Origin of the sequence: Staphylococcus sp. GDB20D11A, assembly GCF_016893255.1 — a bacterium.
GTDB classification, from domain to species: Bacteria; Bacillota; Bacilli; order Staphylococcales; family Staphylococcaceae; genus Staphylococcus; species Staphylococcus aureus.
This window is the reverse complement of sequence record NZ_JAFEPJ010000010.1, coordinates 1-57,671: the sequence shown is the minus strand read 5'-3', so window position 1 is coordinate 57,671 and position 57,671 is coordinate 1. Positions and strand designations below refer to the sequence as shown.

The 57,671-nt window shown below is 32.6% G+C and carries 41 protein-coding genes, 4 tRNA genes and 3 pseudogenes (1 of these 48 running past the window's edge); 11 read left to right on the top strand and 37 right to left on the bottom strand.

Annotated features, from left to right (window positions below; all coding sequences use genetic code 11):
- From rho to fdaB, 5 genes are all read right to left on the bottom strand, one after another.
- Window positions 1–23: the start of a transcription termination factor Rho gene (gene rho / locus JV528_RS07540; protein ID WP_001115100.1), read on the bottom strand. It extends 1,294 nt beyond the left edge of the window; 23 of the gene's 1,317 nt are visible here — the first part of the coding sequence; the start codon lies at window positions 21–23; its stop codon lies beyond the left edge, outside the window.
- A 246-nt stretch (window positions 24–269) separates the two neighbouring features.
- Entirely contained in the window at window positions 270–1,697 is a 1,428-nt protein-coding gene (locus tag JV528_RS07535) for an aldehyde dehydrogenase family protein (RefSeq protein WP_065315760.1), read from the bottom strand.
- A 238-nt stretch (window positions 1,698–1,935) separates the two neighbouring features.
- The gene (locus JV528_RS07530; protein WP_000451438.1) at window positions 1,936–2,271 is read right to left on the bottom strand and encodes a winged helix-turn-helix transcriptional regulator; all 336 of its coding nucleotides are present in this window, start codon (window positions 2,269–2,271) and stop codon (window positions 1,936–1,938) included.
- 97 nt (window positions 2,272–2,368) lie between these two features.
- Window positions 2,369–3,628, bottom strand: coding sequence for a UDP-N-acetylglucosamine 1-carboxyvinyltransferase (locus JV528_RS07525; protein ID WP_000046602.1), 1,260 nt, complete (start codon window positions 3,626–3,628; stop codon window positions 2,369–2,371).
- Between the two features lie 465 nt (window positions 3,629–4,093).
- Entirely contained in the window at window positions 4,094–4,954 is an 861-nt protein-coding gene (fdaB, locus tag JV528_RS07520) for a class IIb fructose-bisphosphate aldolase FdaB (RefSeq protein ID WP_001131841.1), read from the bottom strand.
- A 217-nt stretch (window positions 4,955–5,171) separates the two neighbouring features.
- Here fdaB and JV528_RS07515 point away from each other — a divergent pair, with 217 nt between their 5' ends.
- The gene (locus JV528_RS07515; protein ID WP_000034998.1) at window positions 5,172–5,693 is read left to right on the top strand and encodes a DUF2529 domain-containing protein; all 522 of its coding nucleotides are present in this window, start codon (window positions 5,172–5,174) and stop codon (window positions 5,691–5,693) included.
- Between the two features lie 108 nt (window positions 5,694–5,801).
- Here the strand turns inward: JV528_RS07515 and JV528_RS07510 are convergent, their stop codons facing one another.
- The 3 genes from JV528_RS07510 to JV528_RS07500 form a co-directional block, all read right to left on the bottom strand.
- Complete coding sequence (locus tag JV528_RS07510; RefSeq protein WP_204177634.1) at window positions 5,802–7,412, bottom strand: CTP synthase; 1,611 nt, start codon at window positions 7,410–7,412, stop codon at window positions 5,802–5,804.
- 335 nt (window positions 7,413–7,747) lie between these two features.
- Window positions 7,748–8,278, bottom strand: coding sequence for a DNA-directed RNA polymerase subunit delta (gene rpoE / locus JV528_RS07505; RefSeq protein WP_204177635.1), 531 nt, complete (start codon window positions 8,276–8,278; stop codon window positions 7,748–7,750).
- A 111-nt stretch (window positions 8,279–8,389) separates the two neighbouring features.
- Complete coding sequence (locus JV528_RS07500) at window positions 8,390–9,250, bottom strand: GNAT family N-acetyltransferase (RefSeq protein ID WP_001040736.1); 861 nt, start codon at window positions 9,248–9,250, stop codon at window positions 8,390–8,392.
- A 424-nt stretch (window positions 9,251–9,674) separates the two neighbouring features.
- Here JV528_RS07500 and coaW point away from each other — a divergent pair, with 424 nt between their 5' ends.
- Entirely contained in the window at window positions 9,675–10,478 is an 804-nt protein-coding gene (coaW, locus tag JV528_RS07495; RefSeq protein ID WP_000862728.1) for a type II pantothenate kinase, read from the top strand.
- 129 nt (window positions 10,479–10,607) lie between these two features.
- Here the strand turns inward: coaW and JV528_RS07490 are convergent, their stop codons facing one another.
- The 3 genes from JV528_RS07490 to JV528_RS07480 all read right to left on the bottom strand — a co-directional run bounded on the left by JV528_RS07490 (window position 10,608) and on the right by JV528_RS07480 (window position 14,055).
- Entirely contained in the window at window positions 10,608–11,279 is a 672-nt protein-coding gene (locus JV528_RS07490) for a DUF2750 domain-containing protein (protein ID WP_000120549.1), read from the bottom strand.
- A gap of 398 nt (window positions 11,280–11,677) precedes the next feature.
- Entirely contained in the window at window positions 11,678–12,871 is a 1,194-nt protein-coding gene (gene ldmS / locus JV528_RS07485; RefSeq protein ID WP_000183709.1) for an L-aspartate--L-methionine ligase LdmS, read from the bottom strand.
- Window positions 12,871–14,055, bottom strand: a complete 1,185-nt coding sequence (locus tag JV528_RS07480) for a M20 family metallopeptidase (RefSeq protein ID WP_044122352.1) — start codon at window positions 14,053–14,055, stop codon at window positions 12,871–12,873. Before JV528_RS07480 ends, ldmS begins: the two co-directional genes overlap by 1 nt.
- Window positions 14,056–14,364: 309 nt before the next feature.
- Between JV528_RS07480 and JV528_RS07475 the strand changes: the two are divergent.
- Window positions 14,365–14,839, top strand: a pseudogene (locus JV528_RS07475) (S-ribosylhomocysteine lyase).
- A gap of 151 nt (window positions 14,840–14,990) precedes the next feature.
- Here the strand turns inward: JV528_RS07475 and JV528_RS07470 are convergent.
- From JV528_RS07470 to deoC, 3 genes are all read right to left on the bottom strand, one after another.
- Window positions 14,991–15,341 (bottom strand): DoxX family protein, encoded by a 351-nt coding sequence (locus JV528_RS07470; protein WP_001024035.1) that lies wholly within the window; start codon window positions 15,339–15,341, stop codon window positions 14,991–14,993.
- A 13-nt stretch (window positions 15,342–15,354) separates the two neighbouring features.
- Complete coding sequence (locus tag JV528_RS07465; protein ID WP_001242316.1) at window positions 15,355–16,656, bottom strand: pyrimidine-nucleoside phosphorylase; 1,302 nt, start codon at window positions 16,654–16,656, stop codon at window positions 15,355–15,357.
- A 279-nt stretch (window positions 16,657–16,935) separates the two neighbouring features.
- Window positions 16,936–17,598: a deoxyribose-phosphate aldolase gene (deoC, locus tag JV528_RS07460; RefSeq protein WP_001083326.1), complete on the bottom strand. Its 663-nt coding sequence runs from the start codon at window positions 17,596–17,598 to the stop codon at window positions 16,936–16,938.
- Window positions 17,599–17,911: 313 nt separating this feature from the next.
- Here deoC and deoD point away from each other — a divergent pair, with 313 nt between their 5' ends.
- Window positions 17,912–18,622: a purine-nucleoside phosphorylase gene (deoD, locus tag JV528_RS07455; protein ID WP_000160304.1), complete on the top strand. Its 711-nt coding sequence runs from the start codon at window positions 17,912–17,914 to the stop codon at window positions 18,620–18,622.
- Window positions 18,623–18,742: 120 nt separating this feature from the next.
- On the opposite strand, the gene JV528_RS07450 is transcribed toward deoD, so the two are convergent.
- The 6 genes from JV528_RS07450 to JV528_RS07425 form a co-directional block, all read right to left on the bottom strand.
- Complete coding sequence (locus JV528_RS07450; protein WP_000070865.1) at window positions 18,743–19,186, bottom strand: Dps family protein; 444 nt, start codon at window positions 19,184–19,186, stop codon at window positions 18,743–18,745.
- A 199-nt stretch (window positions 19,187–19,385) separates the two neighbouring features.
- Window positions 19,386–19,799, bottom strand: coding sequence for a thiol-disulfide oxidoreductase DCC family protein (locus tag JV528_RS07445; RefSeq protein WP_001123306.1), 414 nt, complete (start codon window positions 19,797–19,799; stop codon window positions 19,386–19,388).
- Window positions 19,800–20,256: 457 nt separating this feature from the next.
- Entirely contained in the window at window positions 20,257–21,630 is a 1,374-nt protein-coding gene (locus JV528_RS07440; RefSeq protein WP_000123402.1) for an EVE domain-containing protein, read from the bottom strand.
- A 673-nt stretch (window positions 21,631–22,303) separates the two neighbouring features.
- The gene (locus JV528_RS07435; protein WP_000808817.1) at window positions 22,304–22,534 is read right to left on the bottom strand and encodes a hypothetical protein; all 231 of its coding nucleotides are present in this window, start codon (window positions 22,532–22,534) and stop codon (window positions 22,304–22,306) included.
- 30 nt (window positions 22,535–22,564) lie between these two features.
- On the bottom strand, window positions 22,565–23,503 hold the full coding sequence (locus tag JV528_RS07430; protein WP_204177636.1) for a type I phosphomannose isomerase catalytic subunit: 939 nt from the start codon (window positions 23,501–23,503) through the stop codon (window positions 22,565–22,567).
- 435 nt (window positions 23,504–23,938) lie between these two features.
- Window positions 23,939–24,604 carry an SDR family oxidoreductase gene (locus JV528_RS07425; protein ID WP_204177637.1) on the bottom strand — a complete coding sequence of 222 codons (666 nt, stop codon included), beginning with the start codon at window positions 24,602–24,604 and terminating at the stop codon, window positions 23,939–23,941.
- A 151-nt stretch (window positions 24,605–24,755) separates the two neighbouring features.
- Here JV528_RS07425 and czrA point away from each other — a divergent pair, with 151 nt between their 5' ends.
- From czrA to JV528_RS07410, 3 genes are all read left to right on the top strand, one after another.
- Window positions 24,756–25,076, top strand: coding sequence for a Zn(II)-responsive metalloregulatory transcriptional repressor CzrA (gene czrA / locus JV528_RS07420; protein WP_000003759.1), 321 nt, complete (start codon window positions 24,756–24,758; stop codon window positions 25,074–25,076).
- 1 nt (window position 25,077) lies between these two features.
- Window positions 25,078–26,058 (top strand): CDF family zinc efflux transporter CzrB, encoded by a 981-nt coding sequence (gene czrB / locus JV528_RS07415; RefSeq protein WP_000019740.1) that lies wholly within the window; start codon window positions 25,078–25,080, stop codon window positions 26,056–26,058.
- 265 nt (window positions 26,059–26,323) lie between these two features.
- A complete protein-coding gene (locus JV528_RS07410) occupies window positions 26,324–27,415 on the top strand; it encodes a hypothetical protein (RefSeq protein ID WP_000495692.1) in 1,092 nt (363 codons plus the stop codon).
- 508 nt (window positions 27,416–27,923) lie between these two features.
- Here JV528_RS07410 and JV528_RS07405 read toward each other — a convergent pair.
- The 8 genes and pseudogenes from JV528_RS07405 to glmS all read right to left on the bottom strand — a co-directional run bounded on the left by JV528_RS07405 (window position 27,924) and on the right by glmS (window position 38,948).
- A complete protein-coding gene (locus JV528_RS07405) occupies window positions 27,924–28,028 on the bottom strand; it encodes a hypothetical protein (RefSeq protein ID WP_001802298.1) in 105 nt (34 codons plus the stop codon).
- Window positions 28,029–28,188: 160 nt separating this feature from the next.
- Window positions 28,189–28,672, bottom strand: a pseudogene (locus tag JV528_RS07400) (recombinase family protein).
- A gap of 42 nt (window positions 28,673–28,714) precedes the next feature.
- A pseudogene (locus JV528_RS07395) lies at window positions 28,715–29,835 on the bottom strand (SAP domain-containing protein).
- 1,048 nt (window positions 29,836–30,883) lie between these two features.
- Entirely contained in the window at window positions 30,884–31,741 is an 858-nt protein-coding gene (locus JV528_RS07390; RefSeq protein ID WP_204177639.1) for an HAD family hydrolase, read from the bottom strand.
- 67 nt (window positions 31,742–31,808) lie between these two features.
- Complete coding sequence (locus JV528_RS07385) at window positions 31,809–32,591, bottom strand: ABC transporter ATP-binding protein (protein ID WP_204254815.1); 783 nt, start codon at window positions 32,589–32,591, stop codon at window positions 31,809–31,811.
- A gap of 478 nt (window positions 32,592–33,069) precedes the next feature.
- Window positions 33,070–34,995 carry a UvrD-helicase domain-containing protein gene (locus JV528_RS07380; RefSeq protein ID WP_065315754.1) on the bottom strand — a complete coding sequence of 642 codons (1,926 nt, stop codon included), beginning with the start codon at window positions 34,993–34,995 and terminating at the stop codon, window positions 33,070–33,072.
- A complete protein-coding gene (locus JV528_RS07375) occupies window positions 34,988–36,991 on the bottom strand; it encodes an ATP-dependent nuclease (RefSeq protein WP_000908616.1) in 2,004 nt (667 codons plus the stop codon). The genes JV528_RS07380 and JV528_RS07375 overlap by 8 nt, the downstream gene beginning before the upstream one ends.
- Window positions 36,992–37,142: 151 nt before the next feature.
- Window positions 37,143–38,948: a glutamine--fructose-6-phosphate transaminase (isomerizing) gene (gene glmS / locus JV528_RS07370; protein ID WP_000334465.1), complete on the bottom strand. Its 1,806-nt coding sequence runs from the start codon at window positions 38,946–38,948 to the stop codon at window positions 37,143–37,145.
- 680 nt (window positions 38,949–39,628) lie between these two features.
- Here glmS and JV528_RS07365 point away from each other — a divergent pair.
- Genes JV528_RS07365 through JV528_RS07350 form a run of 4 tightly spaced genes read left to right on the top strand, consistent with a single transcriptional unit; the run spans window position 39,629 to window position 44,886 of the window.
- Window positions 39,629–41,167: a PTS mannitol transporter subunit IIBC gene (locus tag JV528_RS07365; protein WP_000083810.1), complete on the top strand. Its 1,539-nt coding sequence runs from the start codon at window positions 39,629–39,631 to the stop codon at window positions 41,165–41,167.
- A gap of 34 nt (window positions 41,168–41,201) precedes the next feature.
- Window positions 41,202–43,334, top strand: coding sequence for a BglG family transcription antiterminator (locus JV528_RS07360; protein WP_000927348.1), 2,133 nt, complete (start codon window positions 41,202–41,204; stop codon window positions 43,332–43,334).
- An 11-nt stretch (window positions 43,335–43,345) separates the two neighbouring features.
- Window positions 43,346–43,780 (top strand): PTS mannitol transporter subunit IIA, encoded by a 435-nt coding sequence (locus JV528_RS07355; protein WP_001292149.1) that lies wholly within the window; start codon window positions 43,346–43,348, stop codon window positions 43,778–43,780.
- Entirely contained in the window at window positions 43,780–44,886 is a 1,107-nt protein-coding gene (locus JV528_RS07350; protein ID WP_000648722.1) for a mannitol-1-phosphate 5-dehydrogenase, read from the top strand. Before JV528_RS07355 ends, JV528_RS07350 begins: the two co-directional genes overlap by 1 nt.
- A 317-nt stretch (window positions 44,887–45,203) precedes the next feature.
- Here JV528_RS07350 and fmtB read toward each other — a convergent pair whose 3' ends face one another.
- From fmtB to JV528_RS07305, 9 genes are all read right to left on the bottom strand, one after another.
- Window positions 45,204–52,658 (bottom strand): LPXTG-anchored DUF1542 repeat protein FmtB, encoded by a 7,455-nt coding sequence (gene fmtB / locus JV528_RS07345; RefSeq protein ID WP_065316778.1) that lies wholly within the window; start codon window positions 52,656–52,658, stop codon window positions 45,204–45,206.
- Between the two features lie 277 nt (window positions 52,659–52,935).
- On the bottom strand, window positions 52,936–54,291 hold the full coding sequence (gene glmM / locus JV528_RS07340; protein ID WP_000521495.1) for a phosphoglucosamine mutase: 1,356 nt from the start codon (window positions 54,289–54,291) through the stop codon (window positions 52,936–52,938).
- A 26-nt stretch (window positions 54,292–54,317) separates the two neighbouring features.
- On the bottom strand, window positions 54,318–55,250 hold the full coding sequence (locus tag JV528_RS07335) for a CdaR family protein (RefSeq protein ID WP_000894026.1): 933 nt from the start codon (window positions 55,248–55,250) through the stop codon (window positions 54,318–54,320).
- A gap of 1 nt (window position 55,251) precedes the next feature.
- A complete protein-coding gene (gene cdaA / locus JV528_RS07330; RefSeq protein WP_000347896.1) occupies window positions 55,252–56,061 on the bottom strand; it encodes a diadenylate cyclase CdaA in 810 nt (269 codons plus the stop codon).
- A 188-nt stretch (window positions 56,062–56,249) separates the two neighbouring features.
- Window positions 56,250–57,158, bottom strand: a complete 909-nt coding sequence (gene rocF / locus JV528_RS07325) for an arginase (protein WP_204177641.1) — start codon at window positions 57,156–57,158, stop codon at window positions 56,250–56,252.
- A 137-nt stretch (window positions 57,159–57,295) separates the two neighbouring features.
- Window positions 57,296–57,368 (bottom strand) — tRNA-Lys (locus JV528_RS07320).
- Between the two features lie 3 nt (window positions 57,369–57,371).
- Window positions 57,372–57,446: transfer RNA gene (locus JV528_RS07315), tRNA-Gln, on the bottom strand.
- A gap of 9 nt (window positions 57,447–57,455) precedes the next feature.
- Window positions 57,456–57,539: transfer RNA gene (locus JV528_RS07310), tRNA-Tyr, on the bottom strand.
- A 29-nt stretch (window positions 57,540–57,568) separates the two neighbouring features.
- Window positions 57,569–57,644 (bottom strand) — tRNA-Val (locus tag JV528_RS07305).
- Window positions 57,645–57,671 lie beyond the last annotated feature (27 nt).

Here is a 57,671-nt window from a genome sequence, read left to right as displayed (position 1 = left end):
GATGTACGTTCTCTTTCAGGCATATAGTTTACACCCATTTCATTATTTTTTAGTTAGTAAGTAATAGATAGGCATGACAATGCATAAATAACTGTGCTAGCACAATCCCATTATGCTAATCCCCAACCTTTTAAATACATGAATAACTATAGCAAATTTTTATTTTAATTACAAAATCTATTTATAAAAATTGCAAAATTAAAACAGTACACAAAACTTAATTAGTCATGTGCACTGTTTTATTGCGATTTTTAATTCAAAAATCAAATTTATTTAAAATAGCCAGCTATAGATTTCACTTCTAAGAACTCTTCAATACCATAATCGCCCCATTCACGACCTAAACCAGATTGTTTATAGCCACCAAATGGTAAGTCTGGCTTTCTACCTGCTTCGTTTATTTCTACTGTACCTGCTTCAATAGAACGAGCTACTTTATGCAATATTTCTTTGTCCTTACCAATAACATATCCTGCCAAACCATATTTTGTATCATTTGCAATTTGAATCGCTTCATCTAAATCGTTATAAGTGATAACTGACATTACTGGCCCAAAAATTTCTTCTTGTGCTATCGTCATTTGATTATCTACATTAATAAAAATTGTCGGACGTGCAAAGTATCCTTTTTCAAGTCCTTCTGGTTTACCAGGACCACCATAAAATAATTCAGCACCTTCTTCAATACCTTTATTAATATAATTTTGTACTTGATCAAATTGTTTTTTACTAATGATAGGGCCTACTTGTGTACCATCTTCTCTTGGATTACCGACACGCACTTGGCTAAATTGTTCTTTTAATTCAGCTAAGAATGCATCTTTAATTTTGCTAGGCACTAAAACACGTGTACCAGCTGTACATACTTGACCAGTATTATTAACAACTTTGCCTGTTGTTGCTTTAGCCGCTTCTTTAATATCTACGTCATCTAGGACGATGTATGGAGATTTGCCACCAAGCTCTAATGATACCTTTTTAAAGTCTTTAGCAGCTTTTTCCATAATTTTAGAACCAGTAGGGCCTGATCCTGTAAATGACATCATGCGTACTTTAGGATGTTCAGATAAAGGATTCCCAACGCCAGCACCATCACCATTAACAAGGTTAAATACACCTTTAGGAACACCGACTTTATCAAAAATCTCAGCTAAAATAACAGCTGCAAATGGTGTTTCTTCAGATGGTTTAAGTACAACTGGACTACCAGCCGCAAATGCTGCTGCTAATTTTAATGATGTTTGGTTTGTAGGGAAGTTCCACGGTGTAATTAAGCCAGATACACCGATAGCTTCTTTAACAACTAAATCATCTCCGCGGCGTTCTTCAAATTCGTAGTTATCTAATGCGTCTCTCGCTGCAACAAAATGATTTAGTCCCATTTGATAATGGACACGCTCAGATAATGATAAAGGAGCACCTAACTCATCCGTAATAGCTTGTACAATATCGTCTTTTCTGTTTTCATATTCTTTTACAATTTTATCTAATAATGCTTGTCTTTCTTTCACAGATGTATGACGGAACTCTAAATAAACATTGTCTGCCGCCTCGACGGCTTTATCAACATCAACTTTATTACCTTTAGCAACTTTCCCGATTACTTCTTCGGTTGCTGGATTTATAACTTCTATCGTTTCATTACTATTACTTTCTACCCATTCGCCATTAATGTACTGCTTTGTGTAGTCTCTCATTATTCTTTCACTCCTCAAGAATGATTTATATATTATTTATCCGTAATGCATACGATATAAACATTACATTCCATTATGATACGCTCCCTTTTAATATGTTCAAAATAAAATGCTTTAAAATTTTGCTGCATCTAATTTTTTTATATTTTTAAATAAAAATAACTATTCCTACATCATCGCAAATAATGCGAAGACTTAGAAATAGTTATAATCAATGCTATGTTTAAACGTCATGTAATTATTTAGCAGTACGTTGATCCGTTAAATCGACATATGATTGCGCCCATGCTTCAATTGGATGTAAAGCCTCTGCTAACGCTTTACCTTTTTCAGTTAGCACATAAATAATTTGTACTGGACTCGTAGAAATGATTTGCTTCTCAACTAACTCCCATTGTGCAAGCTCTGACAACTTAAGACTTAAAGCACGCGGCGTTATTGTTTTCAAATCTCTTTTCATATCGGAAAAGTGTGCTGAACAGTCATTACATCTTGAGAGATAATTAATGATTAATCCATTCCAACTTCTACCAAGTATTTTAAAAGTTTCTTCGAGATACGGACATACTTCCATCATCTTCACCTCTCATCAATAAATTTAGAATGTAAACGAACACCCTTTTTTAATCAGTATAATCAGTATAATTATTATACCACAAAACAAGATAAATCTATACAGTTTCCGTCCAAATATCTGCACCTAAAGCTTTTAAATGTTCTACAATATCTGTATAACCTCTATAAATATGTTTAACATTGTAAATTGTAGTTACACCCTCAGCAATTAAACCAGCAATAATTAAACAAGCTCCTGCTCTTAAATCGCTAGCATAAACTTCAGCACCATGTAATGTTGATGGTTTTATCGTTGCTGTGCCTTCGTCAACTTCAATATTTGCACCCATGCGCTTTAATTCTTCAACATGTTTAAAACGCTCCGGATAAATCGTATCAGTTACAAATGAAGGACCATTTGCCATAAATAATAATGGTGTTATTGGCTGTTGCAAATCAGTAGCAAAACCTGGATATACTAGTGTTTTAATATCAACAAATTGATATGGTGCATTATTATTGATGCGAATTCTTTCGTCTCTTACATCAACATTCACACCTAATTCACTAAATTTAGCAGTTAATGTTTCTACATGTTTCGGAACAATATTATTTAATATAACATTTTCTCCACATGCTGCAGCGATACACATATATGTGCCTGCTTCAATTCTATCAGGTATAACTTGATACTCAGAACCATGTAATTCTTTGACACCATTGATTTTAATCGTTGATGTACCCGCTCCCTTAATATTAGCTCCCATACTTGTTAAGAAGTTAGCAACATCAACTACTTCCGGTTCTTTAGCAGCATTTTCAATTACAGTTTGTCCTGTTGCATAAACTGCAGCTAGCATAATGTTAATTGTTGCACCTACACTAACCATATCTAGAAAAATATGTGCACCTTTTAACTCTTTAGCTTCAATTTTCATTGATGTCGTACTTGATTCATCAATTTCAGCACCTAAAGCTTTAAATCCTTTAATATGTTGATCAATTGGACGTGGCCCAAGTGGACATCCTCCCGGTAAACCAATCACACATTTTTTAAATCTACCTAACATGGCACCCATCATATAGTATGAAGCACGTAATGATTCAACTTTATTATTTGGTAATGCAGCATTTTGTATTTCAGTTGTATCAACTTCTAATTCCGTACCATTTAGTGATGCCTTAATATTTAAATCTTCTAATAAACTCACTAAAGTTTTAACATCAGAGATTTGCGGTAACCCTTCTAATTTCACATGTCCTTGAGCTAATAATGTTGCAGGAATGATAGCTACAGCACTGTTTTTCGCGCCACTGATATTAACTTCCCCATTTAGTGTGCGTCCACCTCTTATTTTTATTACCTCTTGAGCCATATCATTTATCTCCTTTGTCCATTACTTTTTAATTTTTTGCATTATTAGCATTATAAATTAATTTTACTTTATTTGTAAAATAGTTTATTTTAATCGTTAAAATCTTGTCTTTCTATTTTCGATTGATTAATAACAAATCATTCACCTTTACTAATATATGCTGTTCTTCCCCACTTGACCATGGTCTAAAGTCTGATTATTCAACTAAATATTGACGTTGTTTTGACAATTATTTAGTTTTAATTCTACGATTTGCACGTAAACTTTTTTCATAAATTGCTCATTTTCCTTATAATTATATCACAATCAATTTTGATATATTTTACCATTTTTACGCTTTCATTTTAAAATCAAACTGTTTTATTTATTACTTATACAACATAAAAAAGAAGCAAACACCATTTTGTCTGCTTCTTTTAAAATTAATATCCCTACGTTATTAATAACTTAAAGACTAAATATTAATTATTTAGCGCGGTTTGAAGTACCGAACTCTTTAATTTTACCTTTAACTGTTTCTTTGATAGCTTCACGTGCAGGTCCTAAGTATTTACGAGGATCGTAAACTTCTTTGTCGTTATTTAAAACGTCACGAACTGCTTTTGCTGAAGCGATTTGGTTTTCAGTGTTTACGTTAATTTTAGCTGTACCAAATGGAATTGCTTTTTGGATATCTTTAGTCGGGATACCAGTACCACCGTGTAATACTAATGGTAAACCTGTAGATAAACCGATTTCTTCCATTTCTTTAAATCCTAATTTTGGTTCACCTTTGTATGGACCATGAACTGAACCTAATGCTGGCGCTAATGCATCGATACCAGTTTTTTCAACTAGTTCTTGACATTCTTTAGGATCAGCATAAATGATGCCGTCTGCTACAACATCATCTTCTTGTCCGCCAACAGTACCTAATTCAGCTTCTACAGAAACACCTTTTTCATGAGCGTATTCAACAACTTTTTTAGTTGTTGCTACGTTTTCTTCGAATGGGCTGTGTGAAGCATCGATCATTACTGATGTGAAACCAGCATCGATAGCTTCTTTACATTTTTCAAAGCTTGAACCATGGTCTAAATGGATTGCTACAGGAATAGTGATGTTTAAGTCATGCATTAACCCTTCAACCATTTTAACAATTGTGTAGAAACCGCTCATGTATCGAGCAGCACCTTCAGAAACACCTAAAATTACAGGTGCATTTTCTTCTTGTGACGCTTCTAAAATTGCTTGAGTGAATTCTAGGTTATTAATATTGTATTGACCTACCGCATAACCATTTTCTTTTGCATCAATTAACATTTCTTTCATTGAAACTAAAGGCATGAAAGTTCCTCCTTGAGTGCTTACGCACGTATTTTTCAAAGTAATTATATCAAAAAAATAGCGTCAATGCATTGAAATACTGCAGATTAAATGTGTATTTTTTGAAAAATGCGATAGTTATACTAAATGCAAACGTATACATTTTTATACAATTTAAGCCGTTGCATAATATGTAGTCATTAATTACAATATTTTATAAGTAGATTGGAGGATAAAGATGTCAAAAATCTTAAACACACAACTAATAGGTATCTTTAATAGGCTAGAAAAACAATCTTTAGAAATTCAAATGGCTGCCCAATGTTTAATTCAAGCAATTGGTGGCGAAGGTTATGTTTATGTAAAAGGTTATGATGATTTACAGTTTTTCGAAAGTTTCATTCTACATGGTGATGAGCGTTTAAAATCTAGCCGAAAACTTGACGCTATTAAAGACTTTAAAGAAATTGACTCAACTGATCGTGTATTATTATTCGCACCATTTTATAATGATCAAGTTGCATTAGATATTCAAAAACTTATCGACTTAGATATCGATGTGGTCTTAATAAGCAACAAACCTAAAACAGATGATTTCCCTGATCATCTCGTACATTTTATCGATTTATCTACACCAAGACCTATAGTCTATACTGAAGATTACGATAAGATTGTCCAGCCACATGCGATGGCATTGAATTATGTATACTATGACATTTATACACAAATGATTGAAATGACAAGAGACTTAGAATTATAAAAGTCACTATTGTTATTTAATACCTTGTCACTAACATAATATTAAAATTATACGAAAAACCGGTACTTTCAATGTTAAACAATGAAAGTACCGGTTTTATTAGCAAATTTATTTATTTTGTTGATATTTTAATGAAGCTTCAATAAATGATTTAAAAATCGGGTGCGGACGATTTGGTCTAGATAAGAATTCTGGGTGGAATTGACAAGCAATAAAGAAATCATTTGTCGGAATCTCTACCATTTCTACTAAACGTCCATCTGGACTTGTACCAGAAATCACCATACCATTCGCTTCTAATTGTTCTCTATAGTCATTGTTAAATTCATAACGATGACGATGTCTTTCTTCAATTTCCGCTTTACCATAAACATCTTGTGCCAATGTGCCTTCTTTAATTGAACATGGATATAAGCCTAAGCGTAATGTACCACCTAAATCTTCGATATCTTTTTGTTCTGGTAATAAATCTATAATTGGGTATGGTGTTGCAGGGTCTAATTCAGCTGAATGTGCGCCTTCAAGGCCTAATACGTTTCTTGAAAATTCAACTGTTGCAAGTTGCATTCCTAAACAAATACCAAAGAATGGTACATTGTTTTCTCTAGCATACTTAATTGCACTAATTTTACCTTCACTTGCACGGAAACCAAATCCACCTGGTACTAAAATACCGTCGACATCTGCAAGGTATTCGGCCGCATTTTCATCTGTAGCTTCACTTGAATCAATCCATCTAATATCAATATCTTTAGCGAAAGGATATCCGGCATGTTTTAATGATTCAACTACAGATAAGTATGCATCTTGTAAGCTAACATACTTACCAACTAAACCAATTGTAATTTTACCATCTAAATTATTAACGATATCTAACAACTGTTTCCATTCATCAAGCTGTGTTTCATATTTCGCGTTTAATTGTAAACGTTTAATAACGATATCATCCATATTTTGTTGGCTTAATTGTAACGGAATTTCGTATAAAGAATCTGCATCACGACATTCAATAACACTTTCTTTATTAATGTCACAGAATAATGCAATTTTATCTTTTAAATCTTGTGTCATTTCATATTCAGTTCTTACAACGATTAAGTCTGGTTGAATACCTAAGCCTCGTAATTCTTTAACACTATGTTGTGTCGGCTTCGTTTTCATTTCTCCAGCAGCTTTAATATAAGGCAGTAATGTACAGTGAACATACATAACATTTTCTCTACCTAAATCGCTACGAATTTGACGAATCGCTTCAATAAACGGTAATGACTCAATATCACCTGTTGTACCGCCAATTTCAGTGATAACAACGTCTGCATTCGTACTTTCCCCTGCAAGTAATAAACGTTCTTTAATTTCATTTGTGATATGCGGAATAACTTGAACTGTTCCGCCTAAGTAATCACCACGACGTTCTTTTTTCAATACGTGTGAATACACTTTACCGGCTGTTACATTCGAAAACTTGTTTAAATTAATATCAATAAATCTTTCGTAATGTCCTAAGTCTAGGTCAGTTTCTGCACCATCATCCGTTACGAATACTTCACCATGTTGATAAGGACTCATTGTACCTGGGTCAACATTTAAGTATGGATCGAATTTTTGAATTGTTACATTTAGACCTCTATCTTTTAATAATCTACCTAGAGAAGATGCTGTAATACCCTTCCCTAATGATGAAACTACGCCACCTGTTACAAAAATAAATTTTGTCATGTCTTGACCTCCTAATTATTAAAGGGAATGCTTCTTCATCAATTGTAAAAATTACGTAAAACATAACATTAAAGTAAGCTCATTCAAGTTGTTTATTTGTCGAATTCGACAAAATTAAATTCTGTTTACTTACCGTTTCCATACTGCTATGTCACTATGTATATCATTTACAACTTTGATTATTGCGTTATCATTTCTTGATTTACTCAATTAAATAAAAAAACGCTCCCTCTCACAAATTTTGTAAGGGGAGCGTATAAATTTTATACACGTGTCCTATTTAAAGGAGCCCGAATAAAATTTTATCATCTTTCAACTAAAAGTCAAACAAAAAATTATGCTTTGAAGTCTTCTTCGTCTTCAAAATCTTCTTCGTCTTCATCTAGTTCATCTTCATCTTCTTCAATGACTATATCCGAATGATTGATTTCTTCTTCAACTTGCTCATCTTCAGGATCATTTAATTCTTCTTGATCATCAGTTTGAGCTGGAATATCGTCATCATCATCCATTTCATCTCCACCCAATAATTTTAAGTTTTGATCTTCTTCATCATCGGCGTCTAAAATATCAAATTTTTGAATTGTTGGTGCAATTTTCTCTTCGATATCATCTACTGAGTACCAGTCACGTAATCCCCATAAGTTTTCACCAACATTTAAAAAACGTCCATCTGTATTTAAATCTGTGTAAAATTGTACAACACGAGTTTCAATTTCCTCATACTCATAATCACCTAATGCTCTAAATTCATCGATGATATCATATAAGTTCATTGTTTCACCTTTATCATTCAATAATGTATAAGCCATATCAATAAATGATTTTTCATCAACCATTTGTTTTGTATAATCTTGAATTTTCATTGCCCAATACTTCCTTTCGAAGGATATAATCTAAATTTATACGTCTGAATTCATTTATATATAGTAACAAAACTAAATTATAAATGACAATATCATATTTCGCAATCACTGTTAGTAATTTAAATATTTTTCGAAAACGACATAGTCATCAGTTTGTTCGATTTCAACGAAATTACTATTTAGACATAATGGTTTAAAATCATTATTCTCTCCAAACAGAATCATCGTAATCACATTAAGGTTGTCATAGTTTTTTCTTAAGTAAGTAGGCAATTGTCGAAGCGCACTTGAACCAATACCATTAAAGCGATATGATTTATCCACTTCAATAGCAGCAATGTTCATGCGTTCACCAATCTGCTCCAATGCGATAAAACCAACCTTTTGGCCATCAATCATTAAATTAATGATATGTACATTGGTCACTTCTGAACGACTTTCTTCTTCAAGCTTTAATGACGAAACATGTTTTGAATCTAAGTCCAAGTAATATAGTCGTTCTTTGCCAATTGGCCCTTCTTCTTTAGTTGCTGTATGCATGAATCCAGCACGTTCGTATAGGTTCCAAGCATTGTCATTTTCCGCATCTACTACTAGATATAGATGATTAAAATCAGGAAATACACCTTGAACATATTGTGGCAATGACATCATTATTTTCGTGCCATATCCAAAACCTTGATATTTTTCATTAATCGATAATGAACGAATATAAACGACATTTTCAGGTGTATCATAACCTTCATGCTGATAGTAACGATGTAATACAAAAAAGCCCACCACTTCATTTTTGTCGTTTATTGCTACGTTAGCAATCCTATCAGCATCATTAATTGCATCATCAATAACTTCTTTAGGTAAAGATGAATATATTTGTTGTCTTTCATTCAAGTCAAAATCATTAATTGCTGAACGATATTGTTCATCAAATGCTTTTAAAGTGATACCTTCAAAACAAAGTTCTTTAGCCATATATTTAACCCCTATCTTTTTATATATGAAGCATGAATCCCCGTATTATTTTACCTATTATTTCACTACGATACCATTATTTACTCTAAGTTAAATAAATTACTTATTTATATTTTTGCAAATTTTAAAATTAATGTGCTATTCCTCATTATTTATCATTTTAATCAAAGACTTACAAATACACTGCGTACGAACTACTTTTAATATTACGTCACTAACTAACAATCCTATACAACTTCAAAATTCCTAGAAAATAATATATATAACTTAACGTCCACGTTTGTAATACATTAATTGCGATACGCTTACAATGTTGAAATACAATGGCATCAAATTTGTTAATAATTACTATTATTACTTGTTTTTTAGTCATTTTACTATACTATTATTTAAGGATAGACATTAATAATGAGGTGGGAATCTTATGAAAGTTGGCATTGACGCTGGCGGTACACTAATTAAAATCGTTCAAGAGCAAGATAACCAACGTACTTTTAAAACTGAATTAACTAAAAATATTGATCAAGTTGTGGAATGGTTAAACCAACAGCAAATTGAAAAATTATGCTTAACTGGAGGTAATGCAGGTGTCATTGCTGAAAACATCAACATTCCTGCACAAATTTTTGTAGAGTTTGATGCTGCATCTCAAGGACTAGGTATTTTATTAAAAGAGCAAGGCCATGACTTAGCAGATTATATTTTTGCAAATGTTGGTACCGGTACGTCACTACATTATTTCGACGGTCAATCACAACGTCGTGTAGGCGGTATCGGTACAGGTGGTGGCATGATTCAAGGACTCGGTTATTTACTAAGTCAAATCACTGATTATAAACAGTTAACTGACATGGCACAACACGGTGATCGTAACACTATTGATTTAAAGGTTAGACATATTTATAAAGATACCGAACCACCCATTCCCGGTGATTTAACAGCAGCTAATTTTGGCCATGTACTACATCATTTAGATGCTGATTTTACACCTAGCAATAAATTAGCAGCCGTTATTGGTGTCGTTGGCGAAGTTGTTACGACAATGGCCATTACTGTTGCACGAGAATTTAAAACTGAAAATATCGTTTATATCGGTTCTTCATTTCATAATAACGCTTTATTACGCAAAGTTGTGGAAGATTATACTGTGTTACGCGGTTGCAAACCGTACTATGTTGAAAACGGCGCATTTTCAGGTGCTATTGGTGCATTATATTTAGGAAAATAGAAAAAGACCATTTATATGAGCGTTGTTTTAAATAAACGCTATATAAATGGCCTTTTATTTTATGGTCTACGTGTTTTGAATACGTATTGTTCCATTTATTATCACTTAATTACTTACAACTCAATTCAATTAAAATGTAAGTTCATTAGACAATTTTTGCGCTGAAACAATTGTACCAACCACGCCAGTTTTTAAATCTATCGCAACGGCTTTATGATCATCTCTAAGTTCATCTAGCCATTCTCCGAAAACAGAACCTTCAATCGTAATTAAATCACACTCTTCAAAATCTTCATCTCGAACTTTTAACGCTCTGTTTTTAATACTCCATACAGGCATAATATGCGGCTTTTTTTCGTCGCTATCATTTTCACTAATGAGAATAAACTGCTTACTTCCTTTTTTAGTTAAGCCGTATACTTCATCATATTTCGCTACATCTTGGACAAATTCTTTGATTCTAATTTTATCTAATTCCGTCATCACTTCTTGTGTAACAGCTACAACGTTTAGTAGATGCCCTTCTTCTTCCATTGTTTGATTCATAATAATATGGTCTTGTTCATCAAACAATTCATCTAATTCATAAGTAGCAAAACGATCAACGTCCATTTTTACAACTTTATCAAATGGAATATCACGACTTGTTAAAAATGATACGGCCACACTTTCTTCTGTCCAAACGCCTACATACGCTTCACTTTTATAATTTAGACGTACTAGTTTTTTATTTTTAGAGGCAAAATAAATACATTCATTTATTAATATATCTCTAAAGAATGGATATGCTTTATAAGACATGCTTGACCCTCACTTTTTAAAATATGTCATACATAAAATAGTAAATGACTCCAACAAGATAGTCAATTAGACATATTATGAATTCAATTTAATGTCATGTTTTTCATTTTAAAAATTCAATAGCATTAAATTTTACGTATACACAAATTCGGTCTATAACACGAAACATATCTAGTTACTAAAAATTTCAAAGCGATAACCTTTAATATACCTTTATCAACAAAATGGCAACTCTTATAACATAGTGAAATAAAAGTCGCCATTTAATATTAGTATTACAAAGTATTGCCATATCATAAATTTAATTACTGTTGACTAGAATCGAAAAAAGCTTGTTACAAGCGCATATTCAGTCAACTACTGGCAACATAACATTGTAGCGCCTTATGTTCCGAACTCTAATAGTGTTCAAGTTCAGCTAAAAATGCGCGTTCATTCTCCAGTACTGTTTCTTTTGAATCTCCATGCCAAATACAGCCAAACCTTGATTTAACTTTATCTTCACCGTACCAATCACCATCATAATAAGATAACGGGTATAAACTACCTTCTTTGACATATTTCAAAATCGTATTGAAGAAATGTGTGTTATCACCTTTTGAATGATAACTATAAAACTTTTGATATCCTGAATTCAACTCGTTTGCAAGCAATAACATGCTAGTTGAACCATTTTGTCTAAAGTTTAAATCAATCGCATAAACGTTATCATCCTCATCGACGAGTAAGTCAAAACCAGCCACACCAAAGAATCCTTGATTCACACCGATTTCCATAATTTGTCTACCTGCTTCTATAACGTGCTCTGGTACATTAGTAGTATTTTCATTTCCGTTATAAAATCCGTACTTATCCGTTAATTGCGTTGCCGCACCAAGATATTGAATGCCTAGCGATTCCGAGTATGCAAACTGAACGCAATAATTCGCTTTTTCTTCAATCTTCTGTTCGATAATAAGCGAATTCGTTTCAGCAGTTGCCTCTTTAATACGCGTTATCGCTTTTTGTAAATCTGTATCATGATAACAAATCATAACGCCATAGCCACCTGCTGTCGGAAGATCATCTCCCGGCTTAATTACAAACGGGAATACCCAATTCTTAATCTCGTTTTCGAATTGCTCAATTTTTACAACTTTTCTTTTTGGTAAAAACTTCCCATTTGTCCTTTCAGGTATTCTTGCTTTATTATTTAAAGCAACAAATAACGTTTTATCTAATGCATAATATTGCTGATTCAAGATTGTTTCATCATGAATATATTGAAAATAAATCTTTTTATTTTCCTTATGTGCCAATTGTTTGATCAAGTTTTCGTAAGATTGCTGATTGTTAAATGTATAAATTGAATTCGGTACATCCTTACCAATAACTTGAAATAGCTGATGCAATTTGTCTGTCGCACTAGCTTCGTGAACAATAACAGGTAATTGATTTGCTATTAATAACTCCCTACCAGTTAAAAAATTAGATTGATGTTCGTCCGGTTTCAACCATGGATTCGATATATACGAAGGTCTTGACGTATAGACAACATCTTTGTCATATAAATCACTTAACGTTAAGTTCGGCTCATTACCATTATTTGTCATTACTTCCCATTCCCTTTCAAATGCGCATGCTCTTCAATAATGTCTTGATAAACGTCTTGATTTGTAATTAACTCTAACCCCATCAACGCCATTATTTTAGCACCTTTAATTAATGCTTCATCACCATGTACACTCGCAGCTGCTTCTCTAAATCTATGCGTATGTCCTACTAAATTACGTGATCCTATTTTAATATGAGGATGTATTGTTGGCACAACATGACTTACGTTCCCTGTATCCGTAGAGCCATAACCAAAATCATCATCAATAACTGCTTCACCAACTTCTTCAGCATATTTAGCAAATAAATCATCTAATTTCGGCGTTTTAATGAATTCATTCACACCGTTTTGAATTGGACCAAATTCATAATCACAACCAGTCTGTATCGCAGCTCCACGTGCGATTTGATTTACTTTTTCTGTTAATATATCCAATTCTTTACGCGTCATTGCTCTAGTATAAAAACGAGCATGTGTATAGTCTGGAATAATATTAGCTGCTTTCCCGCCATCTAAAATCACACCATGCACACGTTGACCTTTTTTAATATGTTGTCGTAGTTGTGCTACACCATTAAAATAACTAATCATAGCGTCTAATGCATTTAACGCTTCATCTGCATTTTCAGAGGCATGAGCACTTTTTCCGTAAAATTTAACATCTAAAACATCCACTGCCAAAGTATCAATCGTTTTATAAGTTTCATTTCCCGGATGAATCATTAAGGCAATGTCTATTTGATCAATCACACCAGCCTTGACATAAGAAGCTTTAGCGCTACCATTTTCCCCACCTTCTTCAGCTGGACATCCGAGAACGATTACTTTACCACCAATTTGGTCAATCACTTGCTTCAAACCAATTGCACCAAGCACACTTGCAGTTCCAATGATATTATGACCACAAGCATGACCTAATCCTGGCAATGCATCGTATTCTGCTAAAAAACCTATAGCTGGCCCGTCAAGACCCGAATCATATGTCGCTATAAACCCAGTTGCATGCCCAGCAATCTCGGTTTCAATTTCAAAATCATGTTCTTTCAAACGATCTATTAAAGTTCGAGACGCAAATATTTCTTCATTACCAAGTTCAGGACGTTCATGAATTCTATGACTGATTTCGATATAACTATATTTATTTGTTTCTATATAATCGAGAATTTGTTGTTTTTCACTCATTTTTTCTATCTCCCTTTTACCCTACACTCATTTTAATCATCCACAATATTTTGTTCTTTCAAAATGAATTATTACTTATTCTATCGGTTTTATCTCATGATGTCATCTAATTTTTCTTTATTTACAAAATTTTCTAATAACTAAAAGCCTTTCATAAATTTATAAAACAGTTTCAAATTGTAAAACATAATCCCTATTGTTACAATTTAAGTATTGTTAGAAACGCAACTTGCAACAAATTTAAGTTTAATAATGTACCAAATCATTCGCGTTTTATAGTTTTGAGTAGTTAATAGGAGGAAATTTAAAATGACAAAAATGAATGTTGAAAGTTTCAATTTAGATCATACTAAAGTGGTTGCCCCATTTATTAGATTAGCGGGAACGATGGAAGGATTAAACGGAGATGTCATTCACAAATATGAATGACATTCGTTTCAAACAACCAAACAAAGAACATATGGATATGCCTGGATTGCATTCATTAGAACATTTAATGGCTGAAAATATTAGAAATCATAGTGACAAAGTCGTTGATTTAAGTCCTATGGGTTGCCAAACTGGTTTCTATGTATCATTTATTAATCATGATAATTATGATGATGTATTAAATATTGTTGAAGCAACTTTAAATGATGTGCTAAATGCTACTGAAGTGCCTGCTTGTAATGAAGTACAATGTGGCTGGGCAGCAAGTCATTCATTAGAAGGTGCTAAAACTATCGCTCAAGCATTTCTAGACAAACGAAACGAATGGCATGATGTTTTCGATACAGGAAAATAAAGCTTAGTCAATCAAGTTAATCAGAAAAGCAGTCGAACAATGATGTTACAATCGCCATTGTCCAACTGCTTTTTATTATGCTTCAAAATCAAAAAATCGAACAAATGAAAAAGTAAAATCTTTAACATTTGTCCGATTTATTTAAGAACCACTATAATTTCTTAATTAGTCCCATTAACACGAACTGCATAGGTAACCTTAAATATAGTTGCCATGTTGGCAATTGTTTATCTCCTAAAGGTAACTTTTTAACTGCCATATAGATATTAGCCGGGAATACAGCTAGCAAGAATAGATTGATTGTATTTTTCAAGCATTGAGATGGTCTTTTAATTAAAAGTGCAAGTCCAAATAATATCTCAAAGATTCCTGTAACAAGAACCGCTGTTTTTCGAAGCGGCAAACATTTCGGTATGATATTTCTAAATTGTCGTTCTCGTGTAAAATGCAATACACCTATTACACTAAAACCTATACCTAATAAATATCTTAGTATGTTCAATCAGCTTCAACTCCTACTCTGTAATTATTTTATGAATTAATGTAGGCGATACAACATGATCAGCAATTGTTATGCTTGAATCTAATTTTTTAACAACATCGTCTACATCTTGGCGATTACTGTGAATCGTTAATAATGATTCTCCTTCTTCTACTTTATCCCCAATTTTTTTATTTAAAACAATACCAACCGCTAAATCAATATCATCCTCTTTTGTTAAACGTCCCGCTCCTAACATCATCGAAGCGACACCTATATCGTTAGAGACTAACTCAGTCACATAACCTGATTTTTTAGCTTTATATTCGATTTGATATTGAGCTTGTGGCAAACGCTCTGGATGGTCAATAACTGTTTCGTCTCCACCTTGGTTTTTAATAAATGTTTTGAATTTTTCTAATGCTGCACCTGAATCAATTGCCTTAATTAGCAAAGCTCTCGCTTCTTCAAGCGTTTCAGCTTTGTTTGCAAGTACAACCATTTGAGAACCTAATGTTAATACAAGTTCTGTTAAATCTTTCGGACCTTGTCCTTTCAACGTATCAATTGCTTCTTGTAACTCAAGCGCATTGCCAATCGCACGACCAAGTGGCTGATTCATATCAGAAATAATCGCCATCGTATTACGTCCCACATTATTACCAATACGTACCATTGCGTGCGCTAATGCTTCAGCATCTTCTAATGTTTTCATAAATGCACCGCTACCAGTTTTTACATCTAATACAATTGCATCTGCACCAGCAGCAATCTTTTTACTCATAATTGAAGAGGCAATTAATGGTATTGAATTGACAGTACCAGTAACATCCCTTAAGGCATATAATTTTTTATCTGCAGGAGTTAAATTTCCTGATTGTCCTACAACTGCCACTTTATTTTCATTAACCAATTTCACAAATGTTGCTTCATCTATTTCAACATGAAAACCATCAATTGCTTCTAATTTATCAATCGTACCACCTGTATGACCTAATCCACGACCACTCATTTTTGCAACAGGAACATCTACAGCTGCTACTAATGGTGCTAAAACCAATGTAGTTGTATCTCCTACACCACCTGTTGAGTGCTTATCCACTTTGACACCATTAATATCACTCAAATCTATCATATCACCAGAATTAACCATAGCCATCGTTAATGCTGCACGCTCATCATCATTCATATCTTGGAAATAAATCGCCATTGCTAAACTTGATGCCTGGTAATCAGGAATATCCCCTTTAACATAGCCGTCAATAAAGAAATTAATTTCTTCCGTTGTTAGTGTATGACCGTCACGCTTTTTCTCAATAATGTCTATCATTCTCATTTTTATCATCCTTTTCTTAAAAAGCTTAGGACAAAGCATCTGCGCTTTCTCTAGTCCATTTTTAAAAGCACAAGCGAAAATTATTATAGCAAGCTATCGATTTCATTTTTAATATCACAATTTCAATGCGATGTTATTATTCTTAAATAGATTGGTTATAACGTCAAAGTCCCTATTAAATTATCTTAGAATCATCATGGCATTTATGATGTCTTAAAGCTGATATCGACATACTTATATATGGTTACGATGTCCCATGCTTACATATTTTTTATAAAATTAGTAATCTGAATCTGCTTCTAAACCTTGCATAATTTGAACGCCTGCGCTCGCACCAATACGTGTCGCACCTGCTTCAACCATTTTATTGAAATCTTCTAAATTACGTACGCCACCTGATGCTTTTACTTCTACATCTGCACCTACTGTATCTTTCATTAATTTAACGTCTTCTGCAGTCGCACCGCCACCTGCAAAACCTGTTGAAGTTTTAACGAAGTCCGCACCAGCCGCTTTTGTTAATTCACTCGCTTTTACGATTTCGTCATGGTTCAACAATACCGTCTCAATAATCACTTTTACTGTGTGACCTTTCGCAGCTTTAACCACTGCTTCAATGTCTTGTTGTACATCATCAAAACGTCCATCTTTTAATGCGCCGATGTTGATGACCATGTCAATTTCATCTGCACCATTTTGAATTGCATCTTCTGTTTCAAATGCTTTCGTTGCCGTTGTCGACGCTCCTAATGGGAATCCTATTACCGTACAAACTAGCACCTCTGAATCAGCTAGTCGCTCTGCTGCATATTTAACATGCGTTGGATTCACACATACAGATTTAAAATTGTACGCTTTCGCTTCATCGATGATTTGATCGATTTGCGTACGTGTTGACTCAGGCTTCAGTAAAGTGTGATCAATCAATTTTGCACTATTCATTTTCTATCTCCTCCTTTATGATTGATTATAAAAATACGGTTGTAAATTAGTTGATTGAGCGTCAGGTTCATTTAAATATCAGGTTAGATGTCCGCTTTTATGTAACCGCATACATATACTATTACATTAATTCATTTCCCATAAACAAACAATACAATTGAACATGATATCTTCATTATGAACGATGACTTGCCAACAAGCTAATCAGGATTATATTTTTATAATTCTTTAATTCTATAGTACAAAAATTCGCAAAAAAGGGAAACAAATGTTATCTTAAAATTATTAATGAATATTAAGGAGAAGATAACAAATGACAAAAGGTACACCACATATTCAACCAAATGGAGTAAAAATTGCTAAAACAGTATTAATGCCCGGCGATCCGCTACGCGCAAAATATATTGCTGATAATTTTTTAGAAAATGTTGAACAATTTAACGATGTACGTAACATGTTTGGTTACACTGGTACATATAAAGGTAAAGAAGTTTCTGTAATGGGTTCTGGTATGGGTATTCCAAGTATTGGTATTTACTCATATGAGTTATACAACTTCTTTGATGTAGATACAATCATTCGTATCGGTTCTTGTGGCGCATTACAAGAAAATGTTAACTTATACGATGTTATTATTGCACAAGCTGCATCAACTAATTCAAATTATGTAGATCAATACAATATTCCAGGTCATTTCGCGCCTATCGCTGACTTCGAGTTAGTAACTAAAGCTAAAAATGTCGCTGACCAAATCGGTGCTACTACACACGTAGGTAACGTATTATCTTCTGATACATTTTACAATGCCGATCCAACATTCAATGATGCTTGGAAAAAAATGGGTATTTTAGGTATCGAAATGGAATCTGCTGGTTTATATTTAAATGCGATTCATGCTGGTAAAAAAGCACTTGGTATTTTCACAGTAAGTGATCATATTTTACGTGACGAAGCTACTACACCTGAAGAACGTCAAAATTCATTTACACAAATGATGGAAATCGCTTTAGAAATCGCAGAGTAACTTATTTAAATTGACTTTAATTGCTCTTTAACAATGCGATTAAACTCAAAAAGCCAACACATTCTGGGCGTATCCCCATTTATGTGTTGGCTTTTATTTATATTATTACTTATCTGTATATTAGCTTAAGTAAGATTTAAACATCCAATTATGTTTATCTACTGATGTTTGCATACCTATAAACATATCTTCTGATACATCATCGCCAGCATTACCAGCAATTTCAATCGCTTTTTCTAATTGTTTTGAGATATTAGTGAAATCTTGAGATAATTCTTCAACCATTTGTTCTGCAGAGTAACCTTTCGCAGCTTCTTTAACAATTGATTGCTCTAAGCATTCAGTTAATGTACCTACAGGGTTTCCTCCTACCGCTAAAATTCTTTCAGCTAATTCGTCTACATATTGACTTGCTTCATTATATAATTCTTCAAATTTAACGTGTAATGAGAAGAAGTTAGGCCCTTTCACATACCAGTGGAAATTATGTAGCTTTGTATAAGCTACTGTCCAGTTTGCTACTTGTTGATTCAATTCTTTTACAACATCTTGTTGATTACTCATATTTAATACACTCCTTAAAATTGTCTACGTCTTACTTGTTTATATTAATTATTATATTATAATGATTCTAATCTGTAAAGTGTTTTTACTCTCTTTTTTATAATTATTCTAATCTGATTGCAAAGTGTTTCGCTTTTCAAATGCCTAAATTTTAATCCATCATCTAGTATATCTATTATCAATTAGCAACTATGTTTTATCAATCAGTAAGTTTTACTTTCGCATTATCATCTAAAAAGAACGATTTTTCATAATCATTTGGTTGGTGCCATGTTGTTTTCCACATTCTATTTCTATTATTAGCAAACATTCGATAACCGAAATTACGGACTGGTTTAGGTACAAGCCATAAACCTACGCCCAATAATTTAGTTCGATTAGGTAGTGCTGTGATTAGTTGAATAATCGCCTGCGATTCAAAATATATACGATCACCTTTCTGTAAAATCACACTATTTTTATTTGCCGCTTCTGGATGTTGTTTAAAAAATTGTTGTCCAACTTCACCTTTTAACGTGGCAAATTGATAATTTCTTGGTAGGTCATGTTGAATTAACCAAATGACATAGTTATAACAATATATACAGTTTCCGTCATAATATACGATTGGCATAATTTATTCGCTCCTTCAATAGTACTTATAGTCATTTTTCCTAATTTAAAAACATTTAAACAAGGTTGTCACTTGATAAGTCCTCACGACACGAAATTGCCATAAAGTTTATTTTTCAGTTTTATATTTATTGTATAATGTATTTTTTATTTACTTTAAATTTCTCAATCTACAGTGTAATATTATTTCTTATTATCAACTTAGCGTTTGGTCATTCGTCTTATTCAACATACCACTGGAAAACTCATATAAAGTTTTAATTCAGTAACATAAATTCATTTATATTCATATACTGTCTTTATTATTTATTAAAATAAAAACGAGTAATCTATCATAAGCTCTTAATTAGCTCTTATGGTTGATTACCCGTCATTTTTTCTTTATACGGTTATTCAAATATGCAATTATGCAATTTTTAATCTAATCCTTACTTCTTTTCAAAAACTACCATATATCATTAGTCATGTTTGACTTTGACTATACGTGTGTATTTTAAAAATTGCTCTGAATATTTCTCCTTAATTTCCTCTAAACTGTCATATGTAATACCAACAATATGCCAATTAGGATTGAAATAATAGAAAGAATCTTTTTGTCGTGACCATTTAATCATATTACCGTCTTTATTATAACGTGGTAATGTTACTTCATAGCCTTCTAACACATTAATATACGTTTGGAAAATGTCTGTATCTATACGATTAAAATTATCAATAACTAAATAACTTTTATCCTTTTTAGGCATTAATTGAGTAATAAATCCTTCACGATAGTATAATGCCCCTGTTTCATTTGGTAAATACTTGCCATAAAGCATATCTTCTGAAAAATCAGGATGTCCTGTTGTTATAACAGGATTTGCATTCGCTTTTTGCAATAAGTCATTAGCCGCTTTTAAGCCTTCTTCTTTTCGATCTACAACAAGTAAAATAAATGGCTTTAACGCTTCTTCTTTTTCACTTTCAAGCATATCTGGTTTTTGAACCATTTCAAATGGAGATTTCAATCCATTATTATCGCTCATTTCAATAATTGCATCATACTGTGCTTGTGACATACTTGCAATAGCCTGTTTTGCATTTTCTTGAAGGAAATATAAGTTTTTCAATTTAGGATGCTTATTTAATGTACTTAATGTAATTGGCGTAATATCTTTCTCATAAGACACTTCAATCACTGTACTATTTGTTCTACCAGGAATTGGTGGTTTTTCATGAATATGCTTTGATACTTCTCCAATTCCAACGACAGATTGATTTTTCGTTCGATTATAAAAAATAATATTGTCGCCTTCTTCTAACTGAGTATAAAAATGATAACCATTACGTTTAATACCGTTGTAAGTGTGCGTATAAATCGTATATTGGTTTCCAGGTTCAAATTCTTCAGTTTCAGCTAAAAAGAAATAACGTGGTATCTTAATTTCGCCTTTACCAAGACCACTTATTAAATCAAACTCTTCTGCAGTGATTTGGTTGAACAATGTCTCTTTCATATTACTCATACGAAATTCCAAAGCTTCACTACGCTTTAAATAATCTGCTGTTAATGGTTTCAATTGTTCATTAAAACGAAACTGTACACGTATTTTATTTTGTGCACCTGTTTCAACACTAATAATTTCACCACATCCAAGTAGTCCAGTATCAGTCTGAACTTGATAAAAGATGACTTGATCTCCTACTTTAGCCTTTTTAAACGCTCTAAATCCTTGAGATGGGTTAAAATGTGCGCCTGATTCAAATAAAGCTGTTTGTCCTACTAACGGTTCATTATGATTCCAACGGTTATATCCACAATTCAACCAAAAATAATTCGTTTCTGCTGTCATCTTAATACTCCTTAACCTGAATAAATTTTAGAAACACTATGAATTACATTCTTTTAGTGTTTCTTATGCAGTTGGGCACGTATGCGATCAACTGTATCCCCTTTGTTCACTGCGATTTTAATCGCATTTCCTATAACATTGTAGCGCCTAGGACATTAATTTACGTCCCAGACTCTTATCATTTTCACTTCTAAGTAAGTCGAACTATTTTGCTTTACAACAAGTGCGACTCTATATACTGTCGGACACACACATAAGAGCAACTGTATACCTTTTAATCAGTTTTCTATATTTTATTTATTATATCTGTCTTAATGATAAAAATTGTTACAAACAGTTTAACATATTTAGCTACCTATTTTGCACATAAAAAACATGCTTGCATACACTATGCAATAAAAATTACAAATTTATATATAATACCACTATGCTTGCTTATCTCTATAGCGCCATTGATACACATTTTCAACTATCTATACTGCCGTTAGAATTTTATCATGTCTTAATTTTCATTAAATATTAATTACTTCATTTTATATAAACCAACAAAAACCCCCTCACTACTATGCAAGTGAGAGGTTATGTTGATGTGCTTTATTTTCATCAATGTCATTAACACAATCATATTTCTTCTGTTAATGCACCGTATTATATTCAAACGCGCTATCGACAATTAATTTGAAGCTACAAAGGTACCGCATAATGGCAGCACATTAATTAACAATGCGCTAAACTTTAATGAGGCGCTGATTTGCTTGTCTTTAAAAGTCAACATAGCACTGATAATTCCTAAAATAGCCACTATACGTGGAATTGTCATGCTCGGATACTGCGGTATATGTAAGAAAGCACCAAGACCTGCTATCACACCACATACTAACGCAATATATAGAAATTGCTTCAAATCATTCACTCCTAAATTGTTATTACACTATTACACATAGCTAATCATCAATGTGAAATCACCTTCAAAGACACTATCCAAATCTTCAGAAGTCAAAATAAAGTTTGTACCAGTAGTCAGTTTGAAAATTTCACCATCGACAATCATTTGCCCTTCACCTTCCAACACTGTAACTAAACAGAACTCTCTAGGCTTCATATAATTTAACGTGCCAGAAATTTCCCATTTAACCAATGTAAAGAAATCATTCGATACAATGTGTGTACACTTATGGTTTTCGATAATTTCACTTTCAGGCAAAATATTAGGTAATGGTGCATTGTACTGAATAACGTCTAAAGCTTTTTCAATATTTAACGGTCTATCATTATATTGATTATCTTGACGATTGAAATCATAAAGTCTATATGTAATGTCTGACGATTGCATCGTTTCGTATGCTAATATTCCTGAAGAAATAGTATGTACTGTTCCTGCTGGAATAAAATAGAATTCTCCAGGTTTTACTTTAATATATCTAAGTATGGACTCTATCGTTCCGTGTTGAACATGATTCGCAACTTCTTCTCTAGACTCTGCTAATGTCCCTATAACTATTTCTGCATCTTCTTCTGCATCTATAATATACCAACATTCAGATTTGCCATATTGCCCATTTTCATGCTCATAAGCATAAGAATTATCAGGGTGCACATGAATAGAAAGTGATTCTCTTGCATCCACTATTTTAGTTAGAAGCGGAAAATCTTTGCTTGGGAAATCACCAAACAATTCACGATGTTCTGACCAAATACGGTCTAATGTTTGACCTTGATATGGTCCATTAATAATCTCGCTCGTACCATTTGGATGTGCTGACACACACCAACATTCCCCAGTTGTATCATTGTCTAATTGATATCCAAACTCACTTAGACGTTGACTGCCCCATAATTTTGTTTTTAAAATTGGTTGTAAAAATAATGGCATTGTTGCACCTCCATTGTGATTAAGTAAGCAATAGAACTCTGATGTTGTTGTTCCATTATATTTTGATTTTGTTCTCATTTACATCGTATTATAAACTTCCACATTTCAAATTAACTATTAGTGATTGTACCATATTTACTAACATTGCAGTACTGCCAATTAAAGCGCTTCACTTAAATTTACAGTACTTTAACATTTTTAAAAATTTATAGCATAGAGATTATATCTCTCTTACATTTGTACATATTTCCCTTTAAATTTACTCGCCCATTATACCAATTAATAAACAACTTTAATAGTTGTGCCATACATTGTTCAAATTCTTTGTAAAACGCATAGACAATACGTACTTATTCATACTTATAATTCATCATTTTCAAAAAAATAACGAGTTACGAAAAAGTAACCCGCTTCAAATCATATCTACTATCCTTATTAATCCTTTTTAATTTCAAATTGAGTTAAAGCATCTTTAATGTCCTGCTCACCACTAATAATTTGAAACTCTTGGTGATTAAAATGATTGGATGTGACAATTTCTTTTAATACTGTCGCAACATCTTCTCTAGGAATTTCACCTTTACCTTCAAAATATTGTGCAGCTTCTATCTTTCCAGATCCTGCTGCATTTGTAAGTGCCCCTGGATGTAAAATTGTATAATTTAAACCTGAACGTCTTAAATAGTCATCAGCGTAATGTTTAGCAATTGTATATGGCTTTAAATCACCGCTATCATCAAAAGCCTGACGTCTCGAATCATATGTTGAAACCATAACATAGTGTTTAATATTAGCCTCTTTACTCGCAATCATTGATTTAACAGCACCATCTAAATCGACAATAATTGTTTTATCTGCACCTGTGTTCCCTCCAGAACCTACTGAAAAGATAACTTTATCGAATGGTTTAAACGTCTCAGTTAAAGTCTCTATTGAATCATTTTCAACATCAACAAGAATTGCTTTCATACCTTGTGATTTTAACGCATTAAGTTGATCGGATTGCCTAACACCTGCAGTAAATGGTACATTTTCTTTTGCTAATTGTTGCACTAGTAACGAACCTACACTGCCATTAGCACCTATAACCAAAATATTCATTTACAACACTCTCCTATTTATTATTCCCTATGCCATACCACTTTATGAGATATGTAAAACTTGTTACAACTATAAAAATCAATTGACATACTACTGGGAACGTATTAAATTAATATATGAATAAATATTCATATGAAAGGATTGTCATATAATGTCAGAACAATATTCAGAAATAAATACAGATACATTAGAACGCGTAACTGAAATTTTCAAGGCATTAGGCGATTACAATCGAATACGTATCATGGAATTGTTATCAGTCAGTGAAGCAAGTGTTGGTCACATTTCACATCAATTGAATTTATCTCAATCAAATGTCTCGCACCAATTAAAATTACTTAAAAGTGTGCATCTTGTGAAAGCAAAACGACAAGGCCAATCAATGATTTATTCATTAGATGACATCCACGTAGCAACTATGTTAAAGCAAGCCATACATCACGCGAATCATCCTAAAGAAAGTGGGTTATAATATGTCTCATTCACATCATCATCATGACCATATGCATAGTCATGTAACTACAAATAATAAGAAAGTATTGTTTATATCGTTTTTAATAATCGGTCTATACATGTTTATCGAAATCATCGGTGGTCTCCTTGCTAACAGCTTGGCATTACTATCTGACGGTATCCATATGTTTAGCGACACATTCTCATTAGGTGTTGCTTTAATCGCATTTATATATGCTGAAAAGAACGCCACAGCTACGAAAACATTTGGTTATAAACGTTTCGAAGTACTCGCAGCATTATTTAATGGTGTAACGCTTTTTGTAATAAGTATTTTGATTGTTTTTGAAGCGATTAAACGTTTCTTTGTTCCTTCTGAAGTTCAATCAAAAGAAATGTTAATCATTAGCATTATTGGTTTAATTGTCAATATCGTTGTTGCATTCTTTATGTTTAAAGGCGGCGACACTTCACACAATTTAAATATGCGCGGTGCTTTTCTACATGTTATCGGAGACTTATTAGGTTCAGTTGGCGCCATTACTGCAGCTATTTTAATTTGGGCATTTGGATGGACAATCGCCGATCCTATCGCAAGTATATTAGTTTCCGTTATTATTTTAAAAAGTGCTTGGGGTATCACAAAATCTTCAATTAACATTTTAATGGAAGGCACACCAAGTGATGTTGATATAGATGAAGTTATAACTACTATTAAAAAGGATTCACGAATACAAAGTGTACATGATTGCCATGTTTGGACAATTTCAAATGATATGAATGCATTAAGTTGTCATGTTGTTGTAGACCATACATTGACAATGAAAGAATGTGAATTATTATTAGAAAACATTGAGCATGATTTATTACATTTAAATATCCACCATATGACTATTCAATTAGAAACGCCTAATCACAAACATGATGAATCGATTATATGTTCAGGAACACATAGTCATTCACATAACCATCAAGCTCATCATCACGCGCATGTACATTAATAATTTTAACCTACTGCCATTGCATCGATTAAACTTTTCAATGGCAGTAGGTTTTTTATGTCTTTATGGCGACTTGTTTGGTCTTTGATGATGCAATGTTTATTAACAAATTTTCAACTATTATTTCTTACATTAGTCATATTTTTGACAATTTACTATTATAATTCTCTAACTTTAGTCACTTTAATTAATTTTTATTAGATATTAATATGAAAATAACGTGTTTTTTGTTATTGTATTTATATGAAGAAAAGGAGGCACCACTTTGTTTACTTACTTTAAATCAGCATTAAAAAATGCTAAACCACAATTATTAATAACATTGATATATGCACTTATAGCATTTGCTGTAATTGCAGTTGTATATTTACTTGCTAATTTCCAGCTTGCTAAGTATGTACAAAATATTGCAATTTATTCACAATTTGGGCAAAAACCACCAGGAGATGAATATTTAAAAGTTATCGCTGTATTACTTATAGCAGCTATAGTTTCACTGTTCGTTTTAGTTCAAATTTTTATCGGAATTACAAATGTTATGAAACGAGCAATGAGTCATGAAAAAGTAAAATTTACCGATTTATTTATTGCATTTAAAAAAGGTATTTATTTAAAGAGCGTTCTGATCGGTCTTGTATCTATAGCAATGATTATCGTTCTTTCACTTCTGACATCATTACTATACAAATTATTTTCTCCAGTATCAGAAATGATTATGAATTCAGTACAATCATCTTATGCAGATAGTACACACTTGATTGGTATTGCTATTACAACTCAAAGCATCATAATCATTGTTGTTTTATTGATTAAAGCAATTATTACTTGGTTATTGTTAATACCTATTTTCAACTTTATGACTAGTTTCGTTGAATCAACTAACGATAAAGTAAAAACACACTTAGCTAATGGATTTAAAGCAATGAAAAATGGCCAAAAAACATTTTTCAAATTTTTCATTGGAATACTATTATTAAACTTAATTATTATTTTATTTAAAACACCTGTTGGTTACTTGATTTCATTTAATACGCAATCACTTTCTCAAAGTGTTGCAGAAAATATCATAAGAGTTTATACAGTAATGACAATCATTTTATTCGTTGTTATTCATGCAATCATTTTAATGGGTATCGTTCAATATTACTTAAAACGTGGTCAAAAAATTACTAAAGATAAAGTAAAAACAGCTGACAAGGATAAAAAAGTTGTCACTGAACCAAAAAATACAAAAGTAGAAAACGATAAAGTGACAACATCTGTTGAAACAAAAACAGAAAAAGCACAAGATTCATTAAATGATAATACAACAAAAACAATGACTTCAGATAAACCAGAAGACAATCAACCAAAATAAATTTTAGAGCCCCTTACAACTTTAGTTGTTAGGGGCTCTTATGCATGCGCTTAGCGCAGGCGCTCCTACTTTTACAACTTTAGTTGTTAGGGGCTCTTATGCAGTTGATGCATAGCATCCAACTGTGTTCCTCTATTTTTCAACTTTAGTAGCTGATACCGAAATAACATGATGCTAATTTCATGTTATCTCGAAAATCTATATATGAAGAGGCATCCAATGCTTTTTATATAGTCCGTGATTACATTCTATACTTTTTATTGTTTTTTGTTGTATTGATAGTTGGCTTTATTATTTCTGATTATGTTCAGAACTACAATTCATAAGAAAAATGTGTTAAAATATATTTGTAGTAAGTAGAAGCAAAAGATGAAAATCTTTAACTCTTGAAACACAAAAAGGGCAACACTCGGAAACATGTTACCCTAATGAGCCCGTTAAAAAGACGGTGACCTTATATTTTATTTAAAAATAGCCTTCAAAAATGCCGGTCAAAGCGAATAGAAGGTTATTTTTTATGGTCTTGAGTACTAATCAATACTAAACCAATGATTGTTAATACAACCATCAGCATTTCAAAATCAGACATGCTAGTCCTTTCTAGGAGTAACAACTATAACCATAGGCATCACCCCTTTATTAAGAGATTAGCCACCATCTATCCAACTTGCTCAATAAATATTATAACATGCACACTTTTAAACAGTAATTCATAGTATAAGTTTTTTCATTTCTTAATCAACTCGATAAACAGTTGAGTGACATACCCTTGTCTAACTAGCTATTTCTTCCCCTGTTATCGTTTGTTCATCATATAAAAATTTAATTTCTCATTTTTTATTCTCTGGTAAAGAGGGGCGCCCGCTTTTTCGGCCTCTCGCTCTTGTTGCTGCTAAGTCTATTTTATACACTCACATAGTAAATTAACTTCTAATCCTGAAAAATGCACTCATCATCGTAAAAAACATTTTGCCCATTGTGTCTTTCGTTGAAATGTTCATGTTACTAATTTGTAAGTCAATTCCGTTATCATCGAATCATTGCGATAATTCAATTAATTGCTTTATCGTTCTAGCTAACCGATCAAGTTGATAGACAACTAATGTGTCGCTCTCTCGTAAATAATCTAAACACTTAACAAGCTCTGTACGTTTGACACCACTTATTCTTTCACTATATACACACCCACACCCAAATTCTTTAAGTGTATCGATATTAATCTTTCGTTGATACACGATCATAACCAATTTTAGCCATTTAAATAAAACCTCTCTTCAACATATTATATTTAGTTATGACTCAAAACTCATTGCCGTATTTTTGATTTTGTATTAATATATCAAGGCTATCATCATCTAATATCAAATGAATTTCTCCACTTCGACTATCAATAGCAACGTTTATTTTTGATTCTAACTTTTTCAAATAATCTATGTCAGTAATTATGTACTTAGAAAGATATTCATCTTCTTTATCAATTGTATATCCGTTCTCCAACATTTTTGATAACTCTAAAAGCGTATTGCTCCAACCTTCTTTTTTTACATATGACACTACATAGTTTATGAACTTTTCAATCAATTGTTCTTCCAAATCACTATAATCTTGTGTATCCTTTTTAAATAATTCAAATATAATATTATTAGATAAATTTTTATTATATATTAATCGCTCGTACATATCAGAAGCGCTAGAGTTGATAAATCTATTCAGATCATTTTGTATTTCGTTCAAATCTATATTCCCTTTACTATCGTAATATGAATAATTACTCATTAATTTTTTTAAGAAATCTCTCAAACTAAAGTAAAGATAAACATTTGAATACTTTCTGGCATTATCGTAGTCTTTTACATCTCTTTTATAGTGATCTATCAACATATTCAATTCGAAATTATATCCATGATTAAAATCAAAATCGCCATTGTCATATTTTCTTTGAAATTCAAACTTGTATATTTCTGCAACTTTATCATCGCAATTTTCATCTATATAGTTTTCAACCAAATAATAAGCACGCTCAAGAGAAATTTCACCATAACTTTGGATAAAAGAGGTTAAGTACTCTGTTTTCTTTAAAATTTCTTCTCCTTTCTTAGTTGGTATATATACATATGGTAAATCTAAGTTATCAATAATATGATAATTATCGTCAATACGTTTAATTAATTCAGGTTTATTACCTGTTGTTTTTATACCAAAACTTTTTAAAATACTTTGTAATTCAGGTCTTGTCTTTTTGTATATACTAACTTCAAAATCATTAGTCGTTGATAATAACTTAGCTTCAATTAATTTTTTATTGAATTTATAATTTCAAAATCATTATTAGCAAGACATTTATTAGCAAATATCTCTTCTCCAACCAATCTATTTACATTAGTGTGTAATACTAATAAATCACGTGCATTTACGCTCACTAGCTTTCATCTCCTCATTTTTGCTTTTCAAATTTATTAAGTATGAATAAAAAACATCCGATCAAACAAAATCTCTATATTCTAATTAGATTTATATAGATTATACACTTTAAAATTGATTCTCAATGCAAATGAATGTGTCTCTCATAGTCTAAAAACTCGTATGTTTCAAATTTTATGATTCATTGATAATAGTACCAGTTAAAAGAATTAAGATCGTAATTATCCCTCTTAAAATTCAAGAATATATTTTCTTAATCTATCAGCAAGAGGTTATATGTCAAAGTGTTTTTTAATAACATATAAAATGCTTTTTCATAATAATGTTAAATCATTAGAATGTATAATGATTACAATTAATAAAAATAGATAAAATGAAATAATGTTCCAAATACTTATTATTATTTATCACAAATTACGTGATGCCCTCTACAACACTATATCAAGAATGATATTTATTTTATATACTGTTTCCTTACCCACATTATTCTGTTTAGTCATATTTAAAACACTAGTCTTGAATGTTATATTTACAAAAAACACTAAAACATTTAAAAATAACACTATTTATTTACTTTGTTCTTTTATAGCGTCGTTTATGTTTATTTTCTTGAATTCAGAAAATAGTATGGATATGATAATTTAATGTATATATATTTGAAGTATACTTTGGTGTAAATTGGATTGACGAAATTGGTAAAAGAACTGGTTGATTATATAGTGGAGTTACACTTCATGAAAAAAACAAGAACTAAAACAGTCAATAGGTGTGGATGTTTTCAAAGATGGCTCTGTTGCTACTAAAAAAAGAAGCCTACAATTCAAGAGTTAGACCTTAAAACAAGAAATATTATTCAAGATCAATGAATTTCCTACCTTATTAGTTTTAACAATATTTATTCTCATAGAGTTTATACAATTAAATGTAGACGATTCAAATACTTATAATCATACAAAAGAGCAGTAAGAAATTTTCTAATAGAAAATTTCTTACTGCTCTTTTGTATATTGCTCATCAACTATTTTGAATTAATTATTAAAGCACCAATTAATCAGCTAAAAAATGTTTTGCTAAATATTTTGCTGCGCCATCCTCTTCATTCGTATATGCCGTTACATCTGAAGTTAATGCTTGTATTTCAGGACGTGCATTTTTCATTGCGACTGTGTAATGTCCAAATTCAAACATTGCTCTATCATTATCACTATCACCAATGACTAACGTTTCTTCTTGATTGATGCCAAAATGTTCAATCATTTCTTTAATGCCTGTATCTTTATCAGTTTGATAAGCCATTGTTTCCGCATTAAATCTTGATGAATTTGAAACACTAATCTGTAGTTGCACATGATTTTGCTTTAATTCATCTCTAAATGCTGTTATTTTTTCTAAATTAGAACTGAATAGATAAATTTTTGAATATTCACCTTCAGGAAACTTAGTTACCCAATCTATCTTACCAGCAAGCGCATCTTGTCTTGAAGACCATTCACTATGACTTACGCCATTAATAGGATCTTGACTACAAATCATATCTCGCATCCATGTTTCATCTTCTTTTAAAGAAACTCTATTACCTTCAAAAGGAAATACCTCATAATAAATTTGTTGGCGCTTAGCTAAATTAATAATTTGTTGCACTTGAGCCAATGATAAACCATGTTTGAAGATAATTTCTCCATCTACTTCTCCAATGGTTCCATTTGAACTAATGATGCCATTTACCGCAAAATCTTGTGGTACAAGTTGATGTATTTCAGAATGCGAACGTCCTGTTGCCAAAAATACTTTATATCCTTTCTCTCTCAATCGATTAATGACATCTTTCGTATACGTTGATGCTTGATTATTTTCATGTAAAATTGTACCATCCATGTCCAAAAATATTGCTTTTACGTTATCCATATTGCCCTCCACTGTCAATTTTAGCTTAATTAAATTTTGTCATTATTAGTTAGTATTTGCAAAATATTTACTCTAACATCGCCATAGAAAATCGATTATTCCATCTTTGAACTGCTACTTTTTTCCGGAAGAAATAAGACATGTTTTCAGAAGTTAATATGTCTTCTACAGCGCCTTGTTGAATACTTTGGCCATCTTTTAGCAGTAAAATTTTGGAAAAGTTAGCAGTTATTTCTTCAATAAAGTGCGTAACATAAATCATCGCAAGTGTTGGATACGTATCTGACAGGGAGTCTAATATATTCAATAGTGACTCACGAGCAATAAAATCTAATCCAGCTGTTGGTTCATCTAAAATTAAAATACGCGGTTGCCCCATCAATGCTCTAGCAATCATTACACGTTGTTTTTCACCTGTGGATAAATATCCTATAAATTGTTGAGCTTTATCAGACATTTCCACTAATTTTAATAATTGATGTGCTTCACTTATTATGTCATCATCTACATTTTTATATAGACCTATAGATTTAAAAGCACCACTCATTACAACATCTATTACCGTTTCACCCTCTTGAAATTTCTCCAATAAGCTATGTGATACAAATCCTATTTGTTGACGTACATTTTCTGCAGAATAACCTAATTTACCTGGCATTTTACCGAACAGATTAACAGTTCCAGATGTCGCAGGCTCATACGCATTTAAAATATTTAGAAGTGTTGTCTTCCCTGCTCCGTTCAAACCATATAATACCCACTTATCACCTTCATCAATTTGCCAAGAAACATCTTGTAATATAGGCTTACCTTGTTTAAGACGCCCAACATGATTCAATGTGATTAACATATGCACCCCTCCATTTTAATGTAATATTCGATACTTTAAAATTATCGTAGCATATTACAACTAATTGTCAGACTATTATAACAAATTAAAGTATGTAGCATATCCTTTTTGATATAAATCAAGATTACCATTTTAAGATTAAATAAAAACACCCCTTTAGACTTATCATTGTTGGTTTGAAATAAAGTTTGATCAAGAATATGCTACAAACGTTGATTTTATAATAGAAGAACCCCACGTATTTTGAACAAAGATTGATCAAAATACGTGGGGGTTCGTTTTGGTTTGGTGTGAAGTTTTATAAAAAAGATTGATTAAAACCTTTCGTAATCTCGTTTTCCAATATAAGGTATTAACTAGTTAGTCCACCATCTATATTTCGAAAAAGCTATCGACATCGCAATTTAAGTATTCAAAAGTCAATAGTTAAATGATACTTACTACTACATTTATCACTTAATAGCTCTTAAAAAGAGTACTATAATATATTATCCAAACCACTCTTTTCAATTAAAGGAACACCTGCATCCATTAATGTTTGTATCAGCTCAGAAATATTTTTAGTCTCTTGCAATATATTTTTCTCCTCACCAAACTTTAAAATGTTTCTTTTTTCACTTATAGTAAATATTATTTTTTGTTTCGCTCTAGATAACGCTACAAAAAATGCATTTTTATCTGCCTCTTTTTGAGTAGAAAAACTCCAAAACGCATCATCTTCAACTCCAATAAAAAACACAGTATGATATTCTAGTCCCTTGCTTTTATGAATTGTCATAATAGGTATACTATATTCTCCACAAAACTCTTGTACTAGCCCCCTCATTGAAATACAATTTTGATATTGTAGTTTATCTATCATTTTTTGCATTACTTCATTGAAATAATTAGCTTGGTTATATTTCGGATAAGTAGCTTTTATGATATCTTCTCCTAAAAAAACTACAATTTCTTGTAATATTTCTGCGAATTGTGTATTGAAGTTTGTATCATTAATATTTGAATAGAGTTTTCTAACCTCATCTAACATTTTTACCAATTCTTTTTCTATGATTAAATAGTTTATACTTTCAGAATCAGCATCACTGTACTTCATATCTATGATTTCATCAATGACATTTAGCCATAATTCAGGGGATTTTTCTTCATAACTTAATTTTAAAAACCTAATAATAAGCAAAACTAATTCCTCAGATAATAGGTCTTGATAATCTTTTTCTATTCTACTTTTTATATTAATTTTGGAAAGTTCCTTCATTATTTCAGCTGCATAGATATGTTCGTGTTGTTTAACGATGATACAAAAATCTCTAGGCTTTAGATTTTCTACTTTCATCCATTTACTTATATAAGACGCTAATAGGATTGCTTCGATATTATGATTTTTAAAATTCCATATTTCACAAACCCCTTCATTTTTGTTCCACTCTCCAGCTGGGAGAACTTCTATGGAGGCATCATTAAGAGTTTTAGAAAAGATATTTTGTATATAAACTAAATTAGGAGCAGATCTGAAATTATTCAAAAGTGTATACTGAGTTGCATTAAAATCAGTTTTAAATATTCCAAATGCATTCTGTAAAGCTCCAGCCCAGCCCATAATACGCTGTTTATTATCTCCAACAGCAGTAATAACAGTATTTGATTTCAAAAAAATTGTTTTCAGAAGGTTGTATTGAATGTGTGTTGTATCTTGAAATTCATCCAAAAAAACATGACTATATGTCGCTTGTAATGCCTTAACTAGTAATGGATTTTCTTTTAATAAATACTCAACTAAAATTGATATCATTGAAAAAGTTAGTGAACTTTTTAAATTTCCCTTACCATTCAATAAAGCCATCCACAGTCTTTCGTTTATCCAAGAGTATAAATCATCTTCAAAACTAACTATTGGTAACTTTGTTTCTTTCATGGTTCTCAACACACTATTAATATGATATTCATATTGCCAATTAGAATAATAAGAGTAAGGCTCTGTAATATAAGCATTTATAATATCGTTTAGTGATTTTTCGTTTAAAATAATCTCATAATTTTTTTGGGGCTGATACTCTTTAGGTAATGCGTGTATAAATTGATCCAATATTCCCTTAGCAAAGGCATCAAAGGTTTTCGATTCAAACCTTTTTTCTACACCTTTACCGTATCTCAATTCAACACGTTCTTGCAGATTTCTAGCAGCATCCGTTTTAAAGCTAATAGCTAATATTTTTTTGGGATATGGACACATTCCAGTTTCGATAAGGTATCCAGCTTTATGTGCTAACAATTCTGTTTTACCAGCACCTGGTCCAGCGGCAATCGCTACATGACTTGAAGCTCTTATAGCATGTAAGGCTGAATCTTCTAGTGTTACATCGTCTGAAGGCTTCCATTCATGCTCTAATATCCTATTATTCATCTATGTTACTTCCTCCTACTAACCCAACTTTTTCTTTTACACGTTGTATAAGTCGCAAGAGTTCTTTAGGAGCATTTTCTATTATTTCATTCTCATCAATATCTTTTAGAGCCGCTATATGCGTACTTGGTTTCCCTCTACCTAAAAATAAGGAGTTATACCAAATCATCAGCTTTTTTTCATCTTCCGAATATGTCTTTGCAATAGCTTTCTCATTTTTTAAAGTTGCTTGTATAGATTTTTTTAATTTTTCATCATATTCTGTCGAATTTGAATCTTTTGGAATTTGAGGCCCTCTTTCCATAGTGTTCTGATATTCTTCTTGAAAACTCATTAACATAGTGAAATCAAGATCGAGAGGATATGAAAAGAAAACATCTTCTTTTTCTAATTTTTCTATCCAAGTATTAAGTGAATTTAATCTATTACTTTTTCTATTATGAAAGTCTTCTATCTCTTCCATACTATAAGTATGATATGTGTTACTTGGAATTAATAGAACTGTACGAAGTTGTTCTGAACATCTATTATTCTCATCAAGTTGTTTTAACACATACTTAATTCTTCCCCAATCGCCTCCACCTCGTTCTCTATCTAAATCTAATAAAGTAACGTGTGGTATTGATAAATCATTTAAAAGCTTCCACATATGATTTACATATCTTCCTCCTAAAGGAACTACTGAAATATTGAAATCATCTAAATATATATTGTCTGCGCTCAGTAGTTTGGGTAATACTATTTCTTCACTATCTCCTTCACCTAAAATCACTAATTTCGAAAAATATAAATCTGGATATGCTTTTACAGCTTCTTTGATATAGGTATGAGCATCATCATTTTTTTCAGGGAGGGTAATATTATTTACAATTGATTCTGAGTTCTGTATTTGTAAATGTCTAATATACTCTGGATCTACTTTTCCAATTATAGATGAATTGTGTGATGATAAAATAACTTGAGCATTATCTTTCTTGGATATTTCTTTTAAGTTTCTAACTATTCTTCCTAACAAATGCTGTGAAATATGGTTTTCAGGTTCCTCAATAGCTAGGATGTTTAACAAAGGTTTATCATCTTTTTCTTGTTTATTTTCTATTTCAAGTAGAGTTGATACTAAAGTTATATAAAATAAAGATTTTAAACCATCACCTAAACTATCCACTTTTACGGAATTTCCATCAATAGTAGGATTAAATAAAATTTCCGCATTTTTCAAAAATTCCTGCAAACTATTACCATTAAATTTAAATTGACTATTAGAATATCTTTTATCTTTATGATATTTATTCCATTGATTATTTAAAATTCCCTGAATATCTTTTATGCTAGGAATCTCTTTAAATAACGTTTCAATAGGAGACGTTAAAGATTTTATATAGTCATTTAAATTTTCTGGCCAGTCAATACCATCAAATATACGCCATAATAAAGTACCAGAAGCATTTTTTAATTGCTTTGCTGGATCTCTCATTGCAGGTATATACATCATTTGAATTAATTTTTGATGATGAATTGGTACTCTAGTTAAATCTTCTTCTTTTTCTTCACGACCATAGGGAATTTTTACATAAACTAATTCTTGTTCTATATTACCTTCAGGAGTTGAACCTTGTATCCACTTCCCCTTTAATCTAATTCGTAAATAAGGATCAGCATCTGTTTCTTCAATAATTAAATGTTTAATGAATTCTGGAACAGTTTTTATATTAGCAGGTGACTCTAATTTTAATTCTGGAAATATTACCTTCGCTTCTATCATAAGATCTATTTCATTAATTTTAGATATATCAGCGCTCTCTGGAATATGAAAGTCTGTTTTTATTAAAGTTCTATCTGTATTTTTTTGTCCAAACAATCTTAATAAAGCCATGATTAAACTTGTTTTACCAGAACTATTAGCACCAATGAGCGCTGTTAAATCTGCAATTTCGATCATTTGTGACTCATTTCCAAACGATCTAAAATTACTTATATGAAGTTCAGAAATTAACATAAAAACACCCCTTTAGATTACTATAATCTAAAGGGGTAAAACGGTGCAACTTTTTATAAACGGTATAACTTTATTTAAAACGGTACATCTTTTTTATCAACGGTACGACTTTATTTCAAACCTACAACATGCACTGATAAAATATGCGTAATTATTCCACAGTAACTGATTTAGCTAGGTTACGTGGTTTATCCACATCTAAATCTCTGTGTAATGCTGCATAGTATGAAATTAATTGTAATGCAACAACTGATACTAATGGCGTTAACAATTCATGTACATGAGGAATGACATAAGTGTCGCCTTCTTTTTCAAGACCCTCCATAGAAATAATACATGGGTGTGCTCCACGTGCTACTACCTCTTTAACATTACCACGAATTGATAAATTAACTTTCTCTTGTGTTGCTAAACCTACAACTGGTGTACCTTCTTCGATTAAGGCAATTGTACCGTGTTTAAGTTCGCCACCTGCAAAACCTTCAGCTTGAATGTAAGAGATTTCTTTAAGTTTTAACGCACCTTCTAAACTTACGTTATAGTCAATAGTACGTCCGATAAAGAATGCATTGCGTGTTGTTTCTAAGAAATCTGTAGCAATTTGTTCCATGATTGGTGCATCGTCAACAATCGCTTCAATTGCTGTTGTTACTTTTGCTAATTCTCTCAATAAATCAATATCTGCTTCACGACCGTGCTCTTTTGCAACGATTTGAGACAAGATTGATAAAACTGCAATTTGTGCAGTATATGCTTTTGTAGATGCAACTGCGATTTCAGGACCCGCGTGTAATAACAATGTGTGGTCTGCTTCACGTGATAAAGTTGAACCTGCAACATTAGTGATTGTTAATGATTTATGACCTAATTTATTAGTTTCAACTAATACGGCGCGGCTATCTGCAGTTTCACCTGATTGAGAAATATAAACGAACAATGGTTTTTCAGATAATAATGGCATGTTGTAGACAAACTCTGATGCAACGTGTACTTCAGTTGGTACGCCAGCCCATTTTTCTAAAAATTCTTTACCTACTAAACCTGCATGGTAGCTTGTACCTGCTGCAATAACGTAAATGCGGTCTGCTTCTTTAACATCATTGATGATGTCTTGATCAATTTTCAAGTTACCTTCTGCATCTTGATATTCTTGAATAATACGACGCATAACTGCTGGTTGTTCATGAATTTCTTTTAACATGTAGTGTGCATAAACACCTTTTTCAGCATCTGATGCATCAATTTCAGCAATATATGAATCACGTTCTACAACGTTTCCATCTGCATCTTTAATAATAACTTCATCTTTTTTAACAATAACGATTTCATGGTCATGGATTTCTTTATATTCGCTTGTCACTTGTAACATTGCAAGTGCGTCTGATGCGATAACATTGAACCCTTCACCAACACCTAATAATAATGGTGATTTATTTTTAGCAACATAGATTGTGTCTTTGTCTTCAGCATCTAATAAACCTAATGCATATGAACCATGTAATAATGACACAACTTTTGTAAATGCTTCTTCAGTTGAAAGTCCTTGATTTGAAAAGTATTCAACTAATTGAACGATAACTTCTGTATCTGTTTCTGAAATGAATGATACACCTTGTAAGTATTCACCTTTTAACTCTTCATAGTTTTCAATAACACCGTTATGAACTAGAGTAAAACGGCCATTTGATGATTGATGTGGATGAGAGTTTTCATGATTCGGTACACCGTGTGTTGCCCAACGTGTGTGACCGATTCCAACAGGTCCATCAAAATCGCTACTATCAGCAACTTTACGTAATTCTGCAATACGACCTTTTTCTTTAAATACAGTTGTATTATCATCATTTACTACTGCGATACCTGCAGAGTCATAACCTCTGTATTCTAATTTTTCTAAACCTTTTAATAATAATTCTTTGGCATTATCATAGCCAATATAACCAACAATTCCACACATAACGACATTTTCCTCCATATTGGAATAGTACGCGTAAATTATGATTTATTGCCGATAATTTAGATTGACAATCTGCTTTCATAATATAAATAGGAACATGCTATCATCGCATTCATCCATAACAAATTAAGCATAGTTATTTTTACAACTATACAAATTGCTCACACTGTACTTTCCATATTAATATTTTTTATATTCAATTTCTGGCGATCTTATTAACTTTGTCCATTAAGTCACCCTAATGTTTTACTTAATAAGCTAACGAATGAGCCACATCCGGGATAGCATCCGCCGATCTATTCGATCACTATCCTCCTCGTCTACAAATACATATATTGCACTCTATAAAGGCCACTCATATATTAACCTTTAATCTTCAAATACAAATATTTATTTGCACAGGCGCTTTAACTGTACTGCCGAACTTTCCCCCTTTCCATTAATCATTATTGTACAACGGTGTTGTTTTGTTTTGCAAATATTTTCACAATAAAATTTTAAAAATCCTAAAACAATTTTTTTGTTTTACTTTTTCAAAATATCTATACCGTCACATTTATGACACTTTATTTAATTTTGTCACATTTATTTTGACAAAGTTGATTTTTGTTTATATTGAGTAACAAGTAACGTCTCTATACACTATATATAGTCACATATATTAAAAAAGAGGTGTAAATATGTCACAAACTGAAGAGAAAAAAGGAATTGGTCGTCGTGTTCAAGCATTTGGATCATTCTTAAGTAGTATGATTATGCCAAACATTGGCGCTTTCATCGCTTGGGGTTTTATCGCGGCCATTTTTATAGATAATGGATGGTTACCTAACAAAGATTTAGCTACTTTAGCAGGACCAATGATTACTTATTTAATCCCATTATTGATTGCATTTAGTGGTGGTCGTTTAATTTATGATTTACGTGGTGGTATCATCGCAGCAACAGCAACTATGGGGGTCATCGTTGCATTACCTGATACACCAATGTTACTTGGTGCAATGATTATGGGTCCACTTGTTGGTTGGTTAATGAAGAAGACCGACCAATTGATTCAACCTAGAACGCCGCAAGGTTTTGAAATGTTATTTAATAACTTTTCTGCTGGTATTTTAGGATTTATCATGACGATTGTTGGCTTTAAAGTGTTAGCTCCAATCATGAAATTCATCATGTACATTTTATCTGTAGCAGTTGAAAGTTTAGTACATGCGCATTTACTTCCAGTCGTAAGTATTTTAGTAGAACCTGCTAAAATTTTATTCTTAAATAACGCAATCAACCATGGTGTATTTACACCACTAGGTACAGATCAAGCAGCTAAAGTAGGACAATCAATTTTATACACAATTGAATCTAACCCTGGACCAGGTTTAGGTATCTTACTTGCTTATATGATTTTTGGAAAAGGCACTGCAAAAGCGACGTCATATGGTGCTGGGATTATCCACTTCTTCGGTGGTATCCATGAAATTTATTTCCCATATGTATTAATGCGTCCATTACTATTTATCGCTGTTATTTTAGGTGGTATGACTGGCGTTGCAACTTATCAAGCTACTGGATTTGGTTTTAAAACACCTGCTTCACCTGGTTCATTTATCGTTTATTGTTTAAATGCACCAAGAGGCGAATTCTTGCACATGTTGCTCGGTGTGTTCCTTGCTGCACTTGTATCATTCGTTGTAGCTGCTTTAATTATGAAGTTCACTAGAGAACCAAAGCAGGATTTAGAAGCTGCGACAGCTCAAATGGAAAATACTAAAGGGAAAAAATCAAGCGTTGCTTCTAAGTTAGTATCTTCTGATAAAAATGTTAATACAGAAGAAAATGCTAGTGGTAATGTTAGTGAAACATCTTCATTAGATGATGATCCTGAAGCGCTATTGGATAATTACAATACTGAAGATGTTGATGCACACAATTACAATAATATAAATCATGTTATTTTTGCCTGCGATGCGGGTATGGGTTCTAGTGCAATGGGTGCAAGCATGTTACGTAATAAATTTAAAAAAGCGGGCATTAATGATATTACAGTTACAAATACTGCGATTAATCAATTGCCAAAAGATGCTCAATTAGTTATCACTCAGAAAAAACTAACTGATCGTGCTATTAAACAAACACCAAATGCCATCCATATTTCAGTGGATAATTTCCTTAATTCACCAAGATATGAAGAACTTTTAAATAATTTAAAAAAAGATGATCAAGCATAATAATTAAATAAATTAAAAAATGGAGGATACCGCCATGTTATTGAGTACACGTGAAAAAGAAATGATAGCCCTATTGATTAAGTACCACGGTCAATATATCACTATACACGACATTGCTCAGCAACTTGCGGTGTCCTCTCGTACTATTCACCGTGAATTAAAAGGTGTTGAAGCATATTTAACTTCATTTTCATTAACTTTAGAACGCGCAAACAAAAAAGGGCTACGTATTGCTGGCGAAGATTCTGATTTAAACGATTTGAAGCAATCGATCGCACAACATCAAACCATTGACTTATCTGTTGAAGAGCAGAAAGTAATTATTATATACGCTTTGATACAAGCCAAGGAGCCAGTTAAACAATATAGTTTAGCGCAAGAAATTGGCGTTTCTGTCCAGACTTTAGCAAAGATGTTAGATGATTTAGAGCTCGATTTAAATAAGTACCAACTATCTTTATCTCGAAAGCGTGGCGAAGGTATTTACTTGGTAGGTACCGAATCGAAGAAACGTGAATTTTTAAGTCAATTAATGGTGAATAACTTAAATAGTACTAGCGTTTATTCAGTAATTGAAAATCATTTTGTCTTTCATTCATTAAATCAAATCCACAAAGACTTTGTTGACTTAGAGCGTATTTTTAATGTTGAAAGACTATTAATGGACTACCTAAGTGCCTTACCCTACCAACTTACCGAATCAAGTTATTTAACTTTAACTGTCCATATCGTGCTATCAATTTCACGTATAAAAAATGGAGAGTATGTCGCATTAAACGATGATATTTATGATTCTGTACAAAACACATTTGAACACAAAGTAGCGAGCGAACTTGCTGATAAACTTGGTCAAATATATGACGTCACGTTTAATCAGGCAGAAATTGCTTTCATTACTATCCATTTACGTGGTGCTAAACGAAAAAATCTTAATGATACATCATTAAATAATCGTTGTGAAGAAAACAAAATTAAAGCGTTTGTTAAAAAAGTAGAAATGATTTCAGGTATGACATTTGCAGATTTGGATACTTTAGTAGATGGACTGACGCTACACCTTAATCCTGCAATCAATCGTTTGCAAGCTAATATCGAGACCTATAATCCGTTAACAGACATGATTAAGTTCAAATATCCAAGACTATTTGAAAATGTAAGATTAGCTTTAAATGATTGTTGGCCTGATTTGATTTTTCCAGAGAGTGAAATTGCTTTTATAGTTTTACACTTTGGTGGCTCGATTAAAAACCAAGGTAATCGATTTTTAAACATATTAGTCGTTTGCAGCAGTGGTATGGGAACTAGCCGTCTATTATCAACTCGTCTAGAGCAAGTTTTTAGTGAGATTGAGCGTATTACACAAGCATCAGTCAGCGATTTGAAGTCACTAGATTTAAGTCAATATGATGGCATTATTTCTACTGTGAATTTAGACATCGCCTCCCCCTATTTAACGGTAAACCCATTATTACCAGATAGTGATATCAGTTATGTCGCACAGTTTTTAAATACAAAATCTACGTTCTCAGAGACGCATGATAAATCATCAAACATGATTGATAAGGATGATGTTCATGTTGAAACGAAAGATATTCATGGCAACACATCTTTTGAAAATGAACAAACTTCATACTTAACTTCAGTTTTAGAAAAACATTTAAGTGACGAAAAATCAGAACAATTAATGCATCATATGCGTTCGGGTTTAACTTTGCTTGATTCAGTGAAAATAGTTAGTACCGAAGTTAAACAGTGGCAAACATATATCGCAGATTATCTATATCAATGCGATGTAATAAACGATCCAACGTCATTCGCTGAACTACTAGAGCAACGATTGATTGACAATCCAGGATGGATATTAAGTCCATATCCTGTTGCAATACCACACCTAAGAGACAATATGATTAAACACCCTATGATTCTAATTACAGTTTTAGAAGAACCGTTAACATTGCCTAGTATTCAAAATGACAATCAAACAATTAAATATATGATTTCCATGTTTATTCCTGACAATGATTTTATGGCATCACTGGTAAGTGACTTGTCCGAATTTTTAAGTTTGAAATTAGAATCTATTGATACTTTTATGGAAAATCCACAGGAACTTGAAACATTATTAAGAAACAAATTTTTAGAACGAATTAAAAAACAATTTATTTAGGAGTGTACAAAATGAGCGAATTATTTAGTAATGACAATATCTTTTTAAATGTAAATGTTAACAGCCAAAATGAAGCAATTGAAAAAGCAGGTAAAGCCTTAGTTGATAGTGGTGCTGTAACAGATGCTTATATTCAAGCAATGAAAGATCGTGAGCAAGTCGTATCAACATTTATGGGAAATGGCTTAGCAATTCCTCATGGCACAGATGAAGCTAAAACAAATGTGATTCACTCAGGTTTAACATTATTACAAATCCCTGAAGGCGTTGACTGGGATGGCGAAGTAGTTAAAGTTGTCGTGGGAATCGCTGGTAAAGATGGGGAACATTTAGACTTGTTATCTAAAATTGCAATTACATTTAGCGAAGAAGAAAATGTGGATCGTATCGTTCAAGCAAAATCTGCAGAAGAAATTAAACAAGTATTCGAGGAGGCAGATGCATAATGAAAGCAGTTCACTTTGGTGCTGGTAACATAGGTCGTGGTTTCATTGGTTATATTCTTGCAGACAACAATGTTAAAGTAACATTTGCAGATGTAAATGAAGAAATCATTAATGCTTTAGCTCATGATCATCAATACGATGTTATTTTAGCTGATGAGTCTAAAACAACGACGCGCGTGAATAATGTTGATGCAATTAATTCAATGCAACCTTCTGAAGCGTTGAAACAAGCAATTCTAGAAGCTGATATTATTACAACAGCTGTTGGTGTTAATATACTACCTATTATTGCTAAATCTTTTGCGCCTTTCTTAAAAGAAAAAACAAACCATGTTAATATTGTTGCTTGTGAGAATGCTATTATGGCAACTGATACATTGAAAAAAGCGGTACTTGATATTACTGGCCCTCTTGGTAACAATATTCATTTTGCTAACTCAGCAGTTGATAGAATTGTACCATTACAAAAGAATGAAAATATATTAGACGTTATGGTTGAGCCATTTTACGAATGGGTTGTTGAAAAAGATGCATGGTATGGTCCAGAACTAAATCATATTAAATATGTTGATGATTTAACACCATATATTGAGCGTAAATTATTAACTGTGAATACAGGACATGCATATTTAGCGTATGCTGGTAAATTTGCAGGTAAAGCTACCGTATTAGACGCTGTAAAAGATAGTTCAATTGAAGCTGGCTTACGCCGTGTTTTAGCTGAAACAAGTCAATATATTACTAATGAATTTGATTTTACTGAAGCGGAACAAGCTGGTTATGTTGAAAAAATAATAGACCGTTTCAACAATTCTTATTTATCTGATGAAGTAACACGTGTCGGACGAGGTACGTTACGTAAAATTGGCCCTAAAGATAGAATTATAAAACCATTAACATATCTTTATAATAAAGATTTAGAACGCACTGGTTTATTAAATACAGCTGCATTGTTATTGAAGTATGATGATACAGCAGACCAAGAAACTGTTGAGAAAAATAATTACATTAAAGAACACGGTTTAAAAGCGTTCTTATGCGAATATGCTAAAGTTGACGATGGCTTAGCCGATGAAATAATTGAAGCTTACAATTCACTTTCATAATTTATTGAGCTTTGTTTGAAACTATAATTTTCCAACGTTATTCGTTAAAAATCAGTAATAATGTAGTAGTTCCGTTGAATTAACAATATTAAATTTCTGAACATAAAAATACTCCCTTCAACATAGACACTTAACTTGTGTTATGTATGAAAGGAGTATTTTTGCGTTAATAATTTGTTTTATTTTCGAGCCACAGCCACCTATTCAATGGCTATTGGTCATTATTAAAACAAATTCATATTAACTGTTAGACTTGGTTACTTAGTAAGGAATATTTCCCTATGAAATAACTAGATGTCCACATTCTTGAATAAATTTTATTCTTCAGTTTGTTGGTCTTTCTTAGTGAATCTTCTAATTAAGAATGCCATACCTGCACCTAGAGCTAATTCAGCATATGGTAAATCGTCATTATGTGACATACCAGTATCTGGTAAAGTTTTAGCTTGTTGTTTAGGCTTATTAACTTTTCCTTGTTGCGCTGATTTTACATTTGTTTTGTTTTCTTTAGTCTTAGTTACATTAAGCATATCTTGATTAGCACTATTGCTTCCTTTTGAAACTGTAGCTGGAGATGCATTGGCACCGTCGTTTTGCGTAGCTTTATTGTTTACATCTGCAGTTGCACCAATTGCTGCTTGATTATCTTTTGTATCTGCTGTTGCCATGTCAGCTTTTTGACTATCCTCAGTCGAAGTCGCTTTATCTTTTGCTTCTGACGGTTTAGATGTTGATGGTTTATTCGATACATCAGTATCAACGTTGCCTTCAGATTTATCTGCTTCGTTAGATGCAACGTTAGTTTCAGACTTAAGTTGTCCGGCATCTGTTTGATTTGTCGTACTTTCTTCTTTATCTTTTGATGTATTAGAAGATGCTTTTGGTTCTGTTATGTCTGCTGAAGGCAATGTTTCAGTTGTTGATTCAACCATACTTTGATTTGTTGAATCTCTACCATCTTTTTCTGCCTTAGCTTTATTTTCAGATTTTGGTTGTGCAACCTTGCCATTAGTTGATTGAGATTCAGCACTATTATTTACTTCAGCATTTTGTTTTGAATCATTTACAGATGCATTATCTTTGCTATCAGCAGATGATGCTGCTTCTGTGCTCGCAGTTGTTGGAGCCGTTGCTGTTGATCCTGTTGGTGCATTCTCGTTTGTTGCAGTTGTACTATTGTTATTTGTTGTGCTTTCTGCTGGCGTTACATTATCTGTTTCTGTTGCAGGTTTATCAGTTGTGCCGTTATTAGTTGATTCTACTTCTGGTTTATCAGTTGTACCATTACCCGTTGCCGAATTGTCTGTTGATGCATCTACACTAGAATTTTTATTAGCTGTCGGTTTATTATTTGTATCATCAGTTGATGGATTGTTTGTTGATGTTGCTGTTGTTCCACCAGTTGCCGCATCATTCTGATTATTTGTCGTTGTTGAAGACGTATCTGCATTGGCATTATCTGTTGACTCAGTTACATTAGGTTGTCCAGTATTTTCTGGTGTTGCATTAGCATTTGAATTTGCTGTTGCATCATTATTATCTGAACCACTATTAGTATCGTTAGCATTTGGATCATTCTGAGGCACAATCGCTTCAATTGCAGGTATCGTTACATTTTGTAATTCAGCAACTTCTGTATTTGTTTGAGTTTTATCTAATTTATCAGCAAATCTGTCAAAATATCTACCTAAATCTGTACGTGCAATTTCTTTCGCCGATGCATCTGCATCTGCATTTTTAATTATTTCTATTTGCTTGTTAACCACTTCTCTAATTGCTTCCAAAGCATTTTTCTTAACTACTGGATTAATACGTTGTGCTTTAAGTTGTTCAAGCGCACTATTTTTGACAGTAGCGATTTCTGCATTTGTAGTTTGATCAGAAATATCTTCAGTTGCTTTTGATAAAATGTCTTCTAAAACATTCGTAAACGCTTCTTTTTCTTCAGTTGTAGCATCAGCGTCGACATTTACACCTACTTCAATCTGGTCTAGTGCAGTTTCTAATTCTTCGATAGCTTTTTGTTTTTCTGTTGAGTCAATTTGAATGTTATCAAATGCCTCAAGTCCTTGAGCTTTCGCTTTTTCAACTTCAGCAGTTGTTGTTGCATCAGTAATACCTTGTTTAGCTTGATCTGTAATTTGTTTAATCGTTGCTAATGCTTCAGTTTTTTCTTCAGCAGTTAACTGCTCACTATGATCAATTGATTCTTTCGTATCTTCTGCTTTAGCTTCAATAGCTTGGTTCGCTTTAGGTTTAACAGTAGCATCTACTTGAATAGCATCAATTGCTGCTTTACCTTGTGTTAATGCATCATCAACGTCACCATTATCCACACCATTATTAATGCTTTCTAATGCAGTTTGAACATTTTGGTCAACTTGCTTAATTGCTTGTTGCTTTTCATCTTGTGTTGCATTAGTGTCAGCTGAAATATTATTTTTCTTTTGATCTGCATAAGCATATAAATCTGTTGTAGCTGTTTCTTTTTTACCGGTTGGAATTGTGTAATCATTAATATTATCTAAGTCATTATGAATTCGAACTTCAATGTCATCTTTAGAAGTAGCTTGATTGACATTTTGATCCGCCGTTTGTTTCAATTCAGCAAGTTTTTGTTTCGCTTCTGCAATTTCACTTGAAGTCGATGCGTTAGAGTTATCCGCTTCGTTTACTTTTGAATTATATGCATCTGCAATTTTCGCTAAAGCATCTTTTTTGTACTCACTAAATGTTTTAACTGCATTAATTTTAGCTTTCCCTTCTTTAACCGCATTATCAACATATTCATTTGTTGATGATTGATCGACATTTGTTTTCGCTTGATTTAACGCTGCATCAACTTCTTGTTTTGCATCGTTAATTTCTTGTTGTGATGCATTTGGTGTTTGTTCGATTTGTGTTTTTCTATCAGCTGCTGCTTGATCTAAAGCAGTTTTACCTGCTGGCTTCTTAACAGGATTTGCATGAAGTTGTTGAACTTTTTGTACTGCTGTATCTTTAGCAGTAGTTACATCACCTGTTGTATTTGCTGTATTTATATTGTTTAAACCTTCTTCATATGCTGCTCTAACTGGTTCTATATCTTTTCCTTTTTCTTCATTTGTAGTCGTATTATCACTAAGTATTTCAGTTATTTTATTTTGCATTTCAGTTAGCAATTCCGCTCTTGCATTCGTTTTAATATCTGTTGATGCTTGAATTGGGTCAATTGCTTGAATTGCATTATCTTTTGCAGTGTTTACATCATCGATTGACTGTGCATTTTCAATATTTTGATTACCTTGCGTTAATTCTGCATCTACTTGTTGATTTGCTTGTTCTTTTTCTTCAGTAGTCGCATCTGCAGTTTGTGCAATAAGTGCTTTTTGTTCCTTTGCTTTTGTTGCTAATTCATCTTTAGCTACATCTTTAATTGTTGTATCTGCAGTAATACCTTGAACATCAGCAACTGCTTGATCTTTAATTTGCGTAACATCGTTAGTTGTTTGTGCATTTAAGATATCTTGATACGCTTTTTCTTTAGCTTTTAAAACTAAATCTTTTGCTGCATTTTTTTCTTCAGTTGTAGCACCAGTTGTATTATCAATTGCTTGATTTTGAGTTGTCACAGCTTGATCAACATCATTTTTAGCATTTGATTTAACCGCTGTTGCTGGTTGTGTACTTTGAATCGAATTTTTACCTGCATCTTTCGCTGTATCTACACCATTATCATCAGTTGCAGCTGTAATATTATTTTTCGCGTCTGTAACTGCTGTTGCTAATTGTTGAATAGCTGCTTCTTTTTCTTCATTTGTAGCGTTCTGATCATTATTGATAACTGATGTTTGAGCTACTTGTAATTGATCTATCTCATCTTTAGCCGCTTGTTTCTTCACAACTTTTGGTGTTACCGCATTAATTGCTGCTTCCGCATTAGCTTTCGCTTCATCAACATCGGCATTTGTTGTAGCTGCTGCGATGGCTTGAATTGCTTTACCATTTTCAGTATTTGCTTCAGCATCTGCTGCTTGTTTTTCTTCAGTTGTTGCATCTGGTGTAGCTTGAATTGCTTGCAATTTGTTATTTAAAATTGTTGTGATTTCATTACGTGCAGTTGCTTTTTTATTAACTGTTGGTGTTACTTGATCAATACTAGCTTCACCAGTTGTTTTCGCTTGGTCTACATCATTTTGACTATTAGCAGCTTCAATGTTGCTATTTGCTTGTGTCACAGCATTATCTACGTCCGCATTAGCCGCTGCAATTTCTTCAGCAGTAATGTCTTGCGTTTGAGCGATTGCTGTTTTACGTTCATTCGCTTTCGTAGTGATGGCTTGTTTCGCATCATCTTTAGTTGTTGTTGCTGGCTGAATTGCTTCAATTTTAGCAATTTCTGCATTTTTAGCCGCTTCAACTTCTGCATTTGAATGTGCACCATCTATTGCTGTATCAGCTGTTGTTTTTTCAGTTTGAACTTGTTGTTTCGCAGCTGCTTTTTCTTCAGTTGTTGCACCATTATTAACATCAATTGCTGTTTCTTGCGCTTGTACTTTGTCAGCAATTGCTTGTTTCGCTGTTGGTTTAACATTTGCATCAGGTGTAATAGCTGCGATTGTAGCTTCACTTGTAGTTTTTGCATTATCTACATCTGCATTTGCTGCAGCATTATCTATATCAGCGTTTGCAGTAACTACTGCTTGATCAACTTTGTCTTTCGCTGCTTGTTGTTCTTCAGTAGTCGAATCATTCATTGCTTCAATTGCAGTTTTACGTTCACTTGCTTTTTGAGCGATTTCCGCTTTAGCATCCGATTTCTTAGTTGTTGCCGCTTGTACTTGATTAATTGCAGTAATACCATTGTCTTTAGCTGTTGCAACTTCACTATTTGAATTTGCAGCATCAAGATTTGTTCTTGCTTCTTGCTTTTTAGTATCTAATTCTGTATATGCAGCTTGTTTTTCTTCTGTAGTTGAAGCATTGCTATTTTGAATTTCTTGTTTACGTGTATTATATGCGTTTTCTACTTCCGTATCAGCTGCAGGTTTAACTTTTGCTTGTGTTTGAATTGCATTGATTTTATCTAATACTTTTGATTTTGTTTCAGCAACTTCCTGTTTTGATTTAACAACTTGGATGTCATGTAAACCTTGCTTTTGAGCTGCTTCTACTGCTGCATCAGCTTCTGCTACTTCTTCATTAGTTGTATTTGAAACTGTAGCATTTTGAGCTTTTCTAGCTGTTGCAGCTTGTTTAACTTCATTATAGGCATCCATTTTTGTTTGAGTAGAGTCAGTAATATTTTCAATTTTTGAGATTTCTTCGTTTTTAACTCTTTCTAAATCTTGTGCAGTCGTTGTCGCTTCAATTGCTTTAACACCAGAAACTTTAGCTGCATTAATACGCTCAATAGCTTCCGCTACTTCTTCATTTGTTGTATCAGGATTTAAAGGTGCTTGATCAATTTGTGCTTGAACAACTTCGTCAAATTCTTCAAGAGCTGCTGCTTTAGCTGTTGTAGCAGGTGCAGTTTGATTAATATCATTGATTGCTTTTGTTTTAATGGCTTCTACTTGTGCATTTGTTGTTGCTGCATCAATATCTTTAATTGCATTTGTTTCAATTTTACCAATTTTATCATTTGCTACATCTTTTTCATCTTGTAATGATGCATTTGACTTTTTAATTTGTTGTTTACGAGTTGTAACTGCTTGGATAATATCTTGTTTCGCTTGAGGTTTAACTGTTGGTGTAATCACATCTTGATCTAACACTGCGATACCGTTATCTTTTTCAGTTGTGACACCTTGTGCTGTTGTTTGTTTATTAATTTCTGCGATTGCATTATTTTTATCATTGTTAATTTTAGTCACAAGCGCTGCAACTTCATCTTGCGTAACTTTTTTACTTTGTTGTGCTGCTGTAACCTTTTCTTGAGCTTTAGCATCTAATTCAGCAATTGCTGCTTGATTATCAATTAATGCAGCTTGTAATTTAGTTACTAAACCGTCAATATCTGCTTGAGATGCACGATTTGCAGTTTCAACATGATTCGCATCTTCATTTAAAATATTGTCTGCTTGTTGTTTAAGTTTATTGTATTCTGCAATTGATGCTGTTGTGTAATGACTATTATCAACTTGTGAGTTTACTTGTTGTTGCAACGCATCTTTGTTCATTTCAACTGCTACTGAAAATGGATCTGCAGTTAGTGTAACTTCTGGTTGCGCATTATTAATTACAACATCTGAAGCAGTACGATATGTTAATTTTTCATTAAAATCAATATTTTTAGGTGTATCGATATTCGCAACATTAACTTTATATGATAATTTTAAAGATTTATCTGGGAATAAAACTTCTTTAGTGTGTGTACCGCGTGCCGTTGTCACACCTTGGCTTGTAAATGTAACTTTATTTGCAGTTTGATCATAATTAACAGTCATATTTTTCAATACTGTACTGTCTTCATTACCATTAGGGAATGTTGTAGTTAATGAATCATTAACGTAAGTTACACCTTGTGGTAATGTTACTTCATATTTAAATTGATCTGCTTTTAATGAAGCACCAAAGTTACCATTGTTACCGATTTCAGTATTAATTGTAAATTCTTTATTATTTGTTGCTTTCGGTGCTAAATCTCTATTTTTGACATATAAATGTGATCCTGAGAATAGACCTACATTATCAATGAATGAATAGTATTTATAACCATCTTTATTTGTTGTAATTCTTGAAGCATCAGCAACTGCTGTATTGTCAGGAATAAATTGTAAATCTAAACGATCAGCATCTGTTGGTACTTTAAATAAGTGTGCAGTACCAGTCTTAGCTACATTTACAGTTGCTAATTCAGTATTTTTCTTAGCATCTTTAATAACTAGATTTGTTGCACCTTGCTTACTATTCGTTTGCATAGTGGTAAAGTTGATAATTAATTCTGAATCTGGTTTTACATTAACAGTTTTTGAAATACCGTTAAAGTTACCATGATCTGTAGAATCATTTGCATTCACACGACCTAATGCAGCTACATTTCCCCTAGCTTGATAGTTTTGAGGGTTATTCTTATCAAACATATCGCTTCGTCTTAATTCTGAGTTAACGAAACCAATCTTACCGTTGTTAATTAATGAATAACCGTTTACTTTATCTGTAACAGTTACAGTTGGATCCTGTCTATTCTCATCTGTTGATATGGCAGGATCATCAAACGTTAATGTTGTATTAATACTGCCTTCACCAGTATTGCTAGCATTTGGATCTTGAGTTTGTGCGTTTGCTGCTACAGGTGCTGCTGGTTGCGCTGCTGCTGGAGCATTCGCTGGCTGTGTTTGATTTGCCGGTGTTGCATTATTATTAGGTGTTGCTTGGTTATTTCCTTGACCTGCTTGGTTTGCCGGTGCTGCTTGATTTCCAGGTTGTGCTTGTGCAGCGTTATTCGGATCAGCTTGATTACCTTGTCCAGCTGGTTGTGTATTTGGTTGTGCTGCTCCTCCTGCTGGATTAGCCTGTCCACCTTGGTTTGCTGGTTGTGCTGCTGGTTGTCCTTGGTTGGCAGGTGCAGCTGGCTGTGCTGTAGGATTAGCTTGAGCACCAGCATTTGCGTTAGGCTGTGTATTGGCATCAGCTGGTTGTGCTGGTTGATTTTGTGCAGGCTGATTTTGCTCTGCTGCAGACGCTGTTGTCGGGTTAGTAGATATAAAAGTAACAGTGGCAATTAAAGCTGAAAAAATACCGACATTAAATTTTCTGATACTAAATTTTTGTTGTCTGAATAAATTCATTAAGTCATCCTCCTGGTTGATTATTCTCGCTGTTAAATGATTTCACTTAATCAACTGTTAAGATAAGTAGTAGCATCTGCGTTAAAAACACAAAGCAACTCTATCTAATTAAAATTAATTTTATCATCATTATATATTGAGTACCAGTGTATTTTATATTACATATTGATTACTTTGTTTTTATTTTGTTTATATCATTTTACGTTTGTACTATAAATTATTTCTACAAACACAAAAAAACCGATGCATACGCATCGGCTTATTTGTAATACAGTATTTATTTATCTAATCCCATTTTATCTTGAACCACATCAGCTATTTGTTGTGCAAATCTTTCAGCATCTTCATCAGTTGCTGCTTCAACCATGACACGAACTAATGGTTCTGTTCCAGAAGGTCTTACTAAAATTCGACCTTCTCCATTCATTTCTACTTCTACTTTAGTCATAACTTCTTTAACGTCAACATTTTCTTCAACACGATATTTATCTGTTACACGTACGTTAATTAATGATTGTGGATATTTTTTCATTTGTCCAGCTAATTCACTTAGTGATTTACCAGTCATTTTTATTACAGAAGCTAATTGAATACCAGTTAATAAACCATCACCAGTTGTATTGTAATCCATCATAACGATATGCCCAGATTGTTCTCCACCTAAGTTATAATTACCGCGACGCATTTCTTCTACTACATATCTGTCGCCAACTTTAGTTTTATTAGATTTAATTCCTTCTTGTTCAAGCGCTTTGTAAAAACCTAAATTACTCATAACAGTAGAAACAATCATGTCATTATTCAATTCTTGATTTTTATGCATTTCTTGACCAATAATAAACATAATTTGGTCACCGTCAACGATTTGACCATTCTCATCTACTGCTATAATTCTGTCTCCATCGCCGTCAAATGCTAACCCAAAATCACTTTCAGTTTCAACTACTTTTTCAGCTAATTTTTCAGGATGTGTAGAGCCACATTTCTCATTGATATTATATCCATCAGGACTACATCCAATTGTTTCAGTATCTGCTTCTAAATCACCAAATAAGAATGGCGCTAGTGATGATGTTGAACCATTTGCACCATCTAAAACAATTTTCAAACCTTCAAAGTTAACATCTACTGTTGATTTTAAATAGCTCAAATATTTTTGTGCCCCTTCAAAGTAATCTGAATAATGTACAATATCATTGCCAACTGGTCTTGGTAATTCTGGGTTTTCTTGATCCAATAATGCTTCAATTTCATTTTCTTGTTCATCTGATAGTTTAAAACCATCTGATCCAAAGAATTTAATACCATTATCTGCAACTGGATTATGAGAGGCTGATATCATTACACCTAACTCTGCACCCATATCGCGTGTTAAATATGCAACACCTGGTGTTGAAATAATACCTAATCGCATCACTTCTGCACCAATTGAAATCAAACCAGCTATTAATGCTGATTCTAACATTTCACCTGAAACTCTAGTATCGCGACCTACAAGTACACGTGGGTGTTTTTCACCTTTATTATGTGCTAGAACATAGCCACCGTATCTTCCTAATTTAAATGCCAATTCAGGTGTTAGTTCTTGGTTTGCGACACCTCTTACTCCGTCTGTACCAAAATATTTTCCCATTGTTTACTCTCCTTTAATTTAGCTATTTATTTTACATTTATATAAGCCTTCGTTTCACTTGGTTGTGCTTTAGTGACATGTTCTGGTAAATTGATTTTTACAGTCTTTTCAGTTGATTCTGAAATACCATCTAAATCTACTTCTGCATCAACTTCGCTTATATTTTGCAAGTCATCTCGACTACCGAAGATTTCAATTTCTTTATCTTCTAAGTCAATCGAACTTAATTCTTTATCATCTGCTAAACTACCTTTCTGTTTAACATTTACTTTAACCTTTTTGCTAAAAGGCTCTACTTTAACTTGTAAATTCACTTCATTAGGTTGAATCGATACATTTAATTTATTCAGTTTTTTATCAAAAGCCGTTACTTCTGCGACATCTTTTGTGTCACCATTAATCTTTTTATTAGTTTTAAAAGTGGCTTTTAAATAAGCAATATCATTCAATTGTTCTTCTCCACCTGTTACTTTAACTGTTTGTGGTGAAACTTCTTGCTTTGTAATTTTAAAAAGTGGATCAATATCACTCTGACTTACATCAGGTTGAACTGTCATCTTTTTAGTTACTTTGTTTTCAAGCGTAATATTTGCTAATTTAGGTTTTACAGAATAATGAATGTCATCAGCTAACCCTTTAACTTGATACTTCTCTTGATATTTTCCAGCTTTAGCATTTGATAAATCAATCACTACTCTTAAATCTTCTGGATTTTCAATTTTTATTATCTTTGATTGTGGTCCTGAAATAGTCACATTAACTGTTTCAGGCGCTTTTGTTAAATGCAAATCTTTAGTGTTATAAAGAATTTCAACGGGTACATCTTGAATCGTTTTACTAGACTTTTGACCAAGATTACCAGTGTTAAAGATATTTCCAAAAACATTGTTAACAGATAAAAAGAAAAACAATGCCAAAAGAAAGGCAATAAATCTCAAGCCCCATTTACTTTCTAGCATATTATTTCACACCTTTCTTTTGAAAGCGTGTGCCAAACCAATGTTCAGCAAGCAACTCTTCAAAAATTTCGTTTGAAATGTCTCGTCGTAATTTTCCATCAAATGTTACCGAAATATCACCAGTTTCTTCAGATACAATAACGGTAAATGCATCAGATACTTCTGAAATACCAACCGCAGCTCTATGTCTTGTACCCAAACTTTTAGATATCTTAGGACTATCAGACAATGGCAAATAACTTGCTGCTGCTGCAATCTTCGTGCCTTGAATAATCATTGCACCATCATGTAAAGGTGTATTAGGTATAAAGACATTAATTAAAAGTTCTTGCGAAATATTTGAATCCATTGCAATACCTGTTTCAATATAATCTTGAAGACCTGTTTCTTTTTCAAAGACAATTAATGCACCTATACGTCTTTTAGCCATATATTGCACAGCCTTTGAAACTGATTGAATCAATTTCTCTTCATCTTTACTATACGTATTAGAAGTATAGCGTTTTAAAAAGCTACCTCTACCAAGTTGTTCTAACGCACGTCTAATTTCTGGTTGGAATATTACTATTAAAGCTAATACCCCCCATTGAATAACGATATCGAATAATTTAGATGTTGCAGTCAAGTTCAATATCATACTTATCTGCTGACCAATAACAATTACTAATATCCCTTTAAGTAATTGTATCGCTTTAGTTCCCTTAAAGACCGTGATGAGAAGATAAAGTACATACCAAACTATCAGTAAATCAAGGATACTCGTTACAATTTTTAACGTACTGAGGTTTTGAAAAAAGTTGGAAAAATCCATAACATCTCCTCCGGGTAATATTTTTCCATAATACCCATTATACCAATCATTTACATCACTGTCATACGAACATATATTTAAATAGAAAAAATTTATTTTAAAGATTATAACTACTCTTAATCATTTTAGTGAATTAAAAAAAGTAGTGCAAAAAGCAAAATATACTTTATACACTACAAATCATTTATTTATAATAAAGTTTCACCAAAAAATGTTCCAACTAACGAAACCGCTTGTTCAGCAGTATGATTATTACTGTCAATCAATGGATTTACTTCAACTAAATTCATTGAGGAAATTAAATGTGATTGATGCAGTAATTCCAATGCAAAATGGCTTTCTCTATAACTAAGACCACCCAAAACTCTAGTACCAGTGCCTGGCGTTTCAAGCGGATCTAAAGCATCAACATCTAAAGATAAATGAACGCCATCAACATTGCGTGACTTCAAATATTCTATTGTATTTTCAATTACTTCCTTTATCCCCAATTTATCAATATCTGACATAGTAAATGTTTTAATATTATGATCTTTGATAAATTGTCTTTCACCTTTATCTAAATCTCTCATACCAATTAGTACGATGTTTTCTGGCTTGATTACATTACTATTTAATTCTAAAAGTTCTTTGGGACCTTCACCTGTCAAAATCCTTAGAGGCATACCATGAATATTTCCACTTGGTGACTCTTCAGGTATATTTAAATCACCATGTGCATCATACCAAATAACTCCTAAATTATTATAATGTTTACTTATTGCTGATACTGAACCTACCGCAATAGAATGATCTCCACCAAGAACTAGAGGAAATCTGTTATTTTCAATTGATGCTGAAACTTCTTTATTTAATTTTTGATTAACATCTATAATTTCATCATAATTTCTTAATCCTTTTTGTTCACTATGAAATTTTTCAATGTTCACAGCAGGTACCTTAATATCCCCCTTGTCATATACATCAAGGTCTAATTGCTTTAATCTTGAAATTAATCCAGCATATCTAATTGCTGTTGGTCCTAAATCAACACCTAATTTTCTTTGTCCAAATGTTGATGGTGCACCTATAATATCAATTGCTTTTGTCTTTGTCATAAGCGTCCCCCTTTGCTCTATGTAATTAAAGAATAATGTATGCGCTTACCATTATCAAGCAATAGCTACACATATAATCTGTTTATCTTATTACTTCATAAAAAAAAGCACTTTCCAAAAATGGAAAGTGCTAGTAGTGAGCCATAGAGGATTCGAACCTCTGACCCTCTGATTAAAAGTCAGATGCTCTACCAACTGAGCTAATGGCTCTAATGGCTGGGCTAGCTGGATTCGAACCAACGAGTGACGGAGTCAAAGTCCGTTGCCTTACCGCTTGGCTATAGCCCAATATATAGATGGTGGAGGGGGGCAGATTCGAACTGCCGAACCCGAAGGAGCGGATTTACAGTCCGCCGCGTTTAGCCACTTCGCTACCCCTCCAGCTTATTCATATAATTTAATAATCAAAATGGTGGAGAATGACGGGTTCGAACCGCCGACCCTCTGCTTGTAAGGCAGATGCTCTCCCAGCTGAGCTAATTCTCCAAAATAATGACTCCTACGGGACTCGAA

Coding starts and splice junctions, on each gene's coding strand:
- JV528_RS07535 (WP_065315760.1), bottom strand. CDS start 1,697: ATGAGAGACTACACAAAGCAGTACATTAATGGCGAATGGGTAGAAAGT.
- JV528_RS07530 (WP_000451438.1), bottom strand. CDS start 2,271: ATGGAAGTATGTCCGTATCTCGAAGAAACTTTTAAAATACTTGGTAGA.
- JV528_RS07525 (WP_000046602.1), bottom strand. CDS start 3,628: ATGGCTCAAGAGGTAATAAAAATAAGAGGTGGACGCACACTAAATGGG.
- fdaB (WP_001131841.1), bottom strand. CDS start 4,954: ATGCCTTTAGTTTCAATGAAAGAAATGTTAATTGATGCAAAAGAAAAT.
- JV528_RS07515 (WP_000034998.1), top strand. CDS start 5,172: ATGTCAAAAATCTTAAACACACAACTAATAGGTATCTTTAATAGGCTA.
- JV528_RS07510 (WP_204177634.1), bottom strand. CDS start 7,412: ATGACAAAATTTATTTTTGTAACAGGTGGCGTAGTTTCATCATTAGGG.
- rpoE (WP_204177635.1), bottom strand. CDS start 8,278: ATGAAAATTCAAGATTATACAAAACAAATGGTTGATGAAAAATCATTT.
- JV528_RS07500 (WP_001040736.1), bottom strand. CDS start 9,250: ATGGCTAAAGAACTTTGTTTTGAAGGTATCACTTTAAAAGCATTTGAT.
- coaW (WP_000862728.1), top strand. CDS start 9,675: ATGAAAGTTGGCATTGACGCTGGCGGTACACTAATTAAAATCGTTCAA.
- JV528_RS07490 (WP_000120549.1), bottom strand. CDS start 11,279: ATGTCTTATAAAGCATATCCATTCTTTAGAGATATATTAATAAATGAA.
- ldmS (WP_000183709.1), bottom strand. CDS start 12,871: ATGACAAATAATGGTAATGAGCCGAACTTAACGTTAAGTGATTTATAT.
- JV528_RS07480 (WP_044122352.1), bottom strand. CDS start 14,055: ATGAGTGAAAAACAACAAATTCTCGATTATATAGAAACAAATAAATAT.
- JV528_RS07465 (WP_001242316.1), bottom strand. CDS start 16,656: ATGAGAATGATAGACATTATTGAGAAAAAGCGTGACGGTCATACACTA.
- deoC (WP_001083326.1), bottom strand. CDS start 17,598: ATGAATAGTGCAAAATTGATTGATCACACTTTACTGAAGCCTGAGTCA.
- deoD (WP_000160304.1), top strand. CDS start 17,912: ATGACAAAAGGTACACCACATATTCAACCAAATGGAGTAAAAATTGCT.
- JV528_RS07450 (WP_000070865.1), bottom strand. CDS start 19,186: ATGAGTAATCAACAAGATGTTGTAAAAGAATTGAATCAACAAGTAGCA.
- JV528_RS07445 (WP_001123306.1), bottom strand. CDS start 19,799: ATGCCAATCGTATATTATGACGGAAACTGTATATATTGTTATAACTAT.
- JV528_RS07440 (WP_000123402.1), bottom strand. CDS start 21,630: ATGACAGCAGAAACGAATTATTTTTGGTTGAATTGTGGATATAACCGT.
- JV528_RS07430 (WP_204177636.1), bottom strand. CDS start 23,503: ATGCCATTATTTTTACAACCAATTTTAAAAACAAAATTATGGGGCAGT.
- JV528_RS07425 (WP_204177637.1), bottom strand. CDS start 24,604: ATGAATATTTTGGTTATAGGTGCTAATGGCAGTGTAGGTTCGTTACTA.
- czrA (WP_000003759.1), top strand. CDS start 24,756: ATGTCAGAACAATATTCAGAAATAAATACAGATACATTAGAACGCGTA.
- czrB (WP_000019740.1), top strand. CDS start 25,078: ATGTCTCATTCACATCATCATCATGACCATATGCATAGTCATGTAACT.
- JV528_RS07390 (WP_204177639.1), bottom strand. CDS start 31,741: ATGGATAACGTAAAAGCAATATTTTTGGACATGGATGGTACAATTTTA.
- JV528_RS07385 (WP_204254815.1), bottom strand. CDS start 32,591: ATGTTAATCACATTGAATCATGTTGGGCGTCTTAAACAAGGTAAGCCT.
- JV528_RS07380 (WP_065315754.1), bottom strand. CDS start 34,995: ATGAATAATAGGATATTAGAGCATGAATGGAAGCCTTCAGACGATGTA.
- JV528_RS07375 (WP_000908616.1), bottom strand. CDS start 36,991: ATGTTAATTTCTGAACTTCATATAAGTAATTTTAGATCGTTTGGAAAT.
- glmS (WP_000334465.1), bottom strand. CDS start 38,948: ATGTGTGGAATTGTTGGTTATATTGGCTATGATAATGCCAAAGAATTA.
- JV528_RS07365 (WP_000083810.1), top strand. CDS start 39,629: ATGTCACAAACTGAAGAGAAAAAAGGAATTGGTCGTCGTGTTCAAGCA.
- JV528_RS07360 (WP_000927348.1), top strand. CDS start 41,202: ATGTTATTGAGTACACGTGAAAAAGAAATGATAGCCCTATTGATTAAG.
- JV528_RS07355 (WP_001292149.1), top strand. CDS start 43,346: ATGAGCGAATTATTTAGTAATGACAATATCTTTTTAAATGTAAATGTT.
- JV528_RS07350 (WP_000648722.1), top strand. CDS start 43,780: ATGAAAGCAGTTCACTTTGGTGCTGGTAACATAGGTCGTGGTTTCATT.
- fmtB (WP_065316778.1), bottom strand. CDS start 52,658: ATGAATTTATTCAGACAACAAAAATTTAGTATCAGAAAATTTAATGTC.
- glmM (WP_000521495.1), bottom strand. CDS start 54,291: ATGGGAAAATATTTTGGTACAGACGGAGTAAGAGGTGTCGCAAACCAA.
- JV528_RS07335 (WP_000894026.1), bottom strand. CDS start 55,250: ATGCTAGAAAGTAAATGGGGCTTGAGATTTATTGCCTTTCTTTTGGCA.
- cdaA (WP_000347896.1), bottom strand. CDS start 56,061: ATGGATTTTTCCAACTTTTTTCAAAACCTCAGTACGTTAAAAATTGTA.
- rocF (WP_204177641.1), bottom strand. CDS start 57,158: ATGACAAAGACAAAAGCAATTGATATTATAGGTGCACCATCAACATTT.